The 57671-nt window shown below is 64.1% G+C and carries 49 protein-coding genes and 1 pseudogene (1 of these 50 running past the window's edge); 32 read left to right on the top strand and 18 right to left on the bottom strand.

The annotated features are described in order from the left end of the window. A protein-coding gene (locus tag Q4G14_RS11885) for an NADP-dependent malic enzyme (RefSeq protein WP_303361968.1) crosses the window boundary here: on the top strand, positions 1–13 show its final stretch. The gene continues 2267 nt to the left of window position 1, outside the view; the window shows 13 of its 2280 coding nt (coding positions 2268–2280); its start codon lies off the left edge, out of view; it ends in the stop codon at positions 11–13. Beyond that, on the top strand, positions 13–978 hold the full coding sequence (locus Q4G14_RS11880) for a glycosyltransferase (protein ID WP_303361967.1): 966 nt from the start codon (positions 13–15) through the stop codon (positions 976–978). Before Q4G14_RS11885 ends, Q4G14_RS11880 begins: the two co-directional genes overlap by 1 nt. Positions 979–1075: 97 nt before the next feature. On the opposite strand, the gene Q4G14_RS11875 is transcribed toward Q4G14_RS11880, so the two are convergent. Together Q4G14_RS11875 and Q4G14_RS11870 are read right to left on the bottom strand one after the other, a co-directional pair. Next, positions 1076–1525 (bottom strand): DNA polymerase III subunit chi, encoded by a 450-nt coding sequence (locus Q4G14_RS11875; protein ID WP_303361966.1) that lies wholly within the window; start codon positions 1523–1525, stop codon positions 1076–1078. A gap of 167 nt (positions 1526–1692) precedes the next feature. Next, positions 1693–3288 (bottom strand): leucyl aminopeptidase, encoded by a 1596-nt coding sequence (locus Q4G14_RS11870; RefSeq protein WP_303361965.1) that lies wholly within the window; start codon positions 3286–3288, stop codon positions 1693–1695. Positions 3289–3397: 109 nt separating this feature from the next. On the opposite strand from Q4G14_RS11870, the gene lptF reads away from it, so the two are divergent. The 6 genes from lptF to rsmA are packed head-to-tail and all read left to right on the top strand — an operon-like array spanning position 3398 to position 11243. Continuing rightward, positions 3398–4540 (top strand): LPS export ABC transporter permease LptF, encoded by a 1143-nt coding sequence (lptF, locus tag Q4G14_RS11865; protein ID WP_303361964.1) that lies wholly within the window; start codon positions 3398–3400, stop codon positions 4538–4540. Further along, positions 4537–5646, top strand: a complete 1110-nt coding sequence (gene lptG / locus Q4G14_RS11860; RefSeq protein WP_303361963.1) for an LPS export ABC transporter permease LptG — start codon at positions 4537–4539, stop codon at positions 5644–5646. Before lptF ends, lptG begins: the two co-directional genes overlap by 4 nt. Next, positions 5646–8069, top strand: coding sequence for an LPS-assembly protein LptD (locus Q4G14_RS11855; protein WP_303361962.1), 2424 nt, complete (start codon positions 5646–5648; stop codon positions 8067–8069). Before lptG ends, Q4G14_RS11855 begins: the two co-directional genes overlap by 1 nt. Before the next feature lie 34 nt (positions 8070–8103). After that, on the top strand, positions 8104–9366 hold the full coding sequence (locus Q4G14_RS11850) for a peptidylprolyl isomerase (RefSeq protein WP_303361961.1): 1263 nt from the start codon (positions 8104–8106) through the stop codon (positions 9364–9366). 1 nt (position 9367) lies between these two features. Further along, positions 9368–10333 carry a 4-hydroxythreonine-4-phosphate dehydrogenase PdxA gene (gene pdxA, locus Q4G14_RS11845; protein WP_303361960.1) on the top strand — a complete coding sequence of 322 codons (966 nt, stop codon included), beginning with the start codon at positions 9368–9370 and terminating at the stop codon, positions 10331–10333. Between the two features lie 40 nt (positions 10334–10373). Further along, entirely contained in the window at positions 10374–11243 is an 870-nt protein-coding gene (gene rsmA, locus Q4G14_RS11840; RefSeq protein WP_303361959.1) for a 16S rRNA (adenine(1518)-N(6)/adenine(1519)-N(6))-dimethyltransferase RsmA, read from the top strand. Between the two features lie 196 nt (positions 11244–11439). On the opposite strand, the gene Q4G14_RS11835 is transcribed toward rsmA, so the two are convergent. From Q4G14_RS11835 to prfA, 3 genes are all read right to left on the bottom strand, one after another. After that, complete coding sequence (locus Q4G14_RS11835; RefSeq protein ID WP_303361958.1) at positions 11440–12129, bottom strand: DUF4167 domain-containing protein; 690 nt, start codon at positions 12127–12129, stop codon at positions 11440–11442. A gap of 239 nt (positions 12130–12368) precedes the next feature. Then, a complete protein-coding gene (gene prmC / locus Q4G14_RS11830; RefSeq protein WP_303361957.1) occupies positions 12369–13199 on the bottom strand; it encodes a peptide chain release factor N(5)-glutamine methyltransferase in 831 nt (276 codons plus the stop codon). Next, positions 13196–14254, bottom strand: a complete 1059-nt coding sequence (gene prfA / locus Q4G14_RS11825) for a peptide chain release factor 1 (RefSeq protein ID WP_303361956.1) — start codon at positions 14252–14254, stop codon at positions 13196–13198. Before prfA ends, prmC begins: the two co-directional genes overlap by 4 nt. A gap of 129 nt (positions 14255–14383) precedes the next feature. On the opposite strand from prfA, the gene gdhA reads away from it, so the two are divergent. After that, positions 14384–15733, top strand: coding sequence for an NADP-specific glutamate dehydrogenase (gene gdhA / locus Q4G14_RS11820; protein ID WP_303361955.1), 1350 nt, complete (start codon positions 14384–14386; stop codon positions 15731–15733). A gap of 151 nt (positions 15734–15884) precedes the next feature. Beyond that, the gene (locus tag Q4G14_RS11815) at positions 15885–16232 is read left to right on the top strand and encodes an antibiotic biosynthesis monooxygenase (RefSeq protein ID WP_303361954.1); all 348 of its coding nucleotides are present in this window, start codon (positions 15885–15887) and stop codon (positions 16230–16232) included. A 9-nt stretch (positions 16233–16241) separates the two neighbouring features. Here the strand turns inward: Q4G14_RS11815 and speB are convergent, their stop codons facing one another. After that, complete coding sequence (speB, locus tag Q4G14_RS11810; RefSeq protein ID WP_303361953.1) at positions 16242–17201, bottom strand: agmatinase; 960 nt, start codon at positions 17199–17201, stop codon at positions 16242–16244. Between the two features lie 120 nt (positions 17202–17321). Between speB and Q4G14_RS11805 the strand changes: the two genes are divergently transcribed. From Q4G14_RS11805 to Q4G14_RS11790, 4 genes are all read left to right on the top strand, one after another. Continuing rightward, positions 17322–18416 carry a cytochrome-c peroxidase gene (locus Q4G14_RS11805; RefSeq protein ID WP_303361952.1) on the top strand — a complete coding sequence of 365 codons (1095 nt, stop codon included), beginning with the start codon at positions 17322–17324 and terminating at the stop codon, positions 18414–18416. A gap of 115 nt (positions 18417–18531) precedes the next feature. Next, complete coding sequence (gene ggt, locus Q4G14_RS11800; RefSeq protein WP_303361951.1) at positions 18532–20271, top strand: gamma-glutamyltransferase; 1740 nt, start codon at positions 18532–18534, stop codon at positions 20269–20271. Between the two features lie 90 nt (positions 20272–20361). After that, a complete protein-coding gene (locus Q4G14_RS11795; RefSeq protein WP_303361950.1) occupies positions 20362–21057 on the top strand; it encodes a CoA transferase subunit A in 696 nt (231 codons plus the stop codon). Positions 21058–21061: 4 nt separating this feature from the next. Further along, the gene (locus Q4G14_RS11790) at positions 21062–21688 is read left to right on the top strand and encodes a 3-oxoacid CoA-transferase subunit B (RefSeq protein ID WP_303361949.1); all 627 of its coding nucleotides are present in this window, start codon (positions 21062–21064) and stop codon (positions 21686–21688) included. A gap of 211 nt (positions 21689–21899) precedes the next feature. Here the strand turns inward: Q4G14_RS11790 and Q4G14_RS11785 are convergent, their stop codons facing one another. Together Q4G14_RS11785 and Q4G14_RS11780 are read right to left on the bottom strand one after the other, a co-directional pair. Further along, positions 21900–24185 (bottom strand): penicillin acylase family protein, encoded by a 2286-nt coding sequence (locus Q4G14_RS11785; protein WP_303361948.1) that lies wholly within the window; start codon positions 24183–24185, stop codon positions 21900–21902. Further along, complete coding sequence (locus Q4G14_RS11780) at positions 24182–24997, bottom strand: IclR family transcriptional regulator (protein WP_303361947.1); 816 nt, start codon at positions 24995–24997, stop codon at positions 24182–24184. Before Q4G14_RS11780 ends, Q4G14_RS11785 begins: the two co-directional genes overlap by 4 nt. A gap of 86 nt (positions 24998–25083) precedes the next feature. Between Q4G14_RS11780 and Q4G14_RS11775 the strand changes: the two genes are divergently transcribed. From Q4G14_RS11775 to Q4G14_RS11710, 14 genes and pseudogenes are all read left to right on the top strand, one after another. Beyond that, the gene (locus Q4G14_RS11775; RefSeq protein WP_303361946.1) at positions 25084–26646 is read left to right on the top strand and encodes a M81 family metallopeptidase; all 1563 of its coding nucleotides are present in this window, start codon (positions 25084–25086) and stop codon (positions 26644–26646) included. After that, the gene (locus tag Q4G14_RS11770; RefSeq protein WP_303361945.1) at positions 26643–28214 is read left to right on the top strand and encodes an ABC transporter substrate-binding protein; all 1572 of its coding nucleotides are present in this window, start codon (positions 26643–26645) and stop codon (positions 28212–28214) included. The genes Q4G14_RS11775 and Q4G14_RS11770 overlap by 4 nt, the downstream gene beginning before the upstream one ends. 54 nt (positions 28215–28268) lie before the next feature. Continuing rightward, on the top strand, positions 28269–29207 hold the full coding sequence (locus tag Q4G14_RS11765) for an ABC transporter permease (protein ID WP_303361944.1): 939 nt from the start codon (positions 28269–28271) through the stop codon (positions 29205–29207). 29 nt (positions 29208–29236) lie between these two features. Then, positions 29237–30073 carry an ABC transporter permease gene (locus Q4G14_RS11760; RefSeq protein ID WP_303361943.1) on the top strand — a complete coding sequence of 279 codons (837 nt, stop codon included), beginning with the start codon at positions 29237–29239 and terminating at the stop codon, positions 30071–30073. After that, positions 30073–31722 carry an ABC transporter ATP-binding protein gene (locus Q4G14_RS11755; RefSeq protein ID WP_303361942.1) on the top strand — a complete coding sequence of 550 codons (1650 nt, stop codon included), beginning with the start codon at positions 30073–30075 and terminating at the stop codon, positions 31720–31722. Before Q4G14_RS11760 ends, Q4G14_RS11755 begins: the two co-directional genes overlap by 1 nt. A gap of 10 nt (positions 31723–31732) precedes the next feature. Beyond that, positions 31733–32911: an amidohydrolase gene (locus Q4G14_RS11750; RefSeq protein ID WP_303361941.1), complete on the top strand. Its 1179-nt coding sequence runs from the start codon at positions 31733–31735 to the stop codon at positions 32909–32911. Further along, positions 32908–34047 (top strand): M20/M25/M40 family metallo-hydrolase, encoded by a 1140-nt coding sequence (locus Q4G14_RS11745; protein WP_303361940.1) that lies wholly within the window; start codon positions 32908–32910, stop codon positions 34045–34047. Before Q4G14_RS11750 ends, Q4G14_RS11745 begins: the two co-directional genes overlap by 4 nt. A 277-nt stretch (positions 34048–34324) precedes the next feature. Beyond that, positions 34325–34536 (top strand): annotated as a pseudogene (locus Q4G14_RS11740) (IS3 family transposase); the annotation flags it as partial. A gap of 594 nt (positions 34537–35130) precedes the next feature. Further along, entirely contained in the window at positions 35131–36018 is an 888-nt protein-coding gene (locus Q4G14_RS11735; RefSeq protein WP_303361939.1) for a substrate-binding domain-containing protein, read from the top strand. Between the two features lie 83 nt (positions 36019–36101). Then, positions 36102–37613 carry a sugar ABC transporter ATP-binding protein gene (locus tag Q4G14_RS11730; protein WP_303361938.1) on the top strand — a complete coding sequence of 504 codons (1512 nt, stop codon included), beginning with the start codon at positions 36102–36104 and terminating at the stop codon, positions 37611–37613. Between the two features lie 77 nt (positions 37614–37690). After that, the gene (locus tag Q4G14_RS11725) at positions 37691–38587 is read left to right on the top strand and encodes an ABC transporter permease (protein WP_303361937.1); all 897 of its coding nucleotides are present in this window, start codon (positions 37691–37693) and stop codon (positions 38585–38587) included. 3 nt (positions 38588–38590) lie between these two features. Next, positions 38591–39532, top strand: a complete 942-nt coding sequence (locus Q4G14_RS11720) for a sugar kinase (protein WP_303361936.1) — start codon at positions 38591–38593, stop codon at positions 39530–39532. A 3-nt stretch (positions 39533–39535) separates the two neighbouring features. Beyond that, entirely contained in the window at positions 39536–40813 is a 1278-nt protein-coding gene (locus Q4G14_RS11715) for a D-tagatose-bisphosphate aldolase, class II, non-catalytic subunit (RefSeq protein ID WP_303361935.1), read from the top strand. Positions 40814–40891: 78 nt separating this feature from the next. Further along, a complete protein-coding gene (locus Q4G14_RS11710) occupies positions 40892–41902 on the top strand; it encodes a LacI family DNA-binding transcriptional regulator (protein WP_303361934.1) in 1011 nt (336 codons plus the stop codon). Positions 41903–42079: 177 nt separating this feature from the next. On the opposite strand, the gene Q4G14_RS11705 is transcribed toward Q4G14_RS11710, so the two are convergent. From Q4G14_RS11705 to Q4G14_RS11685, 5 genes are all read right to left on the bottom strand, one after another. Beyond that, positions 42080–43138, bottom strand: a complete 1059-nt coding sequence (locus Q4G14_RS11705; protein ID WP_303361933.1) for a 4-oxalomesaconate tautomerase — start codon at positions 43136–43138, stop codon at positions 42080–42082. Between the two features lie 21 nt (positions 43139–43159). Beyond that, positions 43160–43831 (bottom strand): 4-carboxy-4-hydroxy-2-oxoadipate aldolase/oxaloacetate decarboxylase, encoded by a 672-nt coding sequence (locus Q4G14_RS11700; protein WP_303361932.1) that lies wholly within the window; start codon positions 43829–43831, stop codon positions 43160–43162. A 66-nt stretch (positions 43832–43897) separates the two neighbouring features. Beyond that, complete coding sequence (locus Q4G14_RS11695; RefSeq protein ID WP_303361931.1) at positions 43898–45634, bottom strand: subtype B tannase; 1737 nt, start codon at positions 45632–45634, stop codon at positions 43898–43900. Between the two features lie 99 nt (positions 45635–45733). Further along, on the bottom strand, positions 45734–46708 hold the full coding sequence (locus Q4G14_RS11690) for a VOC family protein (RefSeq protein WP_303361930.1): 975 nt from the start codon (positions 46706–46708) through the stop codon (positions 45734–45736). Continuing rightward, positions 46708–47439: a PIG-L deacetylase family protein gene (locus Q4G14_RS11685; RefSeq protein WP_303361929.1), complete on the bottom strand. Its 732-nt coding sequence runs from the start codon at positions 47437–47439 to the stop codon at positions 46708–46710. Before Q4G14_RS11685 ends, Q4G14_RS11690 begins: the two co-directional genes overlap by 1 nt. A 242-nt stretch (positions 47440–47681) precedes the next feature. Between Q4G14_RS11685 and Q4G14_RS11680 the strand changes: the two genes are divergently transcribed. The 3 genes from Q4G14_RS11680 to Q4G14_RS11670 are packed head-to-tail and all read left to right on the top strand — an operon-like array spanning position 47682 to position 50477. Next, complete coding sequence (locus Q4G14_RS11680; RefSeq protein WP_303361928.1) at positions 47682–48653, top strand: TRAP transporter substrate-binding protein; 972 nt, start codon at positions 47682–47684, stop codon at positions 48651–48653. 1 nt (position 48654) lies between these two features. After that, positions 48655–49173 carry a TRAP transporter small permease gene (locus Q4G14_RS11675; protein WP_303361927.1) on the top strand — a complete coding sequence of 173 codons (519 nt, stop codon included), beginning with the start codon at positions 48655–48657 and terminating at the stop codon, positions 49171–49173. Next, positions 49170–50477 carry a TRAP transporter large permease gene (locus tag Q4G14_RS11670; protein ID WP_303361926.1) on the top strand — a complete coding sequence of 436 codons (1308 nt, stop codon included), beginning with the start codon at positions 49170–49172 and terminating at the stop codon, positions 50475–50477. Before Q4G14_RS11675 ends, Q4G14_RS11670 begins: the two co-directional genes overlap by 4 nt. 24 nt (positions 50478–50501) lie before the next feature. Here the strand turns inward: Q4G14_RS11670 and Q4G14_RS11665 are convergent, their stop codons facing one another. The 5 genes from Q4G14_RS11665 to Q4G14_RS11645 form a co-directional block, all read right to left on the bottom strand. After that, positions 50502–51674: a LysR family transcriptional regulator gene (locus Q4G14_RS11665; protein WP_303361925.1), complete on the bottom strand. Its 1173-nt coding sequence runs from the start codon at positions 51672–51674 to the stop codon at positions 50502–50504. Between the two features lie 111 nt (positions 51675–51785). Further along, a complete protein-coding gene (locus Q4G14_RS11660) occupies positions 51786–52256 on the bottom strand; it encodes a tripartite tricarboxylate transporter TctB family protein (RefSeq protein WP_303361924.1) in 471 nt (156 codons plus the stop codon). Continuing rightward, positions 52253–53260 (bottom strand): tripartite tricarboxylate transporter substrate binding protein, encoded by a 1008-nt coding sequence (locus tag Q4G14_RS11655; protein ID WP_303361923.1) that lies wholly within the window; start codon positions 53258–53260, stop codon positions 52253–52255. The genes Q4G14_RS11660 and Q4G14_RS11655 overlap by 4 nt, the downstream gene beginning before the upstream one ends. A gap of 25 nt (positions 53261–53285) precedes the next feature. Then, entirely contained in the window at positions 53286–54779 is a 1494-nt protein-coding gene (locus Q4G14_RS11650) for a tripartite tricarboxylate transporter permease (protein ID WP_303361922.1), read from the bottom strand. A 140-nt stretch (positions 54780–54919) separates the two neighbouring features. Then, the gene (locus Q4G14_RS11645; RefSeq protein WP_303361921.1) at positions 54920–56308 is read right to left on the bottom strand and encodes an FAD-binding oxidoreductase; all 1389 of its coding nucleotides are present in this window, start codon (positions 56306–56308) and stop codon (positions 54920–54922) included. Positions 56309–56452: 144 nt separating this feature from the next. Here Q4G14_RS11645 and Q4G14_RS11640 point away from each other — a divergent pair, with 144 nt between their 5' ends. Next, positions 56453–57349, top strand: a complete 897-nt coding sequence (locus Q4G14_RS11640; RefSeq protein ID WP_303361920.1) for an NAD(P)-dependent oxidoreductase — start codon at positions 56453–56455, stop codon at positions 57347–57349. Positions 57350–57671 lie beyond the last annotated feature (322 nt).

Genomic DNA, 57671 nt, shown 5'->3' with positions numbered 1-57671 from the left:
CCAGCCGCGCTGATGGGGCAGGCAGACAAGGCCAATGCCGTGATCGCGGCTTTGGTCGTTACCTATAACCGGCTGGAAAAGCTGCAAGAAACCGTTCGCCGCCTGCTGGCCGAGCCGCTGGATCATGTCGTGGTGTTTGACAACGCATCCGATGATGGCACCGGCGACTGGCTGCGCGATCTGGACGACCCGAGACTGAGCGTTGTATTTCACGCCGAAAACAGCGGCGGGGCGGGGGGGTTTTCGCTGGGGCTGCGGCATGTGATGCAGCGGTTCGACCCCGACTGGGTGGTGGTGATGGACGATGACGGGCGGCCCTGCGCCGGTGCCATCGCCGCCTTTCGTGACCTGCCGCCGGGGCGGTGGGATGCGGTTGGGGCGGCGGTCATCACGCCGGGCGGCACGGTCTGCGAGATGAACCGCCCCTACCGTAACCCCTTCTGGCATATGCCGGAATTTCTGCGCACGCTGCGTGCCGGGCGGCGGGGGTTTCATCTGCCGGACACCGCCTATGCGCCGGATGCGGGGCCGGTGGCGGTGGATATGGCTTCTTTTGTGGGGCTGTTTCTGTCGCGGGATGCGATCCGGCGGGCGGGGTTTCCTCATGCCGGGTTGTTCATCTATGGCGACGATCAGCTTTATACGCTGACGATGCGGCGCAGGGGCTTGCGGCTGGGGTTTGAGCCTGCGGTGCGGTTTGAACACGACACGGCCTCGATTGAGGGTAACGCCCTGATTTTGAAGCCGATCTGGAAGGTGTATTACATGTATCGCAACGCGCTGCTGGCCTATCGGGTGGCGGCGGGGCCCTGGTTCTGGCCGCTGTTGCCGGTGCTGGTGCTGAAATGGCGGCGGCAGGCGGGGCGATACGGCGATCAGGCCGGACTTTACCGGCGAATCCTGCGGGTGGCGATCCGTGACGGGCTGGCGGGGCGGCTGGATCGGTCGCATGACAAGGTGGTTCGGCTGGCGGGGTAGCGCCCGAAGGCCGGGGGTTTCACACCCCCGGACCCCCGTGGGATATTTTTCGGACCAAAGATGCCTGATTTTGTTGGGTTTTCAGGCAGCTGGGGTGTCAGCGTTTGCGGGTCCAGCGGCCGGATTCTTCGGACCAGTATTCTGCGGTGATTCCGGCGGCGGTCAGGCTGCGCCATTGGTCGCGGGCGCGGTCGGTGGCGGGGGGGCTGGCGCCGTCGAAGATGATGCAGGTTCGCTCAAGGCTTTGACATTCCTGCGGATTTACTTCGGCTCCGTTCAGGGTCAGCAGGCAGGCGGGATTGTTGGCGGCGGGTTGGCCGGCGAGGGTCAGCAGCACCGGCTGGCGGGCGTCATGGGGGCCGCCCTGTTGGCCGTGGGGCAGGAAAGCTTCGGCTTCCCACAGTTTTTTATCCAGCCGTTCAAGGGTTTCGGCATCTGTGCCGCGCAGTTCCACGCGCCAGCCAGCGGCGCGGGCCTTGCCGATCAGCATGGGCACCAGCGCATCGGCGGGGGTGCGGGTCAGGTGATAGAACATCGCGTTGCCCATGGGGCCGGCCTAGCGCGCAACGGCGGCGGGCGTTGCGTGGCGCAACGCCTGTGCCGGGGCGGCGCGAAACCCCGGCAAATGCCGGGATTTCGGCTGCACAGCCTGTGCACAACCTGTGCACAGGGCGTACACAACCTGTGCACAGCCGGACGGTGCAACGCGCGCTGTCATTTGCCCTCGTAATGGGTGCGGATCAGGCGATCCAGCGTCATCACCCCCCAGCCGGTCGCGCCCTTGGGGGCGAGGTCGGTGGCGACGGGCGGCAGGGCCACTCCGGCGATGTCGATATGCGCCCAGGGTTGGCCCTTGCGGATGAAGCGTTGCAGGAATTGCGCCGCCGTGATCGAGCCTGCCGCGCGGCCGCCGGTGTTCTTGATGTCGGCCAGCCGCGATTTGATCTGGTCGTCATAGGCCTTGCCCAGAGGCAGACGCCACGCACCTTCGCCCTCGGCCCGCGCGGCGGTCAGGATCTGATCGGCCAATGCGTCGTCATTGGCAAATACCCCTGCATTTTCATGGCCCAGCGCGATGATGACGGCGCCGGTCAGCGTGGCGAGGTCGATCACCGCCGCCGGATTAAAGCGATCCTGCGCATACCACAGCACATCGGCCAGCACCAAACGCCCCTCGGCATCGGTGTTGATGACCTCGATCGTGTCGCCCTTCATGCTGCGCACGATGTCGCCGGGGCGTTGGGCGCGGCCATCGGGCATGTTTTCGACCAGACCGACCAGACCGACGACATTGGCCCGCGCCCGGCGCAGGGCCAGCGTGCGCATGACCCCGGCGACGACGCCCGCGCCGCCCATGTCCATGGTCATTTCCTCCATCCCTGCGGCCGGTTTGATGGAAATGCCGCCGGTGTCGAACACCACGCCCTTGCCGACCAGAGCCAGCGGCGCCTGGTCCCCGCCGCCGTTCCAGCGCATCACCACGACCCTGGACGGGCTTTCCGACCCCTGCCCCACGGCCAGCAGCGCGCGCATACCCAGTTTCGCCAGTTCGTCTTCGTCCAGCACCTCGACCGTGAGGCCGATTTCCTGCATCGCCAGCAGGCGGTCGGCAAAGTCGGTGGTGGTCAGCACATTGGCCGGTTCATTGACCAGATCGCGGGTGAAGAACACGCCTTCGGCCAGCGCGGCCCCGTCAGTGGCGGCGCGGGCCAGCGATTCAGGGTCTTTGGCGGCGAAGGTGACGCGGGCCTTTTCCGGCGCAGGCGGGTTGGCATCGGCGGCATCGGCGCTGGCGGGCGTATCGCCGCCCTCGGCCAGACGGGCGTTTTCGCCCGCAGCGGGTGTTGTGACCAGTTGCGCCGGGTTCACATCGCCGGGGGCGGCGTCGTCGCCATCCTTTTGCGTCTGATACACGGAAAAATCATAGCCGCGCAGAGCGAGGCCAAGGGCGATGTCGGCCCCCTGCGCATGATTGCCCGCCAGCACCAGCGTATGGGCGCGGCCCAGTTTGGCGCCGATGGCGGCACCGGCCTTGCGCGCCTCGGTCGCAGAGGATTTGGGCGGCAGCGCGACCAGTTGCAGCGCCTCGGCGGCCATGCCGGCGGGGAAGGCCAGTTCCAGCGACCCGCCGGGTTTCAGCGCCCGGCCCGCCTTGGACTCAAGCGCCCGCATCGCCGCATCGCGCGCGGCGCGCGGCAGGCCGGGGGGCAGTCTGGCCCCCGGTGTCACGATCAGCGCCACCCGCCCCTGATGCGCGGCCGGATCGGCGGCAGCGGTTTCGACAAAGCTGATTTCGACGGGGTGGGTCATGGATCGGGCCTTTCAGTTTGTTCGCCGCCGACAGCCTAGACGCCATGCGGCCCCTTTGCCAGAGCCGCCGCACGGGTTATCAGGGGGCAAGCCAACCGACCCGGACCCCATGCCACGCATCGACCGTTACCTGCTGACCCAATTTCTAGGCCTGTTCGGCTTTTTTGCGCTGGTGCTGGTCGCGGTGTATTGGATCAACCGTGCCGTGCGTCTGTTCGAGCAATTGTTAAGCGATGGCCAGACCGCGCTGGTGGTGTTGGAGTTCACCGCGCTGACCCTGCCCACCGTGATTGCCACCGTGCTGCCGGTCGCGGCCTTTGCCGCCACCGCCTATGGCACCAACCGTCTGGCCGGAGAATCAGAGCTGGTCGCCATGCGCGCCGCCGGGCTGTCGCCCTGGCGGATGGCGCGGCCGGTGCTGGTCTTTGGGCTGGTCGTGGGGCTGATCGTGGCGGTTCTGGCGCATGTGCTGGTGCCGATGGCGCGCGAACGGCTGGCCGACCGGCAGAGCGAGCTGGCCGAAAACGTCGTCGGGCAGTTTCTGCGCGCGGGCGATTTTCAGCATCCGGCGACCGGGCTGACGCTGTTCATCCGCGATATTGCCAATGACGGGCGGTTGCTGGATCTGTTTCTGGAAGATGCGCGCAACCCTGCCGATCAGTCCGCCTATACCGCGCAAGAGGCGCTGGTGGTGCGCGGCGATCACGGGCCGGTGCTGGTGATGCTGAACGGGATGGTGCAGAACATGCGGGTCACGCAGGACAGCCCCGACGGGCTGCTGTCGATCACCCGGTTCGAGGAACTGAGCTATGATCTGGGGGCGCTGATCGGGGTGCGCGCGGCGCGGGGGCGTGATTTGCGCGATTTCGGCACGCTGCCGCTGTTGCGCGCCGATGCGCAGGTTCTGGAAAGCACCGGCAAATCCGCCGCTGAGGCCCGGCTAGAGGCGCATGAGCGGATCAGCCAGCCGTTTCAGGCCCCGATTGCGGTGATGATCGGCTTTGCCACGCTGCTGATCGGCGGCTATTCGCGCTTTGGCGTGTGGCGGCAGGTGTTCTGGGCGATCATCGGGCTGATCGCGGTGCAGTTCATGGTCAATGCCGCCGCCAATGCCGCCGGGCGCGATCCGGCGCAGTGGTGGCTGCCCTATGTGCCGGTGCTGATCGGCGGCCTGATCTGTCTGGCCCTGCTGTGGCTGGCGGCGCGGCCCTTTCCTGCGCCTGCAACTGCGCGGGTCGGAGGGGCGACATGATCCTGCCGTTCTACATCGCCCGCCGCTTCCTGCGCAGTCTGCTGCTGATCGCGGGGGTGTTCGGGCTGATCCTGTTCCTGATCGAGATGATCGAGACGATCCGCCGCTTTTCCGGCTCGGGGCTGGGGCTGGGCGGGGCGGCGCAGCTGTCGCTGCTGTCGATTGCCGGGGCGTTTTACCAGATCCTGCCGCTGGTGACGGTGCTGGCGGGGATTGCGCTGTTTCTGGGGCTGGCGCGCACATCCGAACTGGTGGCGATCCGCGCCGCCGGGCAATCGGCGCTGCGGCTGCTGCGCGCGCCGCTGGCGACGGCGATCATCGTGGGCGCGGTGGCGGTGGCGGTGCTGAACCCCTTTGTCGCCGCCACCAGCCGCCTGTATGACGACACCGCCGCCCGGATCGAGCGCGGCGGCCAGCAGACGGTTTCCGTGGGCGATAGCGCCGTCTGGCTGCGGCAGGGGCTGAGCGATAACGGGCAGGACAGCGGCCAGATCGTGATCCGCGCCGGCCGCGCCAGCCCGGATGCGACGACGCTGTATGACGCGACCTTTCTGATCTACGAATCCGGTTCCGGCCTCACCCGCCGGATCGAGGCGCAAAGCGCGGTTCTGGCCCCCGGCGCCTGGCATCTAAGCGGCGTGCGCGACTATCGGCTGGACAGCCAGAACCCGCAGGCCGATGTGCAGGCGCAGGAAACGCTGTCGCTGCCCTCTGACCTGACGGCGCAGCGCATCCGCGACGGCTTTGGCCGGCCCGATGCGGTGGGCATCTGGCAACTGCCCGATTTCATCGCCGGGCTGGAACGCGCGGGCTTTTCCGCCGCGCGCCACCGCGTCTGGTTGCAGATGGAGCTGGCACGCCCGTTTCTGATGGCCGCCATGGTCGCCATCGCCGCCGCCTTTACCATGCAGCATGTGCGCGGGCGCAATTCCGGCATCGCGGTTCTGCTGGCCTTCGAGGCGGGGATCGGCTTGTTCTTTCTGCGCAATCTGGCGCAGGTTCTGGGCGATTCCGGGCAGGTTGCGCCGTGGATCGCCGGTTGGGCTCCGCCCGCCGTCGGTGCCGCGCTGGCCTTGGCCGTGATCCTGCAAAAAGAGGATGGCTGATGGCAACGCGCCCACGCAAACCCCGCAACAGACGCGCCGCGGCCATGGCTGCCGCCACCGCCCTGATCGCCGCAACCGCCGCCGCCACGGCCCCGCTGACCGCGCGGGCGCAGGGACAGGAACAGGAGCAGCCGCAGGTGGTGCAGGTGCCGACCGTCATCGGCGTGACCGAAAACAGCAGCGGCGGCCCGGCGCTGGCCCCGACCGCGCCCCTGCTGGGCTTTGGCACCATTGCCGACGGCACCCCCACGCCGGAACGGCTGACCACCGCCACCACCACCGCCAGCGGGCGGGGCGGGGTGACTCTGCCCCGCGCGGTGCCCGATCAGGCGGGCGATGATGCCGCCACCGTGCTGGCCGACAACATCACGCTGACCGGCGACCGCACGCTGACCGCCTCGGGCGGGGTGGTGATCTGGTATCAGGGCAACCGGCTGGTCGCCTCGCGTTTGCGGGTGGACGGGGGGTCGGGCGCGCTGACGATCGAGGGGCCGATCCACCTGTCGCGCCCCGGCCAGCAGGGCAGCGCCGATGACATGGTGCTGATCGCCGATGCCGCGCAACTGGACCGCCGCTTGCAGGACGGCATCCTGCGCGGCGCGCGGCTGGTGATCGCGCGCGAATTGCAACTGGCCGCGACCGAGGTGCGGCGCAGCGACGGCGGGCGCTATACCACGATGACGAATGTCGTCACCTCGTCCTGTCAGGTCTGCGCCAGCGATCCGACGCCGCTGTGGGAAATCCGCGCCCGCAGCATCACCCATGACGCCGAGCGGCGCGAACTGATTCTGGAGCGCCCGCAACTGCGCGCCTTTGGCGTGCCGGTGGCCGGGGTGCCCTTTACCATTTCCGCCCCCGATCCGACGGTCGAGCGCAAGACCGGCCTGCTGCGCCCCAGCGTGCGCACGACATCGGGGCTGGGGTTCGGGGTCAAGATCCCCTATTTCATCACCCTTGGCCGCAGCGCCGATGTGACGCTGACGCCCTATCTGTCGGCCTCGCGCACGCGGACGCTGGAAATGCGATACCGGCAGGCGTTCAGCAATGGCGCGCTGCAACTGGACGGCGCGATCAGCCGCGACGATCTGGAACCGGGCACCACGCGCGGCTATCTGTTCGGCGTGGCCGAGTTCGATCTGCCGCGCGGCTATCGGCTGGGGATGCAGTTGCAGCACGCATCCGACCGCGCCTATCTGCTGGATTACGACGTCACCGATGCCGACCGGCTGTGGTCGGGCGTCACGCTGGACAGGGTGCGCCGCGACAAGCTGTTCGTGGCCCGGCTGGGCACCTATGATTCGCTGCGCGACGACGAAGAAGGCGCCTATTCCCCCGCGCAGGTCGCCGATGTGATCTGGCAGCGCCGTATCCAGCCCCGCTGGCTGGGCGGCGAGGCCCTGCTGGAATGGTCGGCCCATGCGCATCGCCGCCCCTCGGCCGATGATGTGCTGGGGCGCGACATGGCGCGCGGCTCGCTGTCGGCCGACTGGCGGCGCAGCCAGATCGTGGGCAACGGCGTGGTGCTGGCGGCACTGGGCGCGGTGGATGCCGATATTTACCGGATCGCGCAGGACAGCAACTATGACAAGGTGCAGGCGCGGCTGACCCCGACCGCCGGGGTGGAACTGCGCTGGCCGCTGGTCGGCAGCGGCGCGGGCGTCACCCATATGGTGGAACCGGTGGTGCAACTGCTGTGGTCGCCGCGCAATGACGGCAGCGACGACATCCCCAACGAAGACAGCCACCTGATCGAGTTCGACGAAGGCAACCTGTTCTCGATGAACCGCTTTCCCGGCTGGGACGCGCGCGAACAGGGGCTGCGCGCCAATCTGGGCGTGACCTGGACCCGGATCGCCCCCGATGGCTGGTCGCTGGGGCTGACGGCGGGGCGGGTGCTGCGCGACCGGCGCGACGACAATTTCGGCCCGGATTCGCCCTTGTCGGGGCGGCGGTCCGACTGGCTGCTGGCGGCGCATTACGACAGCGGCACCGGCATCGCCGCATCGGCGCGCAGCCTGTTCGACGACAAGGGCCGTTTCTCGCGCAGCGAAGTGCGCATGGGCGTGCTGCGCCCCGACATGCAGCTGAGCGCCGGTTATCTGTGGATCAACCGCGACCGGGGCGAAAGCCGCCTGACCGACACGCGAGAGGCGGTGCTGAACACCGGCTGGCAGGTCGCCCCCGGCTGGTGGGGCAGCGCCGAGGCGCGCTATGACTTCACCGAGGACCGGATGCAAAAGGCCTCGCTGGGGATGCAGTATCGCAACGAATGTATCACGCTGGACATGGGCATCGGGCGGCGCTTTACCTCGTCCGATTCGGTGCGGGCGGAAACGGATTTCGACCTGTCCGTCCGTCTGGGCGGGTTCGGGCAGCAGACCGCCACGCCGGGCACGGTGGCGCGGCGTTCCTGTATGCGCTAGGGTCGCGGCAGACAACACTTTCGGAGACCAGATCATGCGGCAGTTTCTTTCCGGCATCGCGCTTGCTGCGGCCCTTGGCCTTGGGCCGCTGGCCCTGCCGGTTTCGGCGCAGAACGCCTTTTCGCCGCTGGTTTACATCAACGATCAGGCCGTCACCCGATACGAGCTGGATCAGCGCCTGCGCTTTATGCAGCTGCTTCAGGCGCCCGATGCCACCCCGGCGGGGGCCGAAACGGAACTGGTCAACGACCGGCTGAAGATGTCCGCCGCGCGGCAGATGGGCATCACCCCCTCGGACGAAGATATTCAGGCCGGGCTGGATGAATTCGCCGGCCGCGCCAATATGAGCAGCGCCGAATTCACCGCCGCCCTTGGCCGCGCCGGGGTGGAACGGCAGGCTTACCGCGATTTCGTCACCGCCGGCGTCGTCTGGCGCGAGGTGATCCGCCGCCGCATCGTGCCGGGCGTCAGCATCTCGGACGCCGAGGTTGACCGCGCGCTGACGCGGGAAATCGAGACCCCGATCATCAGCCGGGTGCTGTTGTCGGAAATCGTCATCCCCGCCCCCGAGGGGCAGGAAGGCGCGGCGCAGGCGCGGGCGCAGCAGATTCTGGCGTCGTCCTCGGACGAGGCGGGCTTTGCCGCCGCCGCCCGCCGCTATTCCGCCTCCGGCACCGCCAGCCGGGGCGGGCGGCTGGAATGGGTGGTGCTGGACAATCTGCCCCCGGCGCTGCGCCAGATCGTGACCTCGCTGCGGCCCGGCCAGATGACGCAGCCGCTGAACGTGCCCGGCGCGGTGGTGCTGCTGATGCTGCGCGACACGCAGGGGCAGTTGCGACCCGGCGCGCGCGAACAGGTGCTGGATTACGCGGTTCTGCGCGTGGCCGATGCAGCCGATGCCGCCCAGATCGCCGCGCGCGTCGATACCTGCAACGATCTTCAGGCGCGCGGGGCCGGGGCAACCCAGCGACAGACCGCCTCGCAAGGGGCGATTCCGGGCTTGGTCGCGGCGCAGCTGGCGGCGCTGGACGCGAACGAAACGGCGACGGTGAACACCGGCGTGGGCGTTGACATCATCATGCTGTGTTCGCGCCAGCCCGCGCTGCTGGCGCAGGATCAGGTCGCCACCACCGCCCTGCCCCCCGACGGGGTCGAGGCGGGCGTGGCCGGGGCCAACCCGACCGCGCTGCCCGATCGCGCGGCGGTGCGCGACCAGTTGTTCAATCAAAAGATCAACATCATGGCCGACGCCTATCTGGCCGAACTGCGCGCCGATGCCGTCATCCGGCGCCCGTAAGGTGGCCGGCCGCATCATCCTGACCTGCGGCGAACCAGCAGGCATCGGGCCGGAAATCGCCGCCCGCGCCCTGGGCTGCGGGGTGGATTTCGTCTGGATGGGCGACCCGCGCCACCTGCCGCCGGGCACGCCTGCCCACGAAATCGCCGCCCCCGGCGACCCGGTGCCCGCAGGCCACCTGCCGGTGCTGCGCCACGATTTCGCCGCCCCCGCCACGCCGGGCCAACCCGACCCGGCCAATGCACAAGGCGTGATCGACGTGATCGCCCGCGCCGTGGATCTGGTGATGACCGGGCAAGCCGCCGCCATCACCACGCTGCCGATCAACAAACAGGCGCTGAAACAGGGCGCGGGCTTTGCCTTTCCGGGGCATACCGAATACCTCGCCTATCTGGCGGGCGGAGTGGATGTGGCGATGATGCTGGCCTCGACCACCGTCAGCCCGCCCTGCCGCGTGGTTCCGGCAACGATCCACATCCCGCTGCAAGATGTCCCCGCCGCGCTGACTCCTGACCTGCTGGAACGCAGCATCCGCATCACCCATGCCGCGATGATCCGCGATTTCGGCATCCCGAACCCGCGCATCGCCATCGCCGGGCTGAACCCGCACGCGGGCGAAGGCGGCACGATGGGCCGTCAGGAACAGAATATGATCGCCCCGCTGATCGCCCGCCTGCAAGCCGAAGGGCTGAACCTCGCCGGGCCGCTGCCCGCCGATACCATGTTCCACGCCCCGGCCCGCGCCCGCTATGACGCGGCGATCTGCGCCTATCACGATCAGGCGCTGATCCCGATCAAGACGCTGGATTTCGCGGGCGGCGTCAATGTCACGCTGGGGCTGCCGTTCATCCGCACCTCGCCCGATCACGGCACCGCCTTCGACATCGCGGGCACAGGCGGCGCCGATACCGCCTCGGCCATCGCGGCGCTGAAAATGGCGGCGGATATGGCCCGGAACCGCGCGTGATGCTTCCTGTTTGCCCAAATACGCACCTTGGGGGGCAAGGATGACCACCCTCGACAACCTCCCCCCCCTGCGCGAGGTGATCGCCCGCCACGACCTGCGCGCCAAAAAGCAGCTGGGCCAGAACTTCCTGCTGGACCTGAACCTGACGGCCAAGATCGCGCGGCAGGCAGGCGAGCTTGGCGGCTGCGACGTGCTGGAAATCGGCCCCGGTCCGGGCGGGCTGACGCGCGGGCTGCTGATGCAGGGGGCGCGGCATGTGCTGGCCATCGAAAAAGACGCCCGCGCCCTGCCAGCCCTGGCGGAAATCGCGGCGGCCTATCCGGGGCGGCTGACGGTCATCAATGGCGATGCGCTGGAGATCGACCCGCTGGCGCATCTGACCCCGCCGATCCGCATTGCCGCCAACCTGCCCTATAATGTCGGCACCGAATTGCTGATCCGCTGGCTGACCCCGCGCGACTGGCCGCCGTTCTGGGAATCGCTGACGCTGATGTTCCAGAAAGAGGTCGCCGAACGCATCGTTGCCACGCCGGGCAGCAAAGCCTATGGCCGCCTTGCGCTGCTGGCGCAGTGGCGGGCGGATGCGCGCATCGCCATGACCCTGCCGCCCGAAGCGTTCACCCCCGCGCCCAAGGTGCATTCGGCGGTCGTCCACCTGACCGCCCTGCCCGCGCCGCGCTATCCCGCCGATGCGGCCACCCTGTCGCGGATCACCGCCGCCGCCTTTGGCCAGCGGCGCAAGATGCTGCGCGCCAGCCTGCGCGGGCTGCACCCCGACATCGAATCGCTGCTGGAACAGGCCGGTATCCCACCCACCGCACGGGCCGAGGAAATCGGACTGGAAGCCTTTTGCACTCTGGCCCGGCTGCTGAAACCGGCGGGTCAGGATTGCCCGGTTAAGGGCGGCTGAGGGGGGAGATGGGCCGGTGCGGGACGCGGCGCAGGCGCGGTGGCCCCGCCCGCGCGCATCCATCAGGCGATTCAGCCGCCCCCGGTCGCGTAGGTGATCTGCCTGCGGCACAGCGCCACGATGGGGAATGTAAACCACACCGCATAACAAAAGGGCCGCCCCGGCGGGCGGCCCTGATTGTCGGATCGGACGGGTCTCAGGCGGGTTCGCCGCCCTCTGCCGGGGTGGGGTTGTTGTCTGCGGTGCCTTCGCCCGCATCATCGCGGCGGCGCCGGGGGCGCGGCGTGGCGCTGCGCGGGGCGCGCGGGCGGCGGGGGCGTTCCTGCTGGACAGGCGCCTCGGCCACGGGGTCCGGGGTGGTTTCGGGCGTGGCGACGGGGCCGGCCTCGCTGACCTCGCCCGCATCGACGGCATCGGGCAGACCCGCCGTCTGCGACCGGGGCTGCTGTTGCGGCGCGGGCTGTTGCGGCGCGGGCTGCGCTTCGGCCTGATCGTCGCGCCTGTCATCACGGCGATCGTCGCGCTGATCGCGGCCCTGCTGCTGACCCTGATGGCCCTGCTGCTGGCCGTTGCCATTGCTGGCACCTTCGCGGTCGTCCTCGCGCCCCTGCGGCTGATTATGCTGCTGACGCTCGGCCATTTCGCGCTGCGCCTCGCCCAGCATCCGGGTGTAATGCTCGGCATGCTGAAGAAAGCTCTGCTCGGCCACGCGGTCGTTGGACAGTTGCGCGTCACGGGCCAGGGCCAGGTATTTGTCGATTATCTGCTGCGGAGTGCCGCGAACCTTGCCTTCGGGGCCGGACGAATCGAACACACGGTTGACGATATTGCCCAGTGAACGCTGACGGTTCGACTTGTTACGCGAACGGGATTTCGATGATCTCATCAGTCTGTCTGTCGATGGTTCCAGATCATGGCTGGATGGTGGGGATCATCGCGCCAAGTGAATTGCAGCCTGCCTTAACCCTCGGGCGGGGCGTAAACCCCCGGCTGATCTGCGGCTTGTGCGGCTGACCCGTGCGGGCACCCTGCGGCCCCCGTCACAAGGGCGAATAATCACGCATCCACGCCCCTGACAAGCGCAAAAGTGACAAAAAGCCGCCAAATGACGCGATTTTGCCGCAATCACGCCGGGAACTCGGCCAAAATAACACGGTCGCGCCCGTCCAGATCGGCCAGCACGCGCGCCTTGGCCCCGGCTGCGGCAAACAGCGCCGACACCGCCGCCGCCTGCGTGGGACCGATTTCCACCAGCACCGCGCCGCCGGGCGTCAGATGCGCCGCCGCCCCCGCCGCAATGGCGCGATAGGCACCCAGCCCGTCGGCCCCGTCGGTCAGCGCCAGATGCGGTTCCCAGTCGCGCACCTCGGGCGACAGACCGGGCATCTCGGATGCGGCGATATAAGGCGGGTTCGACACGATCAGGTCAAAGCGCCCGCTGACGGCGGAAAACCAGTCGGATGGCGCGAAATCCGCCCTCACCCCGATGCGGGCGGCGTTGCCCTGCGCGACCTGCAAGGCGGCGGGCGACAGATCGACCCCCAGCCCGTGCGCCCCGCGCCGTTCCGCCAGCAGCGAAATCAGGATCGCGCCGGTGCCGGTGCCAAGGTCCAGCACGCTGCGCCATGGCCGGTCCAGCGCCGCCGCCACCAGCGTTTCGGTTTCGGGGCGCGGGTCCAGCGTGTCGGGGGTGACGTGGAAATCATGCTTCCAAAAGGCGCGGGTGCCGGTGATCTGCGCCACCGGCTGTCGCCCGGCGCGCTGCGCCGCGAAACCGTCGAACCGGGCCTGCTGATCGGGCGTCAGGGTGTCGCCCGCCATCAGCAGCACCCGCCCCGGATCGACCCCAAGCGCCGCCGCCATCAGCCGCCGGGCGTCGCCCATCGGATCGGCCACGCCCGCCGCCCGCAGATCGCGGGCCGCCCCCTCGAGCGCGGCGCGGATGGTGAGGGTCATGCGCCGTCGGCCTCGGCCAGACGGGCGGCCTGATCGTGGGCGGTCAGGGCGTCGATGATCTCGGTCAGGTCGCCGGCGATGATCCGGTCCAGCGCATAAAGCGTCAGGTTGATGCGGTGATCGGTCATCCTGCCTTGCGGAAAGTTATAGGTGCGGATGCGTTCGCTGCGATCACCGCTGCCGACCTGCGATTTGCGGTCGGCGGCGCGGGCGGCATCGGCGCGCTGGCGTTCGGCGTCATACAGCCGCGCGCGCAGCACCGCCATGGCGTTGGCGCGGTTCTGATGCTGCGATTTCTCGCTGCTGGTGACGATGATGCCGGTGGGCAGGTGCGTGATCCGCACCGCCGAATCGGTGGTGTTCACATGCTGCCCGCCCGCGCCCGAGGCCCGCATGGTGTCGATGCGGATGTCGCTGGCGGGGATGTCGATGTCCACATCCGCCGCCTCGGGCAGGACGGCCACGGTGGCGGCACTGGTGTGGATGCGCCCGCCCGATTCGGTTTCGGGCACGCGCTGCACCCGATGCACGCCCGATTCGTATTTCAGCCGGGCAAAGACGCCCTCGCCCTCGATCCGGGCCACGGCCTCGCGCACGCCGCCCAGTTCGGTCTGGGTCAGGTCGAGCATCTGAAACGTCCAGCCCTGCGATTCCGCGTGGCGGCGATACATGGCCAGCAGATCGCCCGCGAACAGCGCCGCCTCTTCGCCGCCGGTGCCGGGGCGGATTTCCAGAATGGCCGGGCGCGCGTCGGCGGCATCGCGCGGCAAAAGCGCGATTCGCAGCGCCTGTTCCAGCGCGGGCAGTTCGACATGCAGCCGCGCCAGTTCATCCTGCGCCAGTTCGCGCATTTCCGGGTCGGCCAGCATCTGCTGTGCCTGCGTCAAATCGTCCTGCGCGGCGCGAAAGGCGGCGATCTGTGTGACCACGGGTTTCAGTTCCGCATATTCGCGGCTGATCGCGGCGATCTGATCGGGCGGTGGGCCATCGTTCAGCCGCGCTTCGAGATATTCGAAACGGGCGGCGATCTGGTCAAGGCGGTCCTGCGGCAGCATGACGCGGGTTTGCCCCGCCCGGCGCGGGCGGTCAATAGGCGCGCAGGCCCGGCAGCATTCGCCGCCTGCTATACATCCGCGCACAATCGTCTTAAGAAATGCTGAAATTATACGCAAACGAGGGATGTCATGCCACAGCTTACCGAACGTCTCGCGGCCATTCAGGCCGAGGTCCATCGCCGCAACGCCGGTGAACCCGAATTTCATCAGGCCGTGGACGAGGTTCTGCACAGCCTGAACCGCGTGGTCGCCAAACATCCCGAATATGCCGACATGGCCCTGATCGAGCGCATCTGCGAACCCGAACGGCAGATCATCTTTCGCGTGCCGTGGCTGGACGACAAGGGCAATGTCCACATCAACCGTGGCTTTCGCGTGCAGTTCAACAGCGCGCTTGGCCCCTATAAGGGCGGCATCCGCTTTCACCCTTCGGTGAATGTGGGCATCATCAAGTTTCTGGGCTTTGAGCAGACCTTCAAGAACGCGCTGACCGGGATGCCCATCGGCGGCGGCAAGGGCGGTTCCGATTTCGACCCCAAGGGCAAATCGGATCTGGAGATCATGCGATTCTGCCAGAGCTTCATGACCGAGCTGCACCGCCATATCGGGGAATATACCGACGTTCCGGCGGGCGACATCGGCGTGGGCGGGCGCGAGATCGGCTATATGTTCGGTGCCTACAAGCGGCTGACCAACAAATACGAAGCGGGCGTTCTGACCGGCAAGGGGCTGTCCTATGGCGGGTCGCGCGCCCGGACCGAGGCCACCGGCTATGGCACCGCCGCCTTTGCCCGGCACATGATGGAAACCCGCAAGGACGGGCTGGAGGGGCGCAAATGCATCGTGTCCGGTTCCGGCAACGTCGCCATCTATGCGATCGAGAAATTGCAGGAATACGGCGCCAAGGTCATCGCCTGTTCCGACAGCAGCGGCTATATCGTGGACAAGGACGGCATTGATCTGGACCTGCTGAAAGAGATCAAGGAAGTCCGCCGCGAGCGTCTGTCGGCCTATCAGGAAGAACGCGGCAAGGGCGTGCAATATATCAAGGACGGTTCTGTCTGGGATGTGGAATGCGAGGTCGCCCTGCCCTGCGCCACCCAGAACGAGTTGCACGGCAAGGATGCGAAAAAGCTGGTCAAGAACGGCGTCAAGGTCGTGGCCGAGGGCGCGAACATGCCCTGCACCCCCGAGGCCATCGAGGTGTTCCAGGAATCAAAGGTTCTGTATGCGCCCGGCAAGGCCGCCAATGCGGGCGGCGTGGCGACTTCCGCGCTGGAAATGCAGCAGAACGCCAGCCGCGACAGCTGGACCTTTGAGAAAACCGCCGGTCGTCTGGACGAGATCATGAAGACCATCCACGACGATTGCGCCGCCACCGCCGAGGATTATGGCGCGCCGGGCGATTACGTTCTGGGCGCGAATATCGCCGGTTTCGTGCGCGTCGCGGATGCCATGCGGGCCTTGGGCGTGGTCTGACGCCTGCCCCGGCCATGGCGAACGGAAAACCCGGCATTTGCCGGGTTTTTTGTTATAGGGATGGTCGTTCGGGTTCGGCGGTTGTCAGGGGGGCGGCCGGGGTGCCCCAAGATGCGTATTTGGGCAAACAGGAAGCGGGGGCGTTGCGCCGATGATTGCGGTTATTTTCGAGGTCGAGGCGGCAGAGGGGGCGCAGGATGAATATCTGGATCATGCGGCCCGGCTGCGCCCTTTGCTGGACGGGATCGAGGGGTTTATCTCGATCGAGCGGTTCCAGAGCCTGAGCAACCCCGGCAAGATCCTGTCGCTGTCATTCTGGCGCGATGAGGGTGCCGTGGCCGCGTGGCGCAACCTGCCCCGGCATCGCAAGGTTCAGGCCGCCGGGCGCAGCCATGTTTTCGCCGGCTATCGCCTGCGGGTGGCCGGGGTGCTGCGGGATTACGGCATGACCGAACGGGCCGGGGCGCCTTGCGACAGCCGCGGCTGTCACGCGGGTTGAGCGGCGGCTTTAGCGTTTGTGCCAGCCTGCCAGCGCGATCAGTTCCATCGCCACATGCGCGCCTGCAATCGCGGTTGCGCCGGTGGTGTCATAGGGGGGCGAGACCTCGACCACATCGCCGCCCAGCAGGGTGATGCCCGCCAGTCCGCGCAGGATCGCCGCTGCCTGCCACGAGGCCAGCCCGCCCCAGACCGGGGTTCCGGTGCCGGGGGCAAAGGCCGGGTCCAGCGCGTCGATGTCGAAGGTGATATAGGCCGGGCGGGTGCCGATGATCTTGCGGATGGCGTCCAGCGTGGCGGGCACGCCCTGCGTATGGACGAAGGGGGCATCGAGAATCGTTACCCCCATCGTGTCGGGGTTGTCGGTGCGGATGCCGATGCTGACCGATGCCGCCGGGTCCACGATGCCCTGGCGGATCGCTTTATACAGGAATGTGCCGTGGTCGATGCGGTCGGGGTCGTCGTCGGGCCACGAATCGGAATGGGCGTCGAACTGGATCAGCGCCACCGGGCCGTGGCTGGCCGCCACCGCGCGCAGGACCGGCAGCGTGATCGAGTGATCGCCCCCCAGCGTAACCGGCACCGCGCCCGCCGCCAGAATGCCGGCGATATGATCGGTGATCCGCCCCGGCACGCCGCGCGTATCGGCATAGTCAAAGGCCATGTCGCCGTAATCCACCACCGTCTGCACCGACAGCGGATCGAAGCCCCAGCCGTAGGGCGGGTCATAGGGTTGCAGCGTCGATGCCTCGCGGATGGCGCGGGGGCCAAAGCGGGTGCCGGGCCGGTGCGTGACCGCCTGATCGAAGGGAATGCCGGTCACGGCGACATCAACCCCGTTCAGATCCTTGCTGTAACGCCTGCGCAAAAAGCTGGTGGCCCCGGCGAAAGCGTTCTCGAAGCTGAGGCCACGCAGGTTTTGCCGGGTAAAGGCGTGGTCGGTCTGATTTTTCGCGTCTTCCAGGGCCATTTTTGATCCAGCTTAAGGTGTGTGTCAGAATCGCCTTTTATCATGGTCGGTATGAGCCGTCCGGTCATCATGCGAACCGCAGCGATAACCGGGCATACCCCAGTCTGACAGGAGACAGCCATGACAAACCTCAGAGCCATGCTGCTGACCGGCACCGTAATCGCACTGGCCATGCCTGCCTTTGCGCAAGAGGCGGCGATGGATGACGCCGCGCTGCGCGATCTGGCCATCGCCAATTTCGACCCCATCCCGCAGGAACCGCAGCCGCTGCGCATCTCGGATGAGGCGCCCCAAGGCCACCCGCTGGTCGAGGAAAAAATCCAGTTGGGCAAGATGCTGTATTTCGATCCGCGCATGTCGTCTTCGCAGTTGATTTCCTGCCAGACCTGCCACCAGCTGGGTCTGGGCGGCACCGACGACCAGGAGGTGTCCATCGGTCACGGCTGGCAGAAAGGCCCGCGCAATGCGCCGACCGTGTTCAACGCCGTGTTCAACATCGCGCAGTTCTGGGATGGTCGCGCCCCCGATCTGGCCGAACAGGCCAAAGGTCCGGTTCAGGCCAGCGTGGAAATGCACAACACCCCGGATGTCGTCGTTGCCACGCTGAAATCCATGCCGGGCTATGTCGAGGCCTTCGCCACCGCCTTTCCCGATCAGGACGACCCGATCAACTTTGACAACTTCGCCCATGCGATCGAGCAGTTCGAAGCGACGATGATTACGCCCAATTCGGCGCTGGACCGTTTCATGGCCGGCGACGACAGCGCCATGGACGAACAGCAGAAACGCGGGCTGCAAGCCTTTGTCGAAACCGGCTGCGTCACCTGCCACAGCGGCATCAACGTGGGCGGGCAGGATTATTTCCCGTTTGGCGTGCTGGAAAATCCGGGGGCCGAGATTCTGCCCGAAAACGATCCGGGCCGCTTTAACGTGACCAACACCGCCAGCGACGAATATGTGTTCCGCGCCGCACCCTTGCGCAACATCGCGCTGACCGCGCCCTATTTCCATTCGGGCAAGGTCTGGGATCTGCAACAGGCGGTCAAGATCATGTCCACCTCGCAGCTTGGCACGGAAATGACGCCGGAACAGGCGGATGACATCGTGGCCTTCCTGCACACGCTGACCGGCGAACGGCCCGAGGTGACGCTGCCGATCCTGCCGGAACGGACCGCCGACACGCCCAACCCCGAACCGATGCTGCCGCAGCAATAAGCCGGGGATGAACAGGGCGCGGGGCAGCTCGCGCCTTTGTTCACATGATCCGGCGTGGTTCCCAATCCGGCGCCCCCTGTGCTACCCTTGGTTGATAACAACGGAGGGATAAGGGATGGCAGGCAAACATTTGGCCGCGCGGCTTGGCGCCTGGGGTCTGGCGGCGGCACTGGCTGGCACAGCGGCTTTCGCGCAAGAGGCGGCGATCTATTCCGGCATGGACCGGATTCATCCGGTCTGGGCGGAAAACGGCATGGTTTCGGCGCAGGAACGGGTCGCGGCCGAAATCGGGCGCGAGATTCTGGCCAAAGGCGGTAATGCAGCGGATGCGGGCGTAGCGGTTGCCTTTGCGCTGGCCGTGACTCTGCCGCGCGCAGGCAATATCGGCGGCGGCGGCTTCATGCTGTTTCATGACGCCGAAAGCGGTCAGACCCATGCCATCGACTATCGCGAAATGGCACCTGCCGGGGCGACGCGCGATATGTTTCTGGATGCCGGGGGCAATGCCGATGCGGATCTGTCGCGCTATACCGGCGCAGCCGCTGGCGTGCCGGGCACGGTCGCGGGGATGAAGATGGTGCTGGACGAATTCGGCACCATGCCCTGGGCCGAGGTGATCGCCCCCGCGATCCGACTGGCCGAAGACGGGATCACCGTCACCCCCGACCTTGCCGACAGCCTTGAGGCGATGCACGAACGGCTGACCCGATACCCGTCGGCGGCGGCGATTTTCTATAAGGAGGACGGCAGCTTTTACCGCCCCGGCGATACTCTGGTGCAGGCCGATCTGGCGCGCACGCTGCAAACCATCGCCGATGAAGGCCCCGACGGTTTCTATCGCGGCGAGGTCGCGCAGCGCATCGCGGATGCGGTGCAGGCCGCGGGCGGGCAGATCACCGCCGATGACATGGCGAATTACCGCGCCATCAAGCGCGAGCCGGTGACGGGCGAATATCGCGGCTACGAGATCGTCTCGATGCCGCCGCCCTCATCGGGCGGGGTGCATCTGATCCAGATCCTGAATGCGCTTGAGGGCTATCCCATCGGCGCATTGGGCGCGGGTTCAGCCGAAACGCTTCACCTGATGGCCGAGGCGATGAAGCTGGCCTATGCCGACCGCTCGGAATATCTGGGCGATCCCGATTTCGTCGATGTGCCGGTGGCCGAGCTGATCTCCAAGGATTATGCCGCCGATATGCGCAGCAAGATCCGGCAGGCATTCGCCACGCCATCCGAACAGATCGCACCGGCGGACCTGGCCCCGTATGAATCGGATCAGACCACGCATTATTCGATCATCGACCGGCATGGGAATGCGGTCTCTAACACCTATACGATCAACTTTTCCTATGGCTCGGGTCTGGTGGCGGATGGCACCGGCATTCTGATGAACAACGAAATGGACGATTTCTCGGCCAAGCCGGGGGTGCCGAATGCCTATGGTCTGATCGGCGGCGATGCCAATGCGGTCGAACCGGGCAAGCGGCCGCTGTCCTCGATGACACCGACTCTGGTCAAAAAGGATGGTGAGATCTGGCTGGCGACCGGCTCGCCCGGCGGGGCGCGGATCATCACCACGGTCTTGCAGGTGCTGATGAACATGATCGACCACGATATGAACGTGGCCGAGGCCAGCGCCGCCCCGCGCATCCATCACCAATGGCTGCCCGACGAACTGCGCATCGAAGAAGGCATCGGCATCGACACCATCCGCCTGCTGCAAGGCAAAGGCCATAACGTATCCCTGCAAGAGGTCATGGGTTCCACCCAGTCGGTGATGCGCGACCCCGCAAGCGGCTATCTGCTGGGCGCATCCGATCCGCGCCGGGCGGGGGCTGCCACGGTCGGTTATTAAGGCCCCGGATCGGCCGGACACCTGCCCGGCCGATTGACTTGGCCCCCTGCCCGCGCCAAAACAGTCGCCAAAGGGAATAAGGGGAGCCAGATGAAAAAGGTTTATGCGAATGCCGATGAGGCATTGGCCGGTATCCTGCAAGACGGGATGACGATCGCGGCGGGGGGGTTTGGCCTGTGCGGCATCCCCGAACTGCTGATCGCGGCCATTCACAAGGCGGGCACGAAAAACCTGACCATCGCCAGCAACAACTGCGGCGTGGACGGGTTCGGCCTTGGCATCCTGCTGGACAGCAAGCAGATCAGCAAGATGCAGTCGTCCTATGTCGGCGAAAACGCGGAATTCATGCGCCAGTATCTGTCCGGCGAACTGGAGCTGGAATTCAACCCGCAGGGCACTCTGGCCGAACGGATGCGCGCGGGCGGGGCGGGCATCCCCGGTTTCTATACGAAAACCGGCGTCGGCACCGTCATCGCCGAGGGCAAGGATCACAAGGATTTCGACGGCGAAACCTATATCCTTGAACGCGGCATCGTCACCGACCTGGCCATCGTCAAGGCGTGGAAGGCCGATGAAACCGGCAACCTGATCTTCCGCAAGACGGCGCGCAACTTTAACGTGCCCGCCGCCACCTGTGGTCGCATCTGCGTGGCCGAGGTCGAGGAAATCGTCCCGACCGGCAGTCTGGACCCCGATCACATTCACCTGCCCGGCATCTATGTCCACCGCCTGATTCAAGGCGAGCATGAAAAGCGCATCGAACAGCGCACCGTTCGGAAGGGATAAGCGAATGGCTTGGGATCGTGACCAGATGGCCGCGCGGGCGGCGCAGGAACTGCAAGACGGGATGTATGTGAACCTTGGCATCGGGATTCCGACGCTGGTCGCCAACTTCATCCCCGAGGGCGTGCATGTCACGCTGCAATCAGAAAACGGGATGCTGGGCATCGGCCCCTTCCCGACCGAAGACAAGGTGGACCCCGACCTGATTAACGCGGGCAAGCAGACCATCACCGAACTGCCGCATTCGGCCTATTTCGACAGCGCGCAGTCCTTTGCGATGATCCGCGGCGGCAAGATCGCCATGGCCATCCTGGGCGCGATGGAGGTCAGCGAAAACGGCGATCTGGCGAACTGGATGATCCCCGGCAAGCTGGTCAAGGGCATGGGCGGCGCCATGGATCTGGTCGCCGGCGTCAAGCGCGTGGTGGTGGTGATGGACCACACCAACAAGGCCGGCGAATCCAAGGTGCTGAAGGAATGCACCCTGCCGCTGACCGGCAAGGCCGTGGTGGACCGCATCATCACCAACCTTGGTGTGCTGGATGTCGTCGAAGGCGGCCTGCGCATCGTCGAACTTGCCGATGGCGTCACCGAACAAGACATCCGCGCCTCGACCGAGGCGACCATCGTCTGACGGCCCCATAAGGCTGACCGAACAAAAAGAACCGCCGCTGATGACGGCGGTTCCTTGCTTTTCCGGCGGCGGCCACGGCCGGCACCAAAGGCCGCACGCCCGATCACCGAACCCGCCGATATGGCCCTCGCTTCACCGACCATCGCCGATACAGTGCCTGCCGGGCACCCCGGCCAGACCAGACAAGGGCTGCCGCCTTTGGATGCGGGCATCACCGAGGGGTAAGGTGCCACAGCGCCTCGGTCGCCATATCCACCGCACCGGCCGAAAACAACATCGGCACCGTGCCCCCTGCCGCCCAGATCGGGGCCAGATCGCCGCCATGTGGCCCGGCCAGATCGCCTGACTGGCCGGGCGCATTGATCCAGCGGCTGTTGTCCCAGCCCCCCACATCCACCACCATCCGCACCGAGGCACCGTTTGCGGGCTGAAACCCGCCCGCCTCATATGAAGACAGCATCACGGTCGCCCGCCCCCCGCCGACCGGCAAAGGCCCTGCCGCCTGATCGCCAGAGGCCGCGCGGAACAGCGCGGCATGCAGATCGCCCCAGTTCCAGCGATCCGGGTCATCGCCATGATCGCGCCGGCACTGGTCCCAGGCAGCCAGCAGCGTTTCCGACAACAGCGCCGCCCGCGCCGCACGGTCCAGACCCAGCACACGGGCCAGATCGGGGCGGCTCCCCTCGAACAGTTCGACGAGGACGCCAACATCGGGCCGCTCGATCACGTTCTGCGCGGCCATGGGCAGCCGCGCGATCAGCGACGGGTCCAGATGCTGCGCCGTCCAGATCCCATACAGCAGCGCCGCGCCACTATCAGCCGTTTGCCGCCCGTCCCAGTTGCGCAAAAGGCGTGCCGCCCCGCCTTCATCGGGCAGGCAGGCGCAAAGCCGCAGCGCCAGATCGCTGAACACATCCGCCTGAAGCGCGACAGACCCGGCAACATCGGTCGGTGCGTCAGCCAGCACCTGCGCGATACGCGCCGCCCGCGTGCCATGGTGCCATTCATGGCTGATCGGGCGGATGGCGTGGTCCCACCCATGCGGCACGTTCATCTCATTCGCGGACAGCACGAAACCACAGGCCGGGTCGTCATGTCCCGGCAGATCGGCCGCCGTCATGAAGCCGGTCCAGTCGCAAGACCCATCGCCCGGTGCCGGCACCACGCCACACCCAGCCCGCCTTTGCGGCACAAAGCCCGCTGCCTGCCACAGCAGCGCGCCATTCACATCGGTATAGATCTGGTTCACCGTCGGGCTGCCCCAGCCACGCAGCGCATCACGAAAGGCATCGGGCGTCCGCGCGCGCATCGCCGCAAGGCAGGCCATATAGGGCGCGGTTCCGGCATCGGTCGCCACCGTGCGGATCGCCAGCGCATGGCGGTCATCGACCCACAGCACCGGCGCTTTGCCCGCGAAACGCAGGCGGACCGGCTGATCGGCATAGCCGCGCACGGGGATCGTTTCATCAATATGGCGAAAGGCCTGGGTGCCGCCATCATGGCACCAGCCATCGCCATCGAGGTTCAGCACCAGCAGATCCTCTTGATCGGCAGGAAAGATCGTCAGCGAAAACGCGGCATGTCCGTTATGCCCGGCCATGATACCGGGCGAGGAAGGCTCGCCCGCGCCAATCAGTGACAGGCCCGGTGCCTCGAGATGCACAAGATAGCGCAGCGAGGGCGTGGACAGCGCCCGATGCGGGTCCGAGGCCATCAGCGGTCGGCCCGTCGCCGTATGCGTGGCTGCGACGGCCCAGTTGTTCGAGCCCTCGACCGGCGATGTGCGGACAACCCGGCCTTGTTCGGTGCGCGCCCATTCTTCGGCCTGATCCAGCGTTGCAGCCAGCCGTTCACGCGCAAAACTGACCGGAGCCATGGCAAGGCGATACACATCCATCGCCGCATCGGGCAGATCGGCATCAGCCATCGGCCCCCAGTCCGCAGGCGCAAGCGGCGGGTCCAGCGGGGTGCGCAACTGATCGGCGGCGGCGCCGTCCTCTGGCCCCATCGCCCGAACCATCTGCCACCGCGCCCATTCGGACAAGGCATTGCGCGACAGGGCGTGAATGCGGATGCGCACGACATCCTGGGGCTGCCAATGCGCGGGCCGGGTGCCAAAGCGCGCAAACTCGGGCGGCAGCGGCAGATCGCCCGCCAGCACCGCATCGACAGCGGCGTTGAGACCAGCGGCAAAAGCGGTGCAGATTTCTTTGGCGTCCGGGCCGTAATGACGCCATTCCTCGTCCATATCACCACGGTAAAGAAACAGGCGCGCGGCCCGATCCTGTGCCAGATAACCGGGGCCGAAATCGCCCGCCAAAAGCCCAAGCCCGCGCTTGCGCCACAGATCGACCTGCCACAGCCGGTCACGCCCGGCGTTGAACCCTTGCAGAAAGAACGCATCGTGCAGGCTGGCGGCACGGATATGCGGCACACCCCAGCGATCGACGCGAATTTCGCCCGGCGCTTCAAGTCCGGGCAGCATCAGATGGGTCATGCTGCGCCACCTCCTTTTTCGATCAGCATCGCCGCTTCGGCCGCCAGAGGGGCAACGCGGCTGCGAAAATCGTCGGGCCGCCATTCGCTTAGAGAACCGGCGACATGGATGGCGCCGATTGGCCGGCCGCTGGCATCACGAATGGCCACGCCCAGCGCGATCTCGCCCATCTGGATCTGTTCCAGCGCCACCGCATGGCCCTGCGTCCGCGCTGCGGCCACCTCGGCCCGGATTGCCGCCGGGTCGGTCAGGGTTCGCGGGGTGATCTGCGTCAATGGCGCGGCAGCAATCAGCGCCTCGGCCTCGGGTTCAGGCAGAACGGCAAGGCAGGCCCACCCGCCCGAGGTCTGCGCCAGCGGCACGGTATGACCGACCAGTGTGGCAAAAAAGTTCTCGCGCTTGGATTGCATCCGCATCGCATAAATCAGGCGCTGCCCATCCATCAGGGACAGGTCCACCCGTTCGCGCAATTCCCGGCGCAGAGTCAGAAGGATCGGGCTGGCGCGTTGCAGCACCGGGTCCAGCCGCAGCGCATCATAGGTTGCGGTCAAAACCGCCCTGCCGGGGCGCAGGCCCTGCCCGCCCTCGCCCGGCACCAGCCAGCCTGCCGCGCGCAGCGTATGGCACAGCCGCTGCGCCGCACTGCGGTCCATCCCTGCCCGCGCCGCGATTTCACCCAGCGACAAGGGGCCGGCGGCACCATCGAACGCCTGCATCACACGCAGCCCCCGCGCCAGCGCCTGCACCATCAATCGGTCGTGACTGCCCGCCACATCGGCAGTTCGGGAAATTGGCACCTGCGCCTGACTCATAGGGTTGACTCGCGAAATGGGCATCTCCTAGGCTGATATTGCGATAAGGTCGTATCGCTAGACAATACATATATTTTGTATCCTCTATGGACATCGCCGTGACCCACCCCCCTCGATCACCCCGTGTCGCGCTGGCCGGGTTTGTCCACGAAAGCAACAGCTTTGCCCCGACACCGGCCGATGTTGCCGCGTTTGAGCATGGCGGGGGCTATCTGCCGGTTTCGCGCGGGGCACAAATTCTAGAACGCGCGCCGGGGCTGAACTGGCAGATTTCGGGCGGCGTCGAATACGGGCTGGCGCAGGGCTGGGACATGGTGCCGCTGGTTTATGCGGCGGCCTCGCCATCGGCCCCGGTGACGGCCCAAGCCTATCACCTGTTTGCCGAGGAAATCATCGCAAGCGTCGCCCGCGCCCACGATCAGCGCCCATTGGACGGGGTGTTTCTGGACCTGCACGGCGCCATGCTGGCCGAAGGAGAAAACGATGGCGAAGGCGCGCTGATTGCGCGGCTGCGTGCCCTTCTTGGCCCGAATGTGCCGATTGCCGCGGCGCTGGACCTGCATGGCAACATCACCCCGATGATGGTGGAAAACGCCGATCTGCTGGTCGGGTTTCGCACCTATCCCCATGTGGACATGGCCGAAACGGGTCGGCGCTGCGCAGCGGGGCTGGGCCGGCTGATGCAGGGCGAACGACTGCACAAGGCCTTTCGTCAGCTTGATTTTCTGATCCCGATCGCCTGGCAATCGACGCTGATGCAGCCCGGACAGCGGCTGTATGCACTGGCCGAACAGGTTGGGGCCGAATTGTTCATGGGCTTTCCTGCCGCCGATTTCGCCGATTGCGGCCCCTCGGTCATCGCCTATGCTGAAACCGCCGATGCGGCCCACGCCGCCTGTGATCGCGTGGCCGATGCCGTCAGCAAGGCAGAACCCGAATTTCGGGGCGAGGCGCTGTCCCCCGCAGATGCCGTGCGCCGCGCACAGGCAATGGCCAGGGATGCAGACCGCCCGATCATCATCGCCGACAGCCAGGACAACCCTGGCGCGGGCGGTGACAGCGACACCACAGGGATGCTGCGCGCGCTGATTGCCCTTGACGCACAGAACGCCGCCATCGGCCTGATCGTCGATCCGCCCGCCGCCGCGATGTGCCATCAGGCCGGTGCCGGTGCCTCGATCCGGCTGGCTCTGGGCGGGCGTTCGGGCATCAGCGGCGACAGCCCGCTGACGGATCAGTTCGAAATCGAGGCACTTTCCGATGGCCGCCTGACCGCGACCGGCCCCTTTTACGGCGGCACCATGATGGAGCTTGGCCCCTCGGCCTGTCTGCGCAAAGGCGGGGTGCGCATCGTTCTGGCCAGCCGCAAAACGCAGATGGCTGACCGCGAAATGTTCCGCTTTGTCCATATCAACCCCGAAGATTGCGCCATCCTCGTCGTCAAATCCTCGGTCCATTTCCGTGCCGATTTCCAGCCCATCGCTGCCGAAATCCTGACTGCCGCCGCGCCCGGCCCGATGCCGGTCAGCCCCGCAGACCTGCCCTTTACCGCCCTGCGTCCCGGCATCCGTCTGGAACCGATGGGCATCCCTTTTACACCTGGAAACGGCACCAAGACCGCCTCCAGCAAGCAGAGGAGCCTTGCATGACCACATATACACGCCGATTGATCGCCGCCCTTGCGGCCACGACCGCGCTTTCCGGTGCGGCATGGGCCGAGACAGAACTGACCGCCGTGATGCATTCCAGCCTGCGCGTGCTGGACCCGGTGATGACCACCGCGCATATCACCCGCAACCACGCCTATATGATCTATGACGTGCTGATCGCGCAGGATTCCGATTTCCAGCCGCAGCCGCAGATGGCCGACTGGGCCATATCGGATGACGGGCTGACCTATACCTTTACCCTGCGCGACGGGCTGCTGTTCCACGACGGCGCGGCGGTCACGGCTGCCGATGCCGTGGCCTCGCTGAACCGCTGGGCGACAAAGGATTCCGGTGGCCAGATCATCATGGAGCGCACGGCCAGTCTTGAGGCCACGGATGACCGCACCATCACCTGGACCCTGACCGAACCCTTTGCCCCGATGCTGGACACGCTGTCCAAGCAATCGGCGCTGCCGCCCTTTATCATGCCGGCGCGTGTCGCCGAAGGATCATCCGATACGGCGCTGACAGACTATATCGGCTCTGGCCCCTTCCGTTTCGTCGAATCAGAGTTCAACCCCGGCGTTTCCGTCACCTATGAGAAATTCGCCGATTACGTCCCGCGCGATGAACCCGCTGACGGCATGGCGGGCGGCAAGGTCGTGCATCTGGATCGGGTGACATGGGTCACGATGCCCGATGTGATGACCGCCGTGAACGCGCTGGCCGGCGGCGAGATCGACTATATCGAACAGGTGCAGATCGACCTTTTGCCGATTCTGGAAACCGATGGCGTGACGGTTGAAACCCGCGAGCCGCTGGGGATGCAGACCATGGCGCGCCCCAATTTCCTGCATCCTCCCTTCGATAATCAACAGATCCGGCAGGCCGCGCTGAAGGCGATCAGCGAGGAACCCGTTCTGACCGCGATGATCGGCAATCCCGAATATTTCGAGGTCTGCGGCGCGGTGCTGGGCTGCGGCACACCGCTGGGCGACGAGACCGGATCGGAAAGCCTGACGGCAGGCACCGGGCAAGACGAGGCGCGCGCGCTGCTGCAAGAGGCCGGTTACGACGGCACGCCCATCGTGCTGATGCACCCCACCGATGTCGTTTCACTGAATACGCAGCCGGTGGTTGTGGCACAACAGTTGCGCGATGCGGGCTTTACCGTCGATCTGCAACCGATGGACTGGCAGACGCTGGTCACGCGCCGTGCCAGCCAGAACGCACCCGCCAATGGCGGCTGGAATATGTTCATCACCAACTGGATGGTGCCCGAGATCAACTCGCCCATTGGCAATGTGATGCTGAACGGGCGCGGCGATGACGGCTGGTTCGGCTGGCCAGATGATGCGGAAATCGAGGCACTGAAGGCCGCATTCATCGAACAGACCGATGAGCAAGGCCGCCGCGAGGTCGCCGGGCGCATCCAGTCGCATGTGCTGGACAATGTTCTGCTGATCCCGCTTGGCCAATACACCCTGCCCCAAGCGCGCCGCGACACCATCACCGACATGCTGCCAACGCCCGTGCCGGTGTTCTGGAACATCCAGAAATCCCAATGACCGCCACCGGGCCGGTGCATCAGCCTGCACCGGCCCTTTCACCAGGAGGTGTCGATGCACATCTATATTCTGCGCCGCATCCTGGCCGTGATCCCGGTGCTGCTGATCGTGGCGGTCTTTGTCTTTCTGCTGCTGCGCCTGTCGGGCGATCCGGCCGCGATCATCGCCGGTGACAATGCCACCCCTGCCCAGATCGAACGGATCCGCGAAACGATGGGGCTGAACGATCCCATCCCGATGCAGTTCGTGCGCTGGATGGGCGAGCTGATGCGCGGCGATCTGGGCACCTCGCTGATCTCGAACACGCCGGTCTCGGGGATGATCGCCAGCCGGATCGGGCCGACCATCTCGATCGCCCTGCTGACGATCCTGATGTCGGTCGCCATTGCCGTGCCGATGGGCGTGACCGCCGCATGGCGCCACGGCAGGACCGCCGATTACGTCGTCATGACCTTTTCGGTTCTGGGCTTTTCAGTGCCCGTCTTTGTTATCGGCTATCTGCTGATCTTGCTGTTCTCGATCAATCTCGGCTGGTTCCCGGTGCAGGGCTATCGCCCGATCAGTGCCGGGATCGGGCCGTTTCTGCACACGGCTTTTTTGCCGGCGCTGACGCTGACCACGATCTATGTCGCGCTGATCGCCCGGATGACCCGCGCCAATATGCTGGAGGTTCTGGGCGAAGATTACATCCGCACCGCCCGCGCCAAGGGCGCGCCTGAACGTCGGGTGCTGTTCCGCCACGCGCTGCGCAATGCGGCTGTGCCGATCCTGACCGTGATCGGCACCGGGTTTGCCATGCTGATTTCAGGCGTCGTTGTCACCGAGACCGTGTTCAACATTCCCGGCATCGGGCGGCTGACCGTCGATGCGGTGCTGGCCCGCGATTACCCCGTCATTCAGGCGATGATCCTGCTGACCAGCGCCCTTTATGTGCTGGTGAACCTGATTATCGACATATCTTACACGCTGTTCGACCCGAGGATCCGCTATTGAGTGATGCTGCCCCTGTCCCCCGCGCGCGGATGATCGGATCTGGCCTGCTGTCCCGGCTGGGCTGGGCACCCCGTATCGCTGCGCTGATCCTGGCTGTGATCGTCATCATGACGCTGTTATCGCCGTGGCTTGCGCCCTATGATCCGCAGGCGATGAACCCCGCCAGCCGGATGCAGGGGTCATCCTCGGATCATTGGCTGGGGACCGATAATTTCGGGCGCGATCTGATGTCGCGGGTCATGATCGGCGGGCGCATCTCACTGCTGATCGGGATCGGGGCGGCGGTGGTCAGCGTGCTGATCGGCATGGTCATCGGCATGATTGCCGGATTTTTCCGCAGCCTGGACGGCATCATCATGCGGGTCATGGATGCGCTGATGGCCATTCCCGCGATCCTTCTGGCGATTGCGCTGGTCGCACTCAGCGGACCGTCCATCGGCTCGGTCATCATCGCCATCACCATCCCCGAGATACCGCGCGTCGTGCGGCTGGTGCGCGCCATCGTTCTGTCAGCGCGCGAAGAACCCTATGTCGAGGCGGCAATCGCCCTTGGGTCATCCATGCCGAAAATTCTGATGCGGCATCTGCTGCCGAACACGCTGGCCCCGCTGATCGTGCAGGGCACCTATATCCTTGCCTCGGCCATCCTGACCGAAGCAATCCTGTCTTTCCTTGGTGCCGGGGTCAGCACGGAAACACCGACATGGGGCAATATCATGGCCGAGGGGCGGATGTTCTTTCGGCTGAAACCTGAACTGATCCTGTGGCCGGGGCTGGTCTTGTCGCTGTGCATCTTGTCGGTGAACCTGCTGGGCGATGCCGCCCGCGACATGCTGGACCCGCGGATGAAGAAAAGGACCGGCTGATGCATCGCGAAACCGATTTTTCAAACCAGCCCGAGGTGCTGAACATCCGCAACCTGACCGTGCGCGCGGACGGTATAGAGACACCGATCCTTGACGGCATCGACCTGACCATCCGGCGGGGCGAAACGCTGTGTCTGGTGGGCGAATCCGGTTCGGGCAAGTCCGTGACTTCACTGACGGCGATGGGGCTTTTGCCTGATACGCTGGCGGTTCAGGGTGGCTCGGTCCAGCTTGACGGCGATGAACTGCTGACCAAAACACCGGCGCAGATGCGCGCCTTGCGCGCCGCTCGCATCGCAATGATCTTTCAGGAACCGATGACGGCGCTGAACCCGGTGCTGCGCATCGGCGATCAGATCATGGAGGTGCTGGAACTGCACGACCGCGCCGGTCGCGGTGCCAAGGACAGGGTGCGCGCCATTCTGGAACAGGTGCATCTGCCCGATGTGGACCGGGTGATGCGCGCCTATCCACATCAGCTTTCCGGCGGCCAGCGTCAGCGGATCATGATCGCGATGGCGCTGATTCTGGAACCCGCGCTGCTGATCGCGGACGAACCGACAACGGCGCTGGACGTGACCACGCAGAAACAGATCCTGCTGCTGATCGACGAGCTGAAGGAAATCCACGGCACGGCGGTTCTGTTCATCACCCATGACATGGGCGTGGTGGCCGAAATCGCCGATACCGTCGCCGTCATGCGTCACGGAAAAATCGTGGAAACCGCGCCGATTGGCCAGCTTTTGCGAACCCCGGCCAAGGATTACACGCGTCAGCTTTTGCAGGCGGTGCCCAGCCTGACCCCCCGCGCCATGCGCCCCGAAGCCAGCACAACAGCGGCACCCGTGCTGGACGTGCAGTCGCTGAACAAGACCTATGGCGACAGCGGCTGGCTGCGGGCGCGGCCCGGCGTTATCGCGGCCAGCAATATCAGCTTTACGCTTGCCCCCGGTCGCACCGTCGGCATCGTCGGCGAAAGCGGGTCGGGCAAATCGACTGTCGCACGCTGCGTCATGCGGATGATCGACCCCTCGGCCGGGCGGATCGTGCTGGACGGCACCGACATCGCCCATCTGTCGCGTCGGCAGATGCACCCGCACCGCCGCAACATTCAGGTCGTCTTTCAGGACCCCAACCGCAGCCTGAACCCGCGCTGGACCATCGCCGAAAGCCTGATCGAGGGGCCGGTGAATTACGGCACCCCACGCAAGGACGCATTGGCCGAGGCGCGACGGCTGCTAAAGATCGTCGGCCTGCCCGAAGATGCTCTGACCCGCTATCCGCACCAGTTCAGCGGCGGCCAGCGTCAGCGCATCGCCATCGCCCGCGCCGTCGCCATGCGCCCCGACGTGCTGGTCGCAGACGAAGCCGTCAGCGCGCTGGACGTATCGGTTCAGGCGCAGGTTCTGGACCTGCTGGCCGATCTGCAACGCGAATTCGGCATCGCCATTTTGTTCATCACCCATGATCTGCGCGTCGCGGCGCAGATCTGCGATGATGTGCTGGTGATGCAGCGCGGGCGTGTGGTCGAATACGGCCCCGCCGGCGCGGTCCTTGCGTCGCCTGGCCATGAATATACCCGCACCCTGATCGAGGCCGCGCCCGGTCGCGGCTGGGATTTTCAGAACTTCACCACGATCCCCGCCTGAAGGAACCGCCATGCCCGCCCTGCCAGCCATTGATGCCGCCGCCCCCCGCCTGCGCACCGTATTCGAGGATCTGCACGCCCATCCCGAACTGGGCTTTCAGGAACACCGCACGGCCGGGATCGTCGCCGATGCCCTGCGCGCCGCCGGCGTCGATGAGGTGCATGAAGGTATCGGCGGCACCGGTGTCGTCGGCATCATCCGTGGCAAGAAGGGTCAGGGCAACCGCCGCATCGGGCTGCGCGCCGATATGGACGCCCTGCCGATCACCGAGGAATCGGGCCTGCCCTATGCCTCGACCAATCCCGGCGTGATGCACGCCTGCGGCCATGACGGGCACACCACCATGCTGCTGGGGGCCGCCGAATATCTGGCCGCGACGCGCAATTTCGACGGCACCGCCGTCGTCATCTTTCAGCCCGCCGAAGAGGGGCTGGGCGGCGCGCGCCGGATGATCTCGGAAGGGTTGTTCGAGCGGTTTCCCGTCGATGAGATCTACGGGCTGCACAACGCCCCCATCGGCAAGCCGAACCATGTCGGCCTGTGCCGGGGGGCGGCAATGGCCGGGGCGCTGTTCTTTGACATCACCGTGCGCGGTCAGGGCAGCCACGCCGCCATGCCACAGCAATCGCGCGATGCGCTGATGATCGGCGCGGCATTGGTCGGGCAGTTGCAGACCATCGTATCACGCAACATCGGGCCGCTGCATCCCTGCGTTCTGTCCGTTACACAACTCCACGCCGGCAGCGCCTATAATGTGGTGCCGGAAACCGCGACACTGGCCGGCACCATCCGCTATTTCGATCAGTCGGTGGCCGAACTGGCGGGCAAGCGGCTGCAAGAAATCTGCGCCGGTTTCGCCTCGGCCTTCGGCGTGCAGATCGACGTGGAACTGCGAAATGTCTTTGACGTGCTGATGAACGATGACGACGCCAGCAGCGCCTATCTGGCGGCCGCAGCCGAAATCGTGGGCGATCAGATGATTCACGACGGCGAACCACCCGCCACCGGGTCCGAGGATTTTGCCGATATGCTGCAAAAGGTGCCCGGCGCCTATCTGCGCCTTGGTCATTCCGGCACCATCGGGCTGCACAACCCGGCCTATGTGCTGGACCCGGACATTCTGCCCGTCGGTGCCTCGATCTATGCCCGCATCATCGAAACCCGCCTGCCGCAACAGGATGCCGCATGATGGACGCACTGACCCTGCCTTTCGATGAAAGCGACATGCTGGCGCGGCTGCGCCCGTGGATCGAATGCGAAAGCCCGACCTTTGACGCCGATGCCGTGACGCGGATGATGGCACTGGCTGCCCGCGACTGCGCCGCCATGGGGGCCAGCGTCGATCACATCGCCCCCAGGGGCGGTTATGGTGCCTCGTTGCGTGTGCGATTTCCGCATCCCGATCACGGACAGGTGCCGGGAATCATGGTCTCGGGCCATATGGATACGGTCCACCCCATCGGCACGCTGGCAAAAAATCCGTGGCGGGTCGAGGCGGGCAAGGCATGGGGACCGGGCATTCAGGACATGAAGGGCGGTAATTTCGCCATGATCGAGGCCGCACGGGTGCTGCATCAGGCGGGCTGGCAGACGCCCTTGCCGGTAACATTCCTTTTCACCCCCGATGAAGAGGTCGGCACCCCCGCCACCCGCAGCCTGATCGAGGACGAGGCGCGCCGCAGCGCCTGCGTGCTGCTGCCCGAACCTGCGCTGCCCGATGGCGGAGCGGTGACGGGCCGCTATGCCATCGCGCGGTTCAATCTGGAAACGCGCGGCGTGCCCTCGCACGCTGGCTGGGCGCTGAAGGATGGCCGGTCAGCCATTGCCGAAATGGCCCGTCGCGTGCTGGAGATCGAGGCGATGACAACGCCCGACTGCACCTTTTCAGTGGGCGTGATCCGGGCCGGGCAATGGGTGAACTGCGTCTCGTCCTCGTGCCATGCCGAGGTGCTGAGCATGGCCAAGACCCAGGACGACCTGGTCCGGGGGATCGCCGCCATCGAGGCGTTGCAGGACACCCGCAACGGTGTGTCTTTCACGGTCACACGCGGCGTAACCCGCCCGGTCTGGCCGCCCGGCCTGCCCGGCACGACAGCCCTTTATAATCAGGCACACGGCATCGCCAAACGGCTGGGCTTCGAGCTGACGCATGAATCCTCGGGCGGCGGCTCGGACGGCAATTTCACCGGCGCCATGGGTATCCCGACACTGGACTCTATCGGCCTGCGCGGCGCCGGGCTGCACACCCTTGATGAGCATATCCACACCAACAGCCTGACCGAGCGCGCGCGCCTTGCCGCGGCCCTGTTCATGGAAATCAGGTAAATGAGCCAGCCCTGCTGCCCACAGCCGCGCAAAACGTCCTGCTTGCCGATATTCCTGACGAGGTGGCTGACCTGATCCTGCCTGCTTCCATGATCTAAAAAGAGCGCGGCACCAAGCGCCGCGCTGACCCGGCCAGACGAACGGCATGGTGCCAGATATGCTTTACGGATTCGGATCGTCGATGAAGCCCCATTCCCGTGCGCTCGAATAGACTGCTAGTCCGCGCATGCACCGTGATCTCGTCGATGAGGGCCATGAGACGGACGGCATCGCACACGAGAACCAGTTGGTTGCGCGACAGAAACGGCGCCTCACGCGCACGACTGACAGCGAACGTGCCTGACCGTCCCACCCAATCTGGTGGTGCAGGACTTTACGGCGAATGGTCCTGACCCAAAATGGGCCACGGACATCTCTTGCATCTGGACGGCAAAAGGCTGGCTCTGCCTCGCGTTTGTCTTGGGCCTCTTTTCTCGCCGCGTCGTCGGTTGCGCCATGCTGACCGACCGGTGCGCGAATCGCCCTGCATCGCGCAGGATACACAAATCTTCGCTCGACAACTGGGTCTGAAATTGCGGGGCAGCGGCAATCCGAAGTCTTGGTAAAGCGGCTACGTCCATGTGACGCTGCTGGCAGATGCACAGACCGTTCTCAGGGTGATCAGAGGCCGGATCGAGGACTGCAACTAAAATCATCTGCACTCAGGGCTGAAAATACAATCCTTACGCGAGTCCATTGCAAGTAAAACCGCAGCCGCCTGAGTGTCCGATGAAACGAGGGCAAGACCTGTAGAAAGCAACCGCACTACCTGAATTTGTGCGCATGGGAAGTCACGCATCACAATCATACCGGTATCAAGGCGGAAGTCGTAGGGCAACCTTCCAGAACAGTTAGCGATGACGCCTTGGACGCTGTTAATTGCTCGATTTACGGCTGCGAGCCAACGGCGCTCATCAAGAAAAATTAAATTTGACACGAGTTAAAAATTAACTAACCTCCAGTCAGCCGCAAGGGGGAGTTGCGGTCGGCGGGCTGCGCCGAAAATTGTGGTCTCCTCGTGAACGAGATCCTGGGAGGATTGACATGACCCTGAATAAATCGCTTTCGGCGCTGCTGATCACTGTTGCCCTTGGCGCCGGGCCAGCCGCGTTTGCCGATGGGATTGGCGCGTCCCTGCTGACACAACAGCACCCTTTTTACATCGAACTTGCTGATGCAATGAAGGCCGAGGCAGAGGCCAGGAATGTCCCCCTGGAGGTCAGCATTGCCAATCAGGATCTGAACAAACAGCTGGCAGATGTCGAGGATTTCATCGTCAAGGGCGTCGATGTCATCGTGATTTCTCCGGTTGACAGCCAGGGCGCGGTTGCCGCCATTGCCAAGGCCGAAGCGGCGGGGATCAAGGTCATCACGGTTGATATTCCTGTCGCAAATGCCGAGGTGACCTCGCATATCGGCACGGATAACTACGCCGGCGGTGTCAAGGCTGCGGAACTGATGGGCGAAGTGCTGTCTGGTACTGGCAAGGTTGCGATCATCGACTACCCGACGGTGCAATCGGTTGTCGCCCGGATCGATGGCTTCAAGAAGGGGTTGGAGGCATTCCCGGATATCGAGATTGTTGCGCAACAGACTGGCATCACCCGTGCCGAAGCCTTGGCTGCATCCCAGAACATGCTTCAGGCCAACCCCGATATTACCGGAATCTTTGGATTTGGTGACGATGCTGCACTGGCGGCGGCAGTTGCCGTAAAATCAGCGGGCCTTCAGGATCAGGTCAAGGTCATCGGCTTTGACGGCATGGAAGAAGCGCGCAACGCAGTTGACAGCGATCCCGTCATGGTCGGCGTGATCCAGCAGTTTCCCGACGCAATGGGCAAAGCGGCTGTGGATACGGCTGTCGAGGTCATTGCAGGGAACGAGGTTCCCGCCGAACAGCCCATCGTTCCGGGCGTCTATACCAAGAACTGATCGCCGGTTCATTCCGACGACCGACGTCCCCTTCCGGCACGCTGCCGGGCGGGGACAAAGAGGACATCAGGGGTGCGCGGATCATGAGTGAGACGCAGAAAATCATGCTGTCCTTGCGCGATGTAAAGAAACGTTTCGGCCCTGTCGAGGCGCTGAAGAACATGCGCATGGATATCCGTCCGGGCCGTGTCCATACGATACTGGGCGAGAACGGGGCCGGAAAATCGACATTGATGAAAATTCTTGTCGGAGTTTATCCGCCAACCGCAGGTGAGATGGTTCTGGATGGACAGCCCTATCTGCCGCAGAATCCCACCGAGGCGGCGCAGCGTGGGCTGGCCATTGTCTTTCAGGAATTGAGCCTGTGCAACAATCTCAGTGTCGCCGAAAACATCATGGCGACGCGTGAACCGGCCAGCTTTGGTTTCATCAATCATCGCAAGCTGCGGCAACAGGCGGCGGCGCTGGTTCAGGATCTGGGCCTGCCTGTGAATGTCGATGCGAAGGTGGGGCATCTGTCGATTGCCCAACGCCAGTTGGTGGAGATCGCCAAGGGCCTCAGCCAGCCCGCCAAGGTTCTGATCCTGGATGAGCCGACCTCTTCGCTGTCGGATTCCGAGGCCGAGATTCTTTTTGGCATCATCGAGCGTCTGAAGGCCCGCGGGACGGCGATTATCTATATCTCGCACCGTATGGAAGAAATCATGCGCCTGTCCGATGATATCACCGTCATCCGAGACGGCGAGTATGTTGCGACCCGCGAGCGGGACGCGACCACCATCGAGGAACTGATCGCATTGATGGTCGGGCGAGAAATGGACGAAATCTATCCGCCCGCGCTGGTCCCGGTGGGTGATTTGCCGACGACGCCAGCGATGCAGGTCTCAAACCTGACGCGCAAGGGCGAGTTCAGGGACGTGTCTTTCGAAGTTCGGGCCGGCGAAATTCTGGGTTTCTTCGGGCTTGTCGGATCGGGCCGGTCCGAGGTGATGAACGCGCTTTTCGGTATGCGTCACGCCGAGGGCGAAATTCGCGTGGATGGACATCTGACACGGTTCCGCAACCCGGCTGAAGCAATCAAGGCAAGCATCGGTTTTGTGACCGAGAACCGCAAGGAAGAGGGGCTGGTCTTGGGCGCCGCCTTGCGTCCGAATATTTCTGCGGCTGCCATTCCCTTCTTTGCCGACAAGGCTGGGTTCATGAATTTCAGCGATGAACGCAAGGCAGCGGGGACCGAGGTACGGAGGCTGGCGATCAGGACAAATTCGCTGGACACACTGGCCGGAACGCTGTCGGGCGGCAACCAGCAGAAGGTCGTGCTTGCCAAATGGCTGATGACCAACCCGCGCGTGCTGATCCTTGATGAACCCACGCGTGGCGTGGATGTCGGTGCCAAGTTCGAGATTTATCGGATCATCCGCCAGCTGGCGTCCGAAGGGACCGCCATCATCATGGTTTCATCTGAACTGCCCGAGGTTCTGGGCCTGGCTGATCGCGTGATCGTCATGGCCGAGGGTCAGGTTTCAGCAACAGTGACGGGTGCCGATCTGACGCCGGAACGTGTCATGGCTCATGCAACGGGAACATCAAAATGACTGATACAACCGATCCGCTTGTTACACAGCGCGGTCATCAGATTCGTGCGCTGATTTTGCAGTATGGCGGCATCCTGATGGCGCTGATTTTGCTATGCATCATCTTCTCGATCATGAACGCTCGCTTCATGACCGTGGCCAATCTGACGAATATTTTGCAGCAGGTCGCTGTTGTCGCCATCGCCGCCTTCGGGATGACATGGGTGATCCTGCTGGGCGAAATTGACCTGTCCATCGGCTCGATGATTGCCGTTGCGGGCATGGCTGGCGCGCAGGCTTTGGCTATGGGGATGGGATTTGTGCCAGCCCTGCTGTTCACTCTGACCGCAGGGGCTGCGATGGGTGCGATAAACGGAGTGCTGACCGCAAAGCTGATGCTGCCATCCTTTATCGTAACGGTCGCAACCATGGGGATCTATCGGGGTCTGGTTAGTCTGCCGACGAATGGCGCACCCGAGATGGTCTCGGATCCGTCCTGGATCGCAATTGGGGCAGGTTCGTTTCTTGGTCTGCCCATCATAATCTGGATCGTGCTGGTGCTGTTCCTGTTTAACCATATTCTGCTGTCGCGCACGACATTCGGCAGGCGCACCTATCTGACTGGCGGAAACCGCGAAGCAGCACTTTATTCCGGTATCAAGGTTGACCGGCTGAAAATCGCGATCTTTACGCTGTCGGGTGTCATGGCGGCGATTGCGGGCATCCTGCTGTCCTCGCGCCTTTACTCGGCGCAGACGAATGCGGGAATGAGCTATGAACTCGACGCTATTGCGGCCGCCGTCCTCGGCGGCACCAGTCTGGCGGGCGGGGTCGGAACGATGGTCGGCACCCTGATCGGTGCGCTGATTATCGGGGTGATGAACAACGGGATGAACATGCTGTCGGTGCCTTATTTCTATCAACTGATCGTCAAAGGCCTGGTTATCCTGATCGCCGTCTGGCTGGACGTTCGTGCCAAGAAACGGAGAGCATGATCCATGCGCAAGGTTCTGACCATCGGCGAAGTTCTGGTCGAGATCGTGGCGACCACCAAGGGTAACGGATTTCGGGAAGTGCAGCCCTTGGTCGGGCCGTTCCCCTCGGGGGCTCCTGCGATTTTCATCGACCAGTTGGGCAAGCTGGGCACGCCTTGCGCCATTGTCTCGCGGGTCGGGGATGATGATTTCGGGCAGGTGAATATCGACCGCCTGCGTGCCGATGGTGTCGATATTTCAGGGATCGATATTGCGCCGGGCGAAAGCACGGGCAGCGCCTTTGTCCGCTATCGCGAGGATGGCAGCCGTTCCTTTGTCTATAATATCCGGCACAGCGCCTGCGGCAACCTGCGCCCGACGCCAGCATCCGAAGCGTTGATCGACAGTTGCGATCATCTGCATGTCATGGGCACTGCCCTGTCAGCACCAGGGCTGGGCGAAATGGTGATGGATGCCGCCCATCGTATCAAGGCGCGTGGCGGCACGATCTCTTTCGATCCGAACCTGCGCCCGGAAATCCTGAACAGTCCGGGTCTGCGCGAGAGATTGGAAACCGTGCTGACCATGACTGACCTGTTCATGCCTTCTGGCAGTGAATTGTTTCTGTTTGAACAGGCGCACGAAGAAGCCGATGCGATCAGCGCGCTGCTGGATCGGGGCATTCGTACAATCGTCCTTAAACGCGGCAGCGATGGAGCCAGCCTGTTCGAAAATGGTTCCCGCATCGACGCGGCGCCTTTGACGGTCGAGGAGCTGGACCCGACCGGCGCGGGTGACAGCTTTGGCGGCGCGTTTCTCAGCTTCTGGCTGGCCGCAGCAGAGCCGGAACTGGCGCTGCGCTATGCGAATGCGGCAGGTGCGCGTGCCGTCACACGAATTGGCCCGATGGAGGGCACCTCGACCCGCGCCGAGCTGGACCTGCTGCTGATCGAACAGAAAGGTTAGATCATGACCGACAATTCCCTGCACGACATTGCCCGATGGCGTAACCGTCCCGGCCCCTCGGGTATTCCGTCGATCTGCACCGCACATCCCTTGGCGATTGAGGCTGCGATGCGCTGCATCCTGCCGACCGATCTGCCATTGCTGATCGAGGCGACCTGCAATCAGGTCAATCAAGAGGGCGGTTATACTGGCATGACACCGTCTGATTTCCGCAGCTTTGTCGATGTGATCGCGGCACGTGTCCGATTTCCGGCAGACCGGCTGATCCTGGGGGGCGACCATCTGGGACCGAACCCCTGGAAAGACATGCCAGCCGATCAGGCGATGTCGAAGGCCGAGGAGATGATCCGGGCCTATGCCGCCGCCGGGTTTAGCAAGTTACATCTGGACTGTTCGATGGGCTGCGCGGGCGAGCCGGTTGCACTGAATGATGTCGAAACCGCCTCGCGCGCCGCCCGTCTGGCAGCGGCGGCCGAAGAGGCGCGGCCCAAGAACGGTATAGCGCCGGTCTATATCATCGGCACCGAGGTTCCGATCCCCGGCGGCGCGATGGAGGAAATAGAAGGGCTGGAACTGACCAGCCCGGATGCCGCGTTGACGACCTATGCCATTCACAAGGATGCTTTTGTAGAGGCGGGGCTGTCTGACGCCTTTACCCGCGTCATCGGGCTGGTCGTGCAGCCCGGCGTCGAGTTTGGCAACCACAATGTCATTGGCTACGATTCCAAGGCCGCGACCGAACTGAGCGCGACACTGGCCCAAATGCCGGGTCTGGTTTTTGAAGCGCATTCGACCGATTACCAGACCCGCGAGGCGCTGACTGCACTTGTCAATGACGGCTTTGCCATTCTGAAGGTTGGCCCCGGACTAACCTTTGCGCTGCGCGAGGCGCTGTATGGTCTGGATGCTATCGCGGAAGAGCTGTTCCCCGGTCAGCGTCGGCGAACCCTGCGTGCGGTGATGGAGGCTGTTATGATGGCCGCGCCCATGAACTGGGACCGTTATTACCACGGATCCGATGCCGAGCGTGCGCTTCAGCGGCATTTTTCCTATAGCGACCGCATCCGCTATTACTGGCCAAACCCGGTTGCGGATCAGGCTGTCGCCGAACTTTTTGCGCTGCTTGGTGATGCCGACCTGCCTGAAACGCTGATTGCGCAATATCTGGGCGGACTTTATCCCCAAGTGCGGGCCGGCCGGCTTGCTCCGCGTGCAAGGGAGCTGTCACTTGCCGCAGTCGAGCGGTTGACGCAAGATTATGTATCAGCATGTAGCGGCTGAGTCCGTGTGAAATAGAAAATGGGAACACGAATATTGGCCGCGAACAGCCCCAAAACAAAGATGGACAGTATCCGCACAATGGAGGATTTCGCGGCCCATATCGGCCTGTCGCGCCCAACTGTATCGAAATATTTCAACAACCCATCTTCTGTCCGCGAAAAGACCCGTAGAAAGATCGAACAGGCCGTTACGGATTCCGGGTTCAGGCCCAATCTGTTCGCGGTCAACCTGAAACGACAGCGGGCCCGGATCATTGGCGTAATCATCCCCAACGCCATCGACCCGTTTTATATGGAACTGACACGCAGGATTGAGGAAATAGCGAATGAGGCGGGGTATTTCGCGATTGTTCTCAGTTCAAATGGCAACCCCGATCTGGAAGCCGAGGCCATCGAGCGTTTCGAGTCGATGAATGTTGCCGGTGCCATTGTTGCTCCTTTGGGGCAGGCACGGGGGCAGACGAAACTGGATTTGCTGGCAAGCCGTGTGCCGCTGATCTATGTCGATGTCCCCGGTCATGAGGGTATCCCCTATATCGGAACCGATAACCGACAGAGCATCGGTCTGATCGTTGATTATCTGTGCCGGTCAGGCGAACCGCCCTGTTTTTTGGGAATGCCCGAAGTTAACCTGAATGCCCGGCTGCGGCGGCAGGCTTATGAGGATGCGATGACAAAGGCCGGGCACAAGCCGCATGTCTTGCCCATTTTGTCCTCTCTGGATTGGGATTTCGAGAAATTCGCCCATCAACAGATGTCCGGCCTTCTGGCAGATCTGCCGTCATCGACCGTGCTTTGCGCCAATGACCGCCTTGCCTTCGGCGCGCTTCTGGCCGCTTGGGAGGCGGGTCTCAGGGTGGGCCACGGTCGCGATTGCGCAATGCGGATCGCCGGCCATGACGATCACCCGCTGGCGCGCTATGCCTGCCCGCCGTTGACGACAGTCGCCCAAGACTATGCCGAGATTGCGCGGTTGGCGACCAATCGCTTGCTGGTCATGCTGGATGAAAAGGCCCCAACCAGTCTGGCCGAGGCGTCGGGGGAAGAAGTGCTGCTGAAAGCAAGCATCATGTTGCGCGCCTCAGCGTAAGGCGCAGGGGAGCTTATACCGATCCTGCCTGAATCTTCAGGCTACTTTCCGGGACATGTGAGGGCAGAACTCCGGTCATCTCTTTCAGTCCAACCCGAAGTGAAATGAGCGTAAGCGAGAAAAGCCCTATATCCCCAGCCGGAAGTCTCGCGGCAAGGTCGTCTGCGCTGACAGTTGTCAGCCCTCCGTTCGCGGGAAAACCAGCCCATCCATCAACTTGCGCGCGGTGCGCAGGCTGCCTGCACCCACAACCGCGCCGCTGTCATCCATGCGGATCAGCACCTCGGCGCTGCCGGTGGGGTGCTGGATCTGGAACCGGCCGTCGATGGGCAATTCGGCCAAAGCGGCGGCGGGGGTGCCGGGCATGGTGCAGGCGGTGGCGGTGCTGACGGCGGCGAACACGCCAATGCTGGCGTGGCAACGATGCGGGATGAAACTGCGGGTGTTGATCGTACCGCCCGGCGAGGGCGCCGATACCAGCGTCATCTTCGGCACCGATTTTTCGGTTACATCGCCCAGATTCATCAGCGGTCCGGCTTGCAGACGGATCGCCTCCAACCGCGCTTTCAGGGCAGTGTCGGCATCCAGATCGTCGCGGCTTTCCTGCCCGCTCAGGCCGAAATCGCTGGCGCGCATGACCACGATTGGCATCCCGTTGTCGATCAGCGTGCAGTCCACCCCGTCGATCACATCGACCGCCTGACCCGAGGGAAGCAGCGCCCCGCACATCGAGCCTGCGATATTTTCGAACATCAGCGGCACGGGGGCGGCGGTGCCGGGAACACCGTCGATGGCGGCCTCGCCGGCATAGGTGACATGCCCGCCGGGGGTCTGAACCGCCGCGGTCGCAATCTCACCCGTGTTCAGCATGTGGATGCGGACCGGGGTTTCGCCGTCTCGCGTGGCGACCAGACCGCGCTCGATCGCGGCGGGGCCGACGCCCGCCAGAATATTGCCGCAACCCTGCGCACCGGACACCAGCGCCTGATCGACATAGACTTGCAAGAACAGGTAATCTACATCCGCATCAGGACGCGAGGGCGGCGACAGGATCGCGACTTTCGAGGTCAGCGGATCGCCCCCACCGATGCCGTCGATCTGGCGCGGATCAGGGCTGCCCATCAGTGACAGCAGCAGCGCGTCGCGTGCGGCCTCGTCCTTGGGCAGATCCCCGGCCAGCAGATACACCCCTTTCGAGGTGCCGCCACGCATCCATAAGCACCTGATACCGTTCATTTATTCCTCCGCAATGCCGGTTCAGACATATTTCAGGCCCTTGGCCGCCAGCCGTGGACGCATGTCGTATATATCAAGGCCAAGCTCACCCGAGGCGAGGCGCTGCCGCTTGGCTTCCTCGGCCGCCAGACGCTTTTGGGCTGCGGCAAGGACGGTATCCGCATCCTCGCGCCGGACCACACAGACGCCATCGTCATCGGCGACAATCACATCGCCCGCGTTGATTGCCTGCCCGGCGCAGACGATGGGCACGTTGACCGATCCCAGCGTTTCCTTGACCGTGCCCTGCGCGCTGACCGCCTTGGACCAGACGGGAAAGCCCATCTCAGCCAGATCGCGCACGTCGCGCACACCCGCGTCGATGACCAACCCCCGGCAGCCGCGCGCCATGGCACTGGTCGCCAGCAGATCGCCGAAATAGCCATTGTCGCAAGGGCTGGTGGGGGCGAGGACCAGAATGTCGCCCGCCTGCAACTGCTCGATGGCGACATGAACCATCCAGTTATCACCGGGCGCCGCACTGATCGTGACGGCCGATCCGGCGATGCGGGCACCGGGCCAGATCGGGCGCATGTAACTGGCCAGGCAGCCGATGCGGCCCTGGGCCTCATGCACGGTAGCGACACCGGCTTCGGCCAGTGCGTTGATCGTCCCGGTGCTGGCGCGCTGGATGTTTTGAACGACTTTAGTCATGGTTCCTATCCGCTTTCTCTTTGTTGGTGTCCCCGCCCGGACACGCCGCCGGGTGGGGCTGTGGCGTTATATCCGGCGTTGTTTGCGCCGCTTCAGCAGGCCCAATATACCCAAGCCGCCCAGCATCAGCGGCAGACCCGCAGGAACCGGAACCGGCGCGATATCGACCGACGCCAGACTGCTGGCCAGCCAGCTATAAGCCTCTTGCACGTCATAATTGCCCGTATGGCCGGTCAGCAAGGCAAGTTCGAAATTGACGTCCTGAACCGACGCGTCGTTCAGCAAAGCGTGATAGAGTGAAAGATTGACCGCAAAAGCCGTGTCGCGGTCGATCATGCCGTGGCGGACATACCAAAAAGGGGCGGTGTCCGCATCGGTGCCGATAAATACGAATGGATCAATCAGCCGCAACTGATCGCCGATGATGGACCCGCCCAAGGCAATATATTCCGCCCAAATCAGGCCCGTGTCGTCCAGCCCCGTCCCATCGCCCAGAACTTCGTTATTGTTCCAGCCGTACTCGGTGAAATTGGCGTAAAACTGATCCGCAGTTCCGAACAACGTATTTTCACCATTGACGCCAGTGCGGCCGGTGGTGGCCGTGGCGTCAAAAGCCGGGATCGCCTTCAGCGCAGTGGTCCCGGCGACAAAGCTCAGAAACTTGTCGTAATCGACCGCGATTTCATCGTTCTCGACGGACAGCCAGTCGTTCTGAACCTCAACCTGATTGCCGCGAATGGTCAGCGAAAAGCTTTCGCCCAAGGCCGGAATTGCGCCGCCATTTTCGATATATTTCCGGGTTTCGCGTTTGATTTCAGTCACGATGGCGTCGTCCATCGTTTCTGCTGTCAGGGGTGTGCCGTCAGGCAGGGTGATCCCCAGACTTTCCAGATAGGCCGGATAGCGCGAGGCCAGTTCGGCCGAAACTGCCTGCGCCGCGTCGCTATAAGCTCCTCCAGCCGTGTTATCCGCCGTGCGCACGCCGTTGTATTGCCATTCATAGACCAGATCGGCATTGCCCAGATCGGTGATCGGCACATAGGCGATGGTAGCGAAAACGTCATCGCTCAGGGTGGAATTGCCCTGTGCATCAATGCCTGCTGCGCCGATTTCAGCCAGCAGAGCGTTGAATTCCGCGCTGTTGCCGCTGGCCGCGACCGCCGCCGACAGGCCGCCCCCGCCCGAGGTGCCAGTGATGACGATACGGTCGGCCGACCCCGGAATAACCGCATCGTTCAGTTTCAGATAGCGGATCGCCGCCTTGGCATCGACCACAGGCGCGGGTGCCTTGCCGACATAGCTGCCATCGGACGCAATCGCACCGCGGCTGCGCGTGCCCACAGAAGCAATCACATAGCCCTCGGACAGGGCCTTGCCGATGGCATCGGTGTCGCTGGCGCTGGAATAGGACGCCCCGTCCGTCACCCGTTCCTGCACCGGGCTGACGAACCAGCCGCCATTACTGACCTGCATAATGACGGCGGCATCGTCGTTGCCCACAGCCGTTTCGGGAACATAGATAATCATCTTCTGCGTGGCCAACTGATCGTCCAGCGGTGTCGGTTCTCCGCCGAAACGCTGTGTTTGATCCACCTCGACCGGGTTGCCGGTGTAAACCACCTCATAACGGCGTACGGCCGTTTCCACGCCATCCACGCTGACGGTCAGCGTGGTATAGGCTCCGCCGTCGAATTGCAGCACATCGTCATAGACACCCTGCGCAGCGGCGATACCGGCAAGCAGCGTCAGCGACGCAGATGTCAGCAGCGCGGCAAGGGTGCGGGTTCTGGTTCGTGTGAGCATTAATTCCTCCTCATTGGATGGCCTGTTCTGGCAGGGTTCCGACATCATCATGTCGATCATGATGCGCGCCCGCCCTCTCCTCCGGGCGGGCGCGCATGCTCAGTGTGCGACGTCCGGTTTCACCGGCGGGGTGCCGTGGGTGTGGAAGGATTCGATGGTTTTCAGACCCCATGCCTGCCCCTTCATCCGGTCGGCCTGCGTCCATTCCACCGGCTTCCAGTCGGGGGCGAGGATCAGCCGCGCGCCCGCATTGGCCAACTCGACCCGGTTCCCGGCGGGTTCCCAGACATAGAGGAAAAACGTCCCCTGAATCGCGTGCTTATGCGGCCCCGTTTCGATATGAACGCCGTTTTGCAAAAAGATGTCGGCGGCGCGCAGAATGTCCTCGCGCTGATCGGTGGCATAGGTGACGTGATGCAGCCGCCCCATGCCGCCGCCATGTTCCTCGGTGCAGGCAAGATCATAGGTCTTGTTATTGACGGTAAACCAGCAGCCGCCCAGACGACCGTTATCAAGCTGGATATATTCCGTTACCCGGCTGCCCAGACAGGTTTCCATGAAACGGCGGAACTCGGTCACATCCGAGGCCAGCAGGTTCAGGTGATCGAGCCGGCGCGGCGCCGCCCCGGTAAAGGCGCTGGCGGTGTTTTTCAGCGCCGCGCGTTCGGCCTTGTCCTGCGGTTCATACCAGATGGTGTCGTAATAGATCTCAAAGACATGGCCGAAAGGGTCTTCAAAGCGGAAGGCGCGGCCATGACTTTGATCGCCCTCAACCCAGCCGATGACCTTATAGCCCGATGCCTCGATTACCTTGACGCGCCGTTCCAGCGCCTCGGGCGAGGCGGCGCGATAGGCGATATGGCCGACGCCGGTCCGATCCGCCCGCGTCAGCTTGAGCGAGCAATATTCGTAATCGTCCCATGCGCGCAGATATGCGCTGTCGCCATCCAGCCCGGACAGTTTCAGCCCATAGACGCGGGTAAAGAAATCAAGGCTTTCCTCGAACTTGTCGGTCAGCATCTCGACATGGGCAAGATGGGCAAGATCGCCTGCGGGGTTGGTAGGATTGGTCATCACAGCTCATCCACGGTGCGGGGGAAAATCGACTGGAAGCCCTCGGCATAACGCGCCTTGCGCCCGCCCGACTGGCCACCCGAATTGCGCATGAAGTGGTTGGCGCGGTTCTCGGCGACGCGGGTGTAATAGTCCCACAGATGTTCCTGCCCCGCCATGCACTCGATCGCGGCACGCTTCTTGTCCCAGACCGGGGTGATGTCGAGGAAGGTATCCGGTTTCCACCCCATCTGCTCGGTCTGATGCGGCTCGAACAGGTAAAGCTGTGGCGCACCCAGCACTTTTTCACCGGGATTATGGCCCCATGCCTGCGCAATCATCCGGCATTCCAGTGCGATCTGCGTCGCATACATGTGGTCGGTGTTATAGGGGTCATACTGGCTGTGGCTTAACATAAAGGCGGGCTGCACCTTGCGGATCACATCGACCAGCCGGAACTTGTCGTCCTGCGTCAGGTGCAGGGGATAGTCGCCCAGGTCGAATTCGATCAGATCATGCACACCAAGCGCCGCCGCCGCCTTTTCCGATTCGGCGCGACGGGCGGATTTGACCTGCTCCAGCGTCATGCCCGGATCTTTCCACAGCTTCGCACTTTCGCCGCGTTCGCCGAAGGACAGGCAAACGACGGTGACGTCATAGCCTTTTTCGGCATGCAGCGCGATGGCCCCGCCACAGCGCCAGACGAAATCGGCGGCATGGGCAGAGATGACGAGGGCGGATTTCTTCGACATGGGTTCCTCCGGGAATTGTTGCGTACAGGATGTCGCGGGGGCGGCGGGGCGACAAATCGGAACTACGTGGCTTTGCATAAATTTTTGCTATGGCAATTCTCTTGCCATGACACCGCACGCCAATCCGGCCAAGACTGTATAGCGAAAACTTATGCCTTGTGGCCGGGTTCTGATTTTATCGCCCGCACCCCCTGCTGTTAGCTTCACGCAAGAGCCGGTCCCGCCGGTCAAAGGAGGAGCATATGAACATCACCCTGAAAGCCACATCGCTTGCACTGGTTCTGCTGGCCTCGGTCGCCGAGGCCAAGGATCTGAAATTCGCCAGCTTTATGGCCCCCACCCACCCCTATGCCAGCGGCGCATTCGAGCCGTTCGCCCAAGCCGTCGCGGACAGCACCGGCGGGGCGCTGAACATCCGGATTTATCATGGCGGCGAATTGGGTGCGGGTCCGGTCGAACAATACGGCCGTGTCGTTGATGGTGTGGCGGAACTGGCGGTGTCGCTGCCGGGCTATACTGCCTCGCAATTCCCGCTGACGCTGACGGCGGAACTGCCCGGTATGCTGGACGAAGCCACCGGCACCGAAACACTTTGGTCGCATATCGAGGTGCTGGCCCCGGAATACCGCCGGGTGCAACTGATCGGCCTGTGGTCGAGCGCAGAAAACCTGCTGTTCACCCGCAACAAGCCGGTGCGCACGCTTGACGACATTCGCGGACTGAAGGTGCGGGTGCCGTCGCGCAACACCGGCCTGCTGGTCGAGGCATGGGGCGCCACACCGGTTTCGATGCCGGTGAGCGAGATTTACAATGCCATGCAAACCGGGGTGATCGACGCCGCAATGATCGACGGCACCGGCATCAACGCCTTTCGTCTGGGCGAGGTTGCGAATTACATCACCCGCGGGATGGACACCACCAACTCGCCGTTTTTCGTGGTGATGAATCGTGATGCCTATAACGGGCTGAGCGACGCGGAAAAGGCCGCCATCGACGCGGCGGGGCGGCAATTGTCGCTTGACGGGCAAAAGGTGCAGATCAGTGTTGCCGAACAGGGTCTGGCCGATTTCGGCGCAACCGCGGGCAAAGAGGTCATCACCCTGACCGAGGATGAGGCCGCGCCTTTTAACGCCGCCGCTCTGACCATGGTGGAAAAGGTCGTTGCTGAAACGCGCGGCGCGCAGGCGGTGGCCGATGCGCTGAGGGCTGACTGAGATGATGCGCCATCTGGCAACCTGGACCCGGTCGAGTTTTCTTGACCGGGCGACGGCATGGCTGGCAGTGCTGGCTGCCGCTGCGCTGCTGTTCATGGTGCTAAGCGTCAGCGCGGGGGTAATCCTGCGCTATGTCTTTTCGGCGCCGGTTCTGGGGCTGAATGAAATCAACCAGTTGACCGCCGTTGCGCTGGTCATGGCGGCGCTGCCCTATTGCACCGAACGTAACGGCCATGTCGGTGTCGATGTGTTCGACAACGCCATCGGGCCTTGGGGGCGGCTGGCCGGCGATCTGTTGTCGCGGCTGCTGTCCGGGGGCGTGCTGGCGGTGCTGGTCTGGCGCGCGGTGCTGAAGGCGCTGGACGCCTGGGAATATGGCGATACCACCAACATGCTGGCACTGCCGCTGTGGCCCGGCTATGCGGTGCTGGCCCTTGGCATGGCGCTGTGCGTCGTGATTTTTGCTGTGCAGATCTTTGAACTGCTGCATGATGAGCATTACCCGGAGGGGCTGGAATGAGCAGCGCAACCATCGGCCTTCTGGGTATTTTCGGCCTGTTCTTCCTGATGATTTTCCGCACGCCGGTCGCTTTTGCGATGCTGCTGGCGGGGTTTTTCGGCATGTGGGCGCTTGAAGGATTCCGCGCGGCAGGTGCGCTGCTGCTGACCGAAAGCTATGGCTCGGTCGCGTCAGAGACACTGATCGTCGTGCCGATGTTCGTTTTGCTGGGCAATATAGCCTCGGTCGCCGGATTTTCGCGCGGGCTGTATGACGCGGCCTTTGCATGGGTCGGGCATTTCCGGGGTGGGCTGGCCAGCGCCTCGGTTCTGGGCTGCGCGGCGTTTTCGGCAGTCTCGGGGTCATCGGTCGCCACCGCCGTCACCATCGGCAAGGTCGCCCTGCCCGAGATGAAGCGTCAGGGCTATGCTGACGGGCTGGCCACCGGCTCGGTCGCGGCAGGCGGCACGCTTGGCTTTCTGATCCCGCCCTCGACCGGCTTTGTGCTGTATGCGATCCTGACCGAGCAATCCATCGGGCGACTGTTCATGGCAGGGATACTGCCGGGGCTGCTGTTGATGGTGCTGTTTGTGGCAACAGTATGGATCGTCGCGGCCCGCCACCCGTCCAAGGCCCCCGCGGGTCCCGATCTGCCGCTGCGCGAACGGTTCGTGGCGCTGGCCCATGCTGCGCCGCTGCTTGGGGTGATGGTGCTGACCATCGGCGGCATCTATATCGGCGTCTTCACCCCGGTCGAGGCCTCGGGCATCGGCGCAGCGCTGGTCATCCTTTTCGCCATCCTTGGCCGCCGGCTAAGCTGGGTCAGCTTCCGCGAGGCGGTGCAGGATACGCTGAAAACCTCGGCCATGCTTTATATGATCGTGATCGGTGCCCATGTGCTGAACCCGTTCTTTGCGGTCACGCAGATCCCCGCCATGCTGGGCGATGGGCTGCAATCGCTGGGGCTGGGGGCCTATGGAACGCTGTTCGTCATCATTCTGGCCTATGTGGTGATGGGCATGTTCATGGATGGACTGTCGATGCTGGTGCTGTCGATTCCGATCGTGTTCCCGGTCATCACTGCGCTTGGTTTCGATCCGATCTGGTTCGGCGTTGTTGCGGTGATCGTGATCGAGATGGGGATGATTACCCCGCCGGTCGGGCTGAATGTCTTTGTCGTGCGCTCGGTTGCGGGTGCCGAGGTGCCGCTGACGACCGTGTTCCGGGGGGTAGCACCGTTCCTGTTCGCGATGATCGTCGGGTTGGTGCTGATAATCCTGATCCCCGGCATCGCGACCTGGATTCCGAACTCGATGTTCGGCTGAGGCCGCCTGCGCCAGTCCTGCTGGTCAGGTTTGGCGCAGGCTTTCCCCCAACCTGATCAGGATGTCGCGTAACTCCCGCTGGGCGATGGTCGGTTCCCAATCGGTTCGGGTGGTAAGGCCAATCGGTCGGTCTGACCCCGGCAGGGCAACCGGCAGGATACGCAGCGCCTGTGCCTCGGCCGTGGTCTGCGCCTGCATCCGCGACAGCGCGCCCAGATGATCGCTGCCGATCAGCAATTCGCGCATCAGGATCACCGATGAGGTCTCGACCACGCTTGCAGGTGCTTCACCCGCCAGAAAATCGTCAAGCTGTGCGCGGATTGGCGTGCCCTGCCGGGCCATCACCCAAGGATAGGCCAGCAGATCGGTGCGGGTCAGGTCGCGCCGCCCGGCCAGCGGATGCCCGGCCCCCGCGACGATCACCACGCTGTCGTGAAAAAGCATCTTCTGATCCACATCGTCAATCGGTGCAGGCATGCGTAGTGCGCCCAGAACCATGTCGATATCGCCCCGGCGCAGGCCGGTCAGCATTTCGTCATAACGTCCGTCGATCACCTCGACCGGCAGGCTGGGGCGCTGTTTGCGAAATTCGAGCAGGGCTTCGGGCAACAGGTTTGACCGGGACAGCGGCAGGCTGCCGATGACGATGCGCCCGACCTCGCGCCCCGAGAGTTCGGCCAGATCGGCGCGGGCCTGATCGAGTTCCGCCAGCGCCAACCGCGCCGCCTGCGCAAGCCCCCGCGCGGCACGGGTGGCGATCAGCCCATGGGCGGTGCGCTGGAAAAACCGGGTGCCAGCGGCAGCCTCCAGCGCGGTGATCGCCCGGTGAACGGTCGGCTGCGCCAGACCCAGCCTGCGCGCGGCAAGGGTGAAATTCTCCATATCCGTGACCGCGATCAGGGCGCGAAGCTGCGACCAGCTTGCCTGCACCCGAATTTCGCGCGCCATATCGGCCATTGCGCCATCCAGCCGCAGAAACGCCCGGCTGACCCGATGCGCCAGCACCCGTCCGGCATCGGTCAGAAACAGCCCCTGCGGGCGACGCTGAAACAGATCGGCGCCCAGAATTTCCTCGATCTTGCCCATGGCCTGCGTGACGGCGGGCTGCGAGACATGGCAGGCCAAGGCAGCCTCGGTCACCGAGCCTGTCTCGGCCACCTGCCTGAACATACGCAGATGTCGCAGATTTGCCAGCATGTCCCTCTCCAATCTTTTTGCGGGGGGCGTCTCAATCGTCGCCCCGCAGCATGGCGGGAAACGAGGGGTGGGGTCAAACCATCCTGGCAAGCCGCCCCACTGCTTTACCGGCTAGGGCAGTGGAAGTCCCAGCAGGCGCTGAAACAGCAATGTCGCGATCAGCCACATGCCAAGCGCCGTAGCCCCGGCCCGCAACCAACGGTGCCGCCCCGGAAACAGCAAAGTCTGCATGCCGGAACATAGCGCCAGCGATACCGCAAGTGACAGCCATGGGACGGCCACGACAGCCACCACGCCGATCAAGAAGCTGGCCAAGGCATATAACACCCCAGCAAAACGGCTCGGTTGTGCCGGAAATGCTTTGCGCAGGGTCATGACCAGATAGGCCAGCGAACAGATCAGCCCGAACACCCCCACCTGTCTGGGCAAGGCTCCCGGCCCGACATCGCCGGTGGACACGCTTTCCGGCAGGTTCGATGCCAGCACCAGAAACCCCGCGCTTGCCGCCAGACAGGCCAGCGCAGCGATAACCTCGCTGGCCGGGATGCGTCGGCCAGTCAGGGGCGTGTCATATTGGCTCATTTGATGAACCCGGTGGCTTCCAGAAATTCGCGCTGTTCTTCCAGATCCTTACGTGTGCGCTCGGTGAATTCGGCCTCGTTCCAGTCTGGGCTGTCCTGAAACTGTTCCTGCTGGAAGGCTTTCCAATCGTCAGAGGCCGTCACCTTGTCGATTGCAGTCTGAATCGTGGCCACAACATCATCAGGCGTTCCGGCCTTGACCGCGACCCCGCGCCAGATCGCCCCTTCAAGGGTCAGGCCCTGTTCATCGAATGTCGGAGCCTCGGGCAAAAACGGCGAGCGTTCAGCGGTGGTGATACCCAGCAGGCGGATGTCGCCGTTTTTGACCTGCGACAACCCGGTCGAGGGCGTCATCATTGCGGCGTCGATATGGTGGCCAAGCAGGGCCAGCGTCACCTTGCCCGAGGCATCATGCGGAATCCAGCCGCTTTCAAAGCCGGTCTGCTTCATCAGTTGATAAAGCATATATTGGTGAAACCCGCCCGAAGAATGGCCGCCGATTTTCAGCCCGTTGGGATTTGCCTTCATATGATCGACGAGTTGCTGCACATTCTGAAACGGGCTGTCCTTCAGAACCGCCAAAGATGAAGGTTCGGACTGCATCGCCCGCAGCAGGCGCAGATCCTCAAGCTGGAAGGGGATCAACCCCTGTGCGATGCCAAAGGTCAATGTGCCGGTCAGCACCAGAATGCTATGGCCATCGGCGGGCTGCGTCATAATCTGCGACAGCCCGACCGCGCCGCTGCCACCCGAGCGGTTATCGACCTTGACGGTCCAGCCGGCCTCTTTCTCCAGCAGTTCGGCCAGTTTGCGACCATAGGTGTCAAGCGCCCCGCCGGCACCCGACCAGACGACCAGCGTGACCGTCTTTTGGGGAAAGTCGTCGGCTGCTGCGGATTGCGGCTGGGCTATCGGCAAGGCCGACAGGGCAAGTGCCGCAAAAGTCGTCCGAAACAGAGCGATCAGACGACGGATTGCCGGGGCTGCCTTTTTTGTGGCTTTCATCTTTGCTTTTCCTCCCTTGATAAGTTTACGCGGCTGGCGATTTGACGCGGCGGCCTTGCCACGCCCGCCACACCGGGATCAGGATGCTGATCAGGCTGAGTGTCAGAAACAGCAGGCTGATCGGATCGGTGAAAAACACCGCATAATCGCCCCGTGATGACACCAGTGCGGTGCGATAATTCGATTCGATCAGATACCCGAGGACCATTGCCAAAATGACCGGTGCGACCGGAAAATTCAGCTTTTTCATGGCGTAACCCAGAATTCCAAAGCCCAGCGTTATCCAGACGTCGAACATCAGGTTGCGAATGGCGAAAGCGCCCAGCATGGCAAAGGCCATGATCCCGGCGGCGATGACGCCATCGGGCAGCAGCACCGTGCGCGCCAATATCGGCAGAAACAATGATCCGACCAGATATTGCACGACAGAGGCGATAATGACGCCAAACAGGATTGCATAGACGAGGCTGGGCGCTTCGGTGAAAAGCTGTGGTCCCGGATGCAGGCCGTGCATAATCAGTGCGCCCATCATGATCGCCGTGGTGGGTGATCCGGGCACCCCAAGCGCAAGCATCGGCACAAGGGCACCGCCCACCGTGGCGTTGTTCGAAGCTTCGGGTGCGGCGATGCCGTTTGCCGCACCGTGGCCATAGTCTTGTGGTTTGGGGTCGCGGCTGCGGGCATAATCACGTGCAACCCAGCAGGCGATATTACCGCCAACACCCGGCAGAATCCCCAGGATCGTGCCGATCACCGAACCCGAGATCATCGCCCGCCAGGTTTCCCGCCACAGCGCCAGAGACATGAACACGTGACCAACCCGTGCCTTGACCGCGGGGGCTGCACCTGCATGTTTTTCGGCAAGGGCAATCGCCTCGGATACCGCGAAAAGGCCAATCAGCGCGGCGAGAAAGGGCACCCCTTCATAGAGTTCGAAATGGCCAAAGGTAAAGCGTGGCGTGCCAGCGATCGGGTCGATCCCCACCGTTGCCAGCGCCAACCCCAAAGCTGCCCCCAACAGGCCCTTGACCAGCGATCCGCCCGATAATGCCGCGACCGAGCTGAGCCCGAACAGTCCTACGGCAAAATATCCGGCCGGGCCAAATTGCAGCGCAAGTTTCGCCAGCGGCATGGTAAGAAACAGCAGGGCCAGCCCGCCCAGCACCCCGCCGATGGTCGAGGCCGTCAATGAAATTGAAATCGCCTCATTTGCACGCCCCTTTTGCGCCATCGCATAGCCGTCGATGGCCGTTGCCGCCGCCGCTGCCGTGCCCGGTGTCGATAACAGAATCGCGCTGATGGACCCTCCATATTCTGCCGAGATATAAAGCGAAATCATCAGTAGCATGCTAAGTTCGGGAGACATGCCATAGGTGAAGGGGATAAGCAGGCTCAGCCCGATAGAGGGGCCAAGGCCCGGCAGCGCACCGACCATGATTCCCAATAGTGCGCCGATCAGCAGTATCGCAATGCCCGACAGGCTGAAGATCACTCCGAGCGATTGATAGATGCTGTCCATCCCTGTCCCCCAATCCCCTTCCGGCCGATGTTTCGCGCAAGCGGCCCTCCTCGGTGCCAGTGTTGAATACAGGGGCCTGCGCGGACAATTCAGAAATATGCAGCCGCCGATAAGCTGGTGCTATTGGCAAGGGTGGGGCACTAGATCAGCTTGCCCGGATTCATCACCCCGCCCGGATCGACGGCATGGATCAGATCGGCCATCAGTCGCCGCTCGGTCTCGCTGCGCAGGCGGTTGGCAAGCGCCACCTTGGTCTGCCCGAGGCCATGTTCCGCCGAAAATGTCCCGCCCATCGCGGTGGCAAGGTCATAAACCTCGGCAGAAAGCGCAGCCTCGGTCCCGCCAAAGCCGCGCCCTTTGGGGGGCGACAGGTTCAGATGAACGTTGCCGTCGCCCAGATGGCCAAAGGGATTGATCCGCACTCCGGGCAGAATCCGCGCCAATCGTGACTGTGCGGCGGCGATAAAGCTGGTCAGGCTGGCTACAGGCACGGCAACATCATGCTTGATCTGCGGGCCTTCGCGGCGCTGACCTTCGGGGATTTCCTCGCGCAGTTGCCACAAGGCCCGGCGCTGCACCCCAGAGGCGGCGATGGTGCCATCCAGCACCTCGCCCGCCGTGATCGCGGTTTCGAGCAGCCCTTCCAGAACCTCGCCGGGATTGTCCGAAGCACGCGGCGCGGCCAGTTCGAGCAGCACATAGAACGGGCCGTGCGCCTCTGTCGGGCGTAGCATCTGCGGCATATGATGAAGCAGCATCTCAAGACCGGTTTCGCTGAAAAACTCCATCGCCATCAGCCGGTCGCCAGCCTCGGCGCGGGCGCGGGCACCAAGATGCAGCGCGGCGTCAAGATCAGACAGCGCGAGCAGAGCGGTCGCAAAAGCCTTGGGCGCAGGCTCCAGCCGCAGGATCGCGCGGGTCACGACCCCCAGCCGGCCCTCTGCGCCGCAAAACAGCCGGCGCAGTTGCAGCCCGGTATTGTCCTTGATAAGCGCTCGCATCCCGTCCCAGATCCGGCCATCGGGCAGAACCGCCTCCAGTCCCAACACCTGCGCGTCCATCATGCCATAGCGCATCGCAAGGCTGCCTCCGGCGTTGGTCGCGATCAACCCGCCGATCTGTGCGCTGCCTTCCGAGCCGAGATGCAGTGGAAACATCAACCCGTGCGGTGCAACCGCGTCATGCAGGGCTTGCAGAACCACGCCCGCATCGACCGTCACGGTCATGCCCACCGGATCGATAGAATGGACGCGGTTCATGCGCGCCAGCGACAGGATGATCCCACGCTGTCCGGGTGAAAGGACGCTGCCGCCGTTCAGCCCGGTATTGCCGCCCTGCGGCGTGACGCTGATCCTTTGCGCCGCGCAAAGCGCGACCACCTGCGCGACCTCGGCGGTCGAGGCGGGCAGGGCAATGCCTATGGGCGCGTCGCCGTAGCGGTCCAGCCAGTCGCGGCTGAACCCCGTCATGTCCGAGCCTGCCGGGCGCCATCCTGACGGGCCAAGCAATGCCATGAAAGGATCGGTCATTGGTGCCTCCTGCTGCGCTATAGCTGGGCCAAAGTGGCGGCGGTCACAATTTCGATCTATGTGTGCGGGCATAAGAATGTTCTATTGTCAGTTGTCTTTCATTCATCCGCCCGTCAGTCCTTCGGAAACTGGAGGAGGAATGGCATGGCTCAAGCGGATATCGCCTTCATCGGCTTTGGCGAAGCGGCCGAGGCTTTTGCGACCGGCTGGGGGCAAGCGGCAGGTCAGGTCCGGGCCTATGATCTGAAATGCGACGATCCGGCGGCTGTGGCGCTGCCTCGGATGCGGGCCGGGCGCTGTGATGTTGCCTTGGCCGATAACCGGGCCGCCGCGCTTGGCGGCGCGGGGGTGGTGTTCTGCCTCGTCACTGCCGATTGCGCCGAACGCGCCGCGACCGAGGCAGCGCCGCACCTTGCCCCTGGCGCGCTCTGGTTTGACGGCAACAGTTGTTCGCCGGGTGCCAAGCGGCGCGCGGCGGCGGTGATCGAGGGTGCGGGCGGGCGCTATGTCGATCTTGCGATCATGGCACCAGTGCATCCGAAACTGCACCGCACGCCCCTGCTGATCGCCGGTCCTCACACCGCACAGGCGGGGGCGGCGCTGGACGCGCTCGATATGCCTTATGGGGTTGCCGGTGGGCAGGTGGGGGATGCCTCGTCGATCAAGATGATCCGCTCGGTGATGATAAAGGGGATGGAGGCGCTGAGCGCGGAATGTCTGCTGGCGGCACGGCGGGCGGGGGTAGATGGGGCGGTTCTGGCCTCATTACAAGCCTCGAACCCCGACATCGACTGGCCCCGACAGGCAGCCTATAATCTTGAGCGGATGATGGTCCACGGTCGCCGCCGCGCGGCTGAGATGCGCGAGGTGGCGGCGACGCTGACTGAACTGGGCCTGCCCGATGCGATGGCGCGGGCGACGGTGGACTGGCAGCAACGGATCGGCGATATGAAGATGAGCGCAGGCGAAGACAGCTTTGCCACTCGTGCCGATATGGTTCTTGGAGCCTTCGGTGGAATGGGCAAGCCGGAAGCGGGCTGACCTTTCCCTCCGGGCACGATCCGCGCCCGGAGGGAGGCTTATTTCAGGTTCGGAATTGCCGTCACGATCTGCGGAACCATCGTCAGCAGCAGCACCGCCCCCGGCATGATCCCGAGATCCTAAAAAGCCGCAACCTCTCGCAAAAGAGAGAAGTCGATGACCTTCAGCTGCAGCAAAACGGAGAAGACCGGCTTGGGGGGCAAGGGTCCGGCAAATATCTTCCAGCTTTCCGGTCGTGTTGCGTATCTCAAAGCTCGCGCCGTAGGACTAGCGCCTGTTGACGTTCACGGCAAACGAATGACGGTTGCGGCGATGGCGATGA

The sequence above is a fragment of the Paracoccus sp. (in: a-proteobacteria) genome, assembly GCF_030538755.1.
In the GTDB taxonomy this organism is placed as follows: domain Bacteria; phylum Pseudomonadota; class Alphaproteobacteria; order Rhodobacterales; family Rhodobacteraceae; genus Paracoccus.
The sequence above is the reverse complement of the archived record's forward strand: the minus strand, read 5'-3'. Positions and strand labels throughout refer to the sequence as shown.

Bases quoted from the DNA above. Each gene is read 5' to 3' on its own strand.
- Q4G14_RS11880 (WP_303361967.1), top strand. From the start codon at position 13: ATGGGGCAGGCAGACAAGGCCAATGCCGTGATCGCGGCTTTGGTCGTT.
- Q4G14_RS11875 (WP_303361966.1), bottom strand. From the start codon at position 1,525: ATGGGCAACGCGATGTTCTATCACCTGACCCGCACCCCCGCCGATGCG.
- Q4G14_RS11870 (WP_303361965.1), bottom strand. From the start codon at position 3,288: ATGACCCACCCCGTCGAAATCAGCTTTGTCGAAACCGCTGCCGCCGAT.
- lptF (WP_303361964.1), top strand. From the start codon at position 3,398: ATGCCACGCATCGACCGTTACCTGCTGACCCAATTTCTAGGCCTGTTC.
- lptG (WP_303361963.1), top strand. From the start codon at position 4,537: ATGATCCTGCCGTTCTACATCGCCCGCCGCTTCCTGCGCAGTCTGCTG.
- Q4G14_RS11855 (WP_303361962.1), top strand. From the start codon at position 5,646: ATGGCAACGCGCCCACGCAAACCCCGCAACAGACGCGCCGCGGCCATG.
- Q4G14_RS11850 (WP_303361961.1), top strand. From the start codon at position 8,104: ATGCGGCAGTTTCTTTCCGGCATCGCGCTTGCTGCGGCCCTTGGCCTT.
- rsmA (WP_303361959.1), top strand. From the start codon at position 10,374: ATGACCACCCTCGACAACCTCCCCCCCCTGCGCGAGGTGATCGCCCGC.
- Q4G14_RS11835 (WP_303361958.1), bottom strand. From the start codon at position 12,129: ATGAGATCATCGAAATCCCGTTCGCGTAACAAGTCGAACCGTCAGCGT.
- prmC (WP_303361957.1), bottom strand. From the start codon at position 13,199: ATGACCCTCACCATCCGCGCCGCGCTCGAGGGGGCGGCCCGCGATCTG.
- prfA (WP_303361956.1), bottom strand. From the start codon at position 14,254: ATGCTGCCGCAGGACCGCCTTGACCAGATCGCCGCCCGTTTCGAATAT.
- gdhA (WP_303361955.1), top strand. From the start codon at position 14,384: ATGCCACAGCTTACCGAACGTCTCGCGGCCATTCAGGCCGAGGTCCAT.
- Q4G14_RS11815 (WP_303361954.1), top strand. From the start codon at position 15,885: ATGATTGCGGTTATTTTCGAGGTCGAGGCGGCAGAGGGGGCGCAGGAT.
- speB (WP_303361953.1), bottom strand. From the start codon at position 17,201: ATGGCCCTGGAAGACGCGAAAAATCAGACCGACCACGCCTTTACCCGG.
- Q4G14_RS11805 (WP_303361952.1), top strand. From the start codon at position 17,322: ATGACAAACCTCAGAGCCATGCTGCTGACCGGCACCGTAATCGCACTG.
- ggt (WP_303361951.1), top strand. From the start codon at position 18,532: ATGGCAGGCAAACATTTGGCCGCGCGGCTTGGCGCCTGGGGTCTGGCG.
- Q4G14_RS11795 (WP_303361950.1), top strand. From the start codon at position 20,362: ATGAAAAAGGTTTATGCGAATGCCGATGAGGCATTGGCCGGTATCCTG.
- Q4G14_RS11790 (WP_303361949.1), top strand. From the start codon at position 21,062: ATGGCTTGGGATCGTGACCAGATGGCCGCGCGGGCGGCGCAGGAACTG.
- Q4G14_RS11785 (WP_303361948.1), bottom strand. From the start codon at position 24,185: ATGACCCATCTGATGCTGCCCGGACTTGAAGCGCCGGGCGAAATTCGC.
- Q4G14_RS11780 (WP_303361947.1), bottom strand. From the start codon at position 24,997: ATGAGTCAGGCGCAGGTGCCAATTTCCCGAACTGCCGATGTGGCGGGC.
- Q4G14_RS11775 (WP_303361946.1), top strand. From the start codon at position 25,084: ATGGACATCGCCGTGACCCACCCCCCTCGATCACCCCGTGTCGCGCTG.
- Q4G14_RS11770 (WP_303361945.1), top strand. From the start codon at position 26,643: ATGACCACATATACACGCCGATTGATCGCCGCCCTTGCGGCCACGACC.
- Q4G14_RS11765 (WP_303361944.1), top strand. From the start codon at position 28,269: ATGCACATCTATATTCTGCGCCGCATCCTGGCCGTGATCCCGGTGCTG.
- Q4G14_RS11760 (WP_303361943.1), top strand. From the start codon at position 29,237: ATGATCGGATCTGGCCTGCTGTCCCGGCTGGGCTGGGCACCCCGTATC.
- Q4G14_RS11755 (WP_303361942.1), top strand. From the start codon at position 30,073: ATGCATCGCGAAACCGATTTTTCAAACCAGCCCGAGGTGCTGAACATC.
- Q4G14_RS11750 (WP_303361941.1), top strand. From the start codon at position 31,733: ATGCCCGCCCTGCCAGCCATTGATGCCGCCGCCCCCCGCCTGCGCACC.
- Q4G14_RS11745 (WP_303361940.1), top strand. From the start codon at position 32,908: ATGATGGACGCACTGACCCTGCCTTTCGATGAAAGCGACATGCTGGCG.
- Q4G14_RS11735 (WP_303361939.1), top strand. From the start codon at position 35,131: ATGACCCTGAATAAATCGCTTTCGGCGCTGCTGATCACTGTTGCCCTT.
- Q4G14_RS11730 (WP_303361938.1), top strand. From the start codon at position 36,102: ATGAGTGAGACGCAGAAAATCATGCTGTCCTTGCGCGATGTAAAGAAA.
- Q4G14_RS11725 (WP_303361937.1), top strand. From the start codon at position 37,691: ATGGCGCTGATTTTGCTATGCATCATCTTCTCGATCATGAACGCTCGC.
- Q4G14_RS11720 (WP_303361936.1), top strand. From the start codon at position 38,591: ATGCGCAAGGTTCTGACCATCGGCGAAGTTCTGGTCGAGATCGTGGCG.
- Q4G14_RS11715 (WP_303361935.1), top strand. From the start codon at position 39,536: ATGACCGACAATTCCCTGCACGACATTGCCCGATGGCGTAACCGTCCC.
- Q4G14_RS11710 (WP_303361934.1), top strand. From the start codon at position 40,892: ATGGAGGATTTCGCGGCCCATATCGGCCTGTCGCGCCCAACTGTATCG.
- Q4G14_RS11705 (WP_303361933.1), bottom strand. From the start codon at position 43,138: ATGAACGGTATCAGGTGCTTATGGATGCGTGGCGGCACCTCGAAAGGG.
- Q4G14_RS11700 (WP_303361932.1), bottom strand. From the start codon at position 43,831: ATGACTAAAGTCGTTCAAAACATCCAGCGCGCCAGCACCGGGACGATC.
- Q4G14_RS11695 (WP_303361931.1), bottom strand. From the start codon at position 45,634: ATGCTCACACGAACCAGAACCCGCACCCTTGCCGCGCTGCTGACATCT.
- Q4G14_RS11690 (WP_303361930.1), bottom strand. From the start codon at position 46,708: ATGACCAATCCTACCAACCCCGCAGGCGATCTTGCCCATCTTGCCCAT.
- Q4G14_RS11685 (WP_303361929.1), bottom strand. From the start codon at position 47,439: ATGTCGAAGAAATCCGCCCTCGTCATCTCTGCCCATGCCGCCGATTTC.
- Q4G14_RS11680 (WP_303361928.1), top strand. From the start codon at position 47,682: ATGAACATCACCCTGAAAGCCACATCGCTTGCACTGGTTCTGCTGGCC.
- Q4G14_RS11675 (WP_303361927.1), top strand. From the start codon at position 48,655: ATGATGCGCCATCTGGCAACCTGGACCCGGTCGAGTTTTCTTGACCGG.
- Q4G14_RS11670 (WP_303361926.1), top strand. From the start codon at position 49,170: ATGAGCAGCGCAACCATCGGCCTTCTGGGTATTTTCGGCCTGTTCTTC.
- Q4G14_RS11665 (WP_303361925.1), bottom strand. From the start codon at position 51,674: ATGCTGGCAAATCTGCGACATCTGCGTATGTTCAGGCAGGTGGCCGAG.
- Q4G14_RS11660 (WP_303361924.1), bottom strand. From the start codon at position 52,256: ATGAGCCAATATGACACGCCCCTGACTGGCCGACGCATCCCGGCCAGC.
- Q4G14_RS11655 (WP_303361923.1), bottom strand. From the start codon at position 53,260: ATGAAAGCCACAAAAAAGGCAGCCCCGGCAATCCGTCGTCTGATCGCT.
- Q4G14_RS11650 (WP_303361922.1), bottom strand. From the start codon at position 54,779: ATGGACAGCATCTATCAATCGCTCGGAGTGATCTTCAGCCTGTCGGGC.
- Q4G14_RS11645 (WP_303361921.1), bottom strand. From the start codon at position 56,308: ATGACCGATCCTTTCATGGCATTGCTTGGCCCGTCAGGATGGCGCCCG.
- Q4G14_RS11640 (WP_303361920.1), top strand. From the start codon at position 56,453: ATGGCTCAAGCGGATATCGCCTTCATCGGCTTTGGCGAAGCGGCCGAG.